The 55,118-nt window shown below is 71.3% G+C and carries 57 protein-coding genes (2 of these 57 cut by a window edge); 19 read left to right on the forward strand and 38 right to left on the reverse strand.

The window, feature by feature from the left end; all coding sequences use genetic code 11:
- Positions 1 to 271 carry the 5' end (the start) of a sensor histidine kinase gene (locus A6A06_RS08700; protein WP_079193896.1) on the reverse strand. Its footprint begins 941 nt before the window's first position, so only the first 271 of its 1,212 coding nucleotides appear in the window; the start codon lies at positions 269 to 271; its stop codon lies beyond the left edge, outside the window.
- Positions 272 to 455: 184 nt separating this feature from the next.
- Here A6A06_RS08700 and A6A06_RS08705 point away from each other — a divergent pair, with 184 nt between their 5' ends.
- On the forward strand, positions 456 to 1,544 hold the full coding sequence (locus tag A6A06_RS08705; protein WP_073760620.1) for an SAM-dependent methyltransferase: 1,089 nt from the start codon (positions 456 to 458) through the stop codon (positions 1,542 to 1,544).
- A gap of 155 nt (positions 1,545 to 1,699) precedes the next feature.
- A complete protein-coding gene (locus A6A06_RS08710; RefSeq protein ID WP_073760621.1) occupies positions 1,700 to 2,842 on the forward strand; it encodes an NADH-quinone oxidoreductase subunit D in 1,143 nt (380 codons plus the stop codon).
- 90 nt (positions 2,843 to 2,932) lie between these two features.
- Here the strand turns inward: A6A06_RS08710 and A6A06_RS08715 are convergent, their stop codons facing one another.
- From A6A06_RS08715 to A6A06_RS08725, 3 genes are all read right to left on the reverse strand, one after another.
- Positions 2,933 to 3,481, reverse strand: a complete 549-nt coding sequence (locus A6A06_RS08715) for a DUF4232 domain-containing protein (RefSeq protein ID WP_073760622.1) — start codon at positions 3,479 to 3,481, stop codon at positions 2,933 to 2,935.
- Positions 3,482 to 3,653: 172 nt separating this feature from the next.
- Positions 3,654 to 4,307: a GNAT family N-acetyltransferase gene (locus A6A06_RS08720; protein ID WP_073760623.1), complete on the reverse strand. Its 654-nt coding sequence runs from the start codon at positions 4,305 to 4,307 to the stop codon at positions 3,654 to 3,656.
- A gap of 126 nt (positions 4,308 to 4,433) precedes the next feature.
- A complete protein-coding gene (locus A6A06_RS08725) occupies positions 4,434 to 4,982 on the reverse strand; it encodes a TetR/AcrR family transcriptional regulator (RefSeq protein ID WP_073760624.1) in 549 nt (182 codons plus the stop codon).
- Positions 4,983 to 5,293: 311 nt separating this feature from the next.
- On the opposite strand from A6A06_RS08725, the gene A6A06_RS08730 reads away from it, so the two are divergent.
- Positions 5,294 to 6,445, forward strand: a complete 1,152-nt coding sequence (locus A6A06_RS08730) for an MFS transporter (RefSeq protein WP_073760625.1) — start codon at positions 5,294 to 5,296, stop codon at positions 6,443 to 6,445.
- Between the two features lie 77 nt (positions 6,446 to 6,522).
- Here A6A06_RS08730 and A6A06_RS08735 read toward each other — a convergent pair whose 3' ends face one another.
- From A6A06_RS08735 to A6A06_RS08750, 4 genes are all read right to left on the reverse strand, one after another.
- Positions 6,523 to 8,061: a hypothetical protein gene (locus A6A06_RS08735; protein ID WP_079193897.1), complete on the reverse strand. Its 1,539-nt coding sequence runs from the start codon at positions 8,059 to 8,061 to the stop codon at positions 6,523 to 6,525.
- 118 nt (positions 8,062 to 8,179) lie between these two features.
- Entirely contained in the window at positions 8,180 to 9,196 is a 1,017-nt protein-coding gene (locus tag A6A06_RS08740; protein ID WP_242440646.1) for an ABC transporter substrate-binding protein, read from the reverse strand.
- A 496-nt stretch (positions 9,197 to 9,692) separates the two neighbouring features.
- On the reverse strand, positions 9,693 to 10,424 hold the full coding sequence (locus tag A6A06_RS08745) for an ABC transporter permease (RefSeq protein ID WP_073760626.1): 732 nt from the start codon (positions 10,422 to 10,424) through the stop codon (positions 9,693 to 9,695).
- A gap of 4 nt (positions 10,425 to 10,428) precedes the next feature.
- On the reverse strand, positions 10,429 to 11,163 hold the full coding sequence (locus tag A6A06_RS08750) for an ABC transporter permease (RefSeq protein ID WP_073760627.1): 735 nt from the start codon (positions 11,161 to 11,163) through the stop codon (positions 10,429 to 10,431).
- A 194-nt stretch (positions 11,164 to 11,357) separates the two neighbouring features.
- Here A6A06_RS08750 and A6A06_RS08755 point away from each other — a divergent pair, with 194 nt between their 5' ends.
- Positions 11,358 to 12,626, forward strand: a complete 1,269-nt coding sequence (locus tag A6A06_RS08755; RefSeq protein ID WP_073760628.1) for an ABC transporter ATP-binding protein — start codon at positions 11,358 to 11,360, stop codon at positions 12,624 to 12,626.
- A 252-nt stretch (positions 12,627 to 12,878) separates the two neighbouring features.
- On the opposite strand, the gene A6A06_RS08760 is transcribed toward A6A06_RS08755, so the two are convergent.
- From A6A06_RS08760 to A6A06_RS08785, 6 genes are all read right to left on the reverse strand, one after another.
- Positions 12,879 to 13,364, reverse strand: a complete 486-nt coding sequence (locus tag A6A06_RS08760; protein WP_073760629.1) for a DUF3180 domain-containing protein — start codon at positions 13,362 to 13,364, stop codon at positions 12,879 to 12,881.
- 151 nt (positions 13,365 to 13,515) lie between these two features.
- The gene (gene folK / locus A6A06_RS08765; RefSeq protein WP_073760630.1) at positions 13,516 to 14,109 is read right to left on the reverse strand and encodes a 2-amino-4-hydroxy-6-hydroxymethyldihydropteridine diphosphokinase; all 594 of its coding nucleotides are present in this window, start codon (positions 14,107 to 14,109) and stop codon (positions 13,516 to 13,518) included.
- Entirely contained in the window at positions 14,106 to 14,465 is a 360-nt protein-coding gene (folB, locus tag A6A06_RS08770; protein WP_030019216.1) for a dihydroneopterin aldolase, read from the reverse strand. Before folB ends, folK begins: the two co-directional genes overlap by 4 nt.
- A 418-nt stretch (positions 14,466 to 14,883) precedes the next feature.
- Positions 14,884 to 15,378: a nuclear transport factor 2 family protein gene (locus A6A06_RS08775; protein WP_073760631.1), complete on the reverse strand. Its 495-nt coding sequence runs from the start codon at positions 15,376 to 15,378 to the stop codon at positions 14,884 to 14,886.
- A complete protein-coding gene (gene folP / locus A6A06_RS08780; RefSeq protein WP_073760632.1) occupies positions 15,375 to 16,295 on the reverse strand; it encodes a dihydropteroate synthase in 921 nt (306 codons plus the stop codon). The genes A6A06_RS08775 and folP overlap by 4 nt, the downstream gene beginning before the upstream one ends.
- Positions 16,296 to 16,375: 80 nt before the next feature.
- The gene (locus A6A06_RS08785) at positions 16,376 to 18,220 is read right to left on the reverse strand and encodes a phosphatidylglycerol lysyltransferase domain-containing protein (RefSeq protein WP_199930772.1); all 1,845 of its coding nucleotides are present in this window, start codon (positions 18,218 to 18,220) and stop codon (positions 16,376 to 16,378) included.
- A 140-nt stretch (positions 18,221 to 18,360) separates the two neighbouring features.
- Between A6A06_RS08785 and A6A06_RS08790 the strand changes: the two genes are divergently transcribed.
- On the forward strand, positions 18,361 to 19,476 hold the full coding sequence (locus A6A06_RS08790; protein ID WP_073760634.1) for an alpha/beta hydrolase-fold protein: 1,116 nt from the start codon (positions 18,361 to 18,363) through the stop codon (positions 19,474 to 19,476).
- Positions 19,477 to 19,589: 113 nt separating this feature from the next.
- Here A6A06_RS08790 and folE read toward each other — a convergent pair whose 3' ends face one another.
- The 6 genes from folE to dacB form a co-directional block, all read right to left on the reverse strand.
- Positions 19,590 to 20,195, reverse strand: coding sequence for a GTP cyclohydrolase I FolE (folE, locus tag A6A06_RS08795; RefSeq protein WP_073760635.1), 606 nt, complete (start codon positions 20,193 to 20,195; stop codon positions 19,590 to 19,592).
- 204 nt (positions 20,196 to 20,399) lie between these two features.
- Entirely contained in the window at positions 20,400 to 22,412 is a 2,013-nt protein-coding gene (ftsH, locus tag A6A06_RS08800) for an ATP-dependent zinc metalloprotease FtsH (RefSeq protein ID WP_073760636.1), read from the reverse strand.
- Positions 22,413 to 22,696: 284 nt separating this feature from the next.
- Positions 22,697 to 23,236, reverse strand: a complete 540-nt coding sequence (gene hpt / locus A6A06_RS08805) for a hypoxanthine phosphoribosyltransferase (protein ID WP_073760688.1) — start codon at positions 23,234 to 23,236, stop codon at positions 22,697 to 22,699.
- A gap of 87 nt (positions 23,237 to 23,323) precedes the next feature.
- Positions 23,324 to 24,421, reverse strand: a complete 1,098-nt coding sequence (gene tilS / locus A6A06_RS08810) for a tRNA lysidine(34) synthetase TilS (protein ID WP_073760637.1) — start codon at positions 24,419 to 24,421, stop codon at positions 23,324 to 23,326.
- Positions 24,422 to 24,628: 207 nt separating this feature from the next.
- Positions 24,629 to 25,780: a zinc-dependent metalloprotease gene (locus A6A06_RS08815; protein WP_073760638.1), complete on the reverse strand. Its 1,152-nt coding sequence runs from the start codon at positions 25,778 to 25,780 to the stop codon at positions 24,629 to 24,631.
- Positions 25,781 to 26,134: 354 nt separating this feature from the next.
- Positions 26,135 to 27,652, reverse strand: a complete 1,518-nt coding sequence (dacB, locus tag A6A06_RS08820; protein ID WP_242440654.1) for a D-alanyl-D-alanine carboxypeptidase/D-alanyl-D-alanine endopeptidase — start codon at positions 27,650 to 27,652, stop codon at positions 26,135 to 26,137.
- Positions 27,653 to 27,852: 200 nt separating this feature from the next.
- On the opposite strand from dacB, the gene A6A06_RS08825 reads away from it, so the two are divergent.
- A complete protein-coding gene (locus tag A6A06_RS08825) occupies positions 27,853 to 28,350 on the forward strand; it encodes an inorganic diphosphatase (protein WP_073760640.1) in 498 nt (165 codons plus the stop codon).
- 120 nt (positions 28,351 to 28,470) lie between these two features.
- Here the strand turns inward: A6A06_RS08825 and A6A06_RS08830 are convergent, their stop codons facing one another.
- Both A6A06_RS08830 and A6A06_RS08835 read right to left on the reverse strand, forming a co-directional pair.
- Positions 28,471 to 30,267, reverse strand: coding sequence for a threonine/serine ThrE exporter family protein (locus tag A6A06_RS08830; RefSeq protein WP_073760641.1), 1,797 nt, complete (start codon positions 30,265 to 30,267; stop codon positions 28,471 to 28,473).
- 275 nt (positions 30,268 to 30,542) lie between these two features.
- Positions 30,543 to 31,262 (reverse strand): DedA family protein, encoded by a 720-nt coding sequence (locus A6A06_RS08835; RefSeq protein ID WP_073760642.1) that lies wholly within the window; start codon positions 31,260 to 31,262, stop codon positions 30,543 to 30,545.
- Positions 31,263 to 31,590: 328 nt separating this feature from the next.
- Between A6A06_RS08835 and A6A06_RS08840 the strand changes: the two genes are divergently transcribed.
- Positions 31,591 to 31,962 (forward strand): YbjQ family protein, encoded by a 372-nt coding sequence (locus tag A6A06_RS08840; protein WP_073760643.1) that lies wholly within the window; start codon positions 31,591 to 31,593, stop codon positions 31,960 to 31,962.
- 99 nt (positions 31,963 to 32,061) lie between these two features.
- Here the strand turns inward: A6A06_RS08840 and A6A06_RS08845 are convergent, their stop codons facing one another.
- Positions 32,062 to 32,820 (reverse strand): MerR family transcriptional regulator, encoded by a 759-nt coding sequence (locus tag A6A06_RS08845; protein ID WP_073760644.1) that lies wholly within the window; start codon positions 32,818 to 32,820, stop codon positions 32,062 to 32,064.
- A 125-nt stretch (positions 32,821 to 32,945) separates the two neighbouring features.
- On the opposite strand from A6A06_RS08845, the gene leuE reads away from it, so the two are divergent.
- Positions 32,946 to 33,620, forward strand: a complete 675-nt coding sequence (gene leuE / locus A6A06_RS08850; RefSeq protein ID WP_073760645.1) for a leucine efflux protein LeuE — start codon at positions 32,946 to 32,948, stop codon at positions 33,618 to 33,620.
- Positions 33,621 to 33,773: 153 nt separating this feature from the next.
- Here the strand turns inward: leuE and A6A06_RS08855 are convergent, their stop codons facing one another.
- Both A6A06_RS08855 and A6A06_RS08860 read right to left on the reverse strand, forming a co-directional pair.
- Positions 33,774 to 34,250 (reverse strand): hypothetical protein, encoded by a 477-nt coding sequence (locus tag A6A06_RS08855; protein WP_199930773.1) that lies wholly within the window; start codon positions 34,248 to 34,250, stop codon positions 33,774 to 33,776.
- A 185-nt stretch (positions 34,251 to 34,435) separates the two neighbouring features.
- A complete protein-coding gene (locus A6A06_RS08860) occupies positions 34,436 to 35,485 on the reverse strand; it encodes a methyltransferase (protein ID WP_073760646.1) in 1,050 nt (349 codons plus the stop codon).
- Positions 35,486 to 35,816: 331 nt separating this feature from the next.
- On the opposite strand from A6A06_RS08860, the gene wrbA reads away from it, so the two are divergent.
- The 3 genes from wrbA (at position 35,817) to A6A06_RS08875 (ending at position 38,610) form a co-directional block, all read left to right on the forward strand.
- Complete coding sequence (gene wrbA / locus A6A06_RS08865; protein WP_073760647.1) at positions 35,817 to 36,449, forward strand: NAD(P)H:quinone oxidoreductase; 633 nt, start codon at positions 35,817 to 35,819, stop codon at positions 36,447 to 36,449.
- 16 nt (positions 36,450 to 36,465) lie between these two features.
- Positions 36,466 to 37,878: a glutamate decarboxylase gene (locus A6A06_RS08870; protein WP_073760648.1), complete on the forward strand. Its 1,413-nt coding sequence runs from the start codon at positions 36,466 to 36,468 to the stop codon at positions 37,876 to 37,878.
- Between the two features lie 93 nt (positions 37,879 to 37,971).
- The gene (locus A6A06_RS08875; RefSeq protein ID WP_079193906.1) at positions 37,972 to 38,610 is read left to right on the forward strand and encodes a Uma2 family endonuclease; all 639 of its coding nucleotides are present in this window, start codon (positions 37,972 to 37,974) and stop codon (positions 38,608 to 38,610) included.
- A gap of 14 nt (positions 38,611 to 38,624) precedes the next feature.
- Here A6A06_RS08875 and A6A06_RS08880 read toward each other — a convergent pair whose 3' ends face one another.
- Positions 38,625 to 39,284, reverse strand: coding sequence for a PadR family transcriptional regulator (locus tag A6A06_RS08880; RefSeq protein WP_073760649.1), 660 nt, complete (start codon positions 39,282 to 39,284; stop codon positions 38,625 to 38,627).
- 97 nt (positions 39,285 to 39,381) lie between these two features.
- Here A6A06_RS08880 and A6A06_RS08885 point away from each other — a divergent pair, with 97 nt between their 5' ends.
- Positions 39,382 to 40,134, forward strand: a complete 753-nt coding sequence (locus A6A06_RS08885; protein ID WP_073760650.1) for a bleomycin resistance protein — start codon at positions 39,382 to 39,384, stop codon at positions 40,132 to 40,134.
- A gap of 17 nt (positions 40,135 to 40,151) precedes the next feature.
- On the opposite strand, the gene A6A06_RS08890 is transcribed toward A6A06_RS08885, so the two are convergent.
- From A6A06_RS08890 to A6A06_RS08900, 3 genes are all read right to left on the reverse strand, one after another.
- Positions 40,152 to 40,697, reverse strand: coding sequence for a DinB family protein (locus tag A6A06_RS08890; RefSeq protein WP_073760651.1), 546 nt, complete (start codon positions 40,695 to 40,697; stop codon positions 40,152 to 40,154).
- 169 nt (positions 40,698 to 40,866) lie between these two features.
- The gene (locus A6A06_RS08895) at positions 40,867 to 42,324 is read right to left on the reverse strand and encodes an aldehyde dehydrogenase family protein (protein WP_073760652.1); all 1,458 of its coding nucleotides are present in this window, start codon (positions 42,322 to 42,324) and stop codon (positions 40,867 to 40,869) included.
- A gap of 90 nt (positions 42,325 to 42,414) precedes the next feature.
- Positions 42,415 to 43,278: a helix-turn-helix domain-containing protein gene (locus A6A06_RS08900; protein ID WP_073760653.1), complete on the reverse strand. Its 864-nt coding sequence runs from the start codon at positions 43,276 to 43,278 to the stop codon at positions 42,415 to 42,417.
- A 320-nt stretch (positions 43,279 to 43,598) separates the two neighbouring features.
- Here A6A06_RS08900 and A6A06_RS08905 point away from each other — a divergent pair, with 320 nt between their 5' ends.
- Positions 43,599 to 44,099, forward strand: coding sequence for an ATP-binding protein (locus A6A06_RS08905; protein ID WP_073760654.1), 501 nt, complete (start codon positions 43,599 to 43,601; stop codon positions 44,097 to 44,099).
- A gap of 190 nt (positions 44,100 to 44,289) precedes the next feature.
- Here A6A06_RS08905 and A6A06_RS08910 read toward each other — a convergent pair whose 3' ends face one another.
- The 5 genes from A6A06_RS08910 to rpmG form a co-directional block, all read right to left on the reverse strand.
- Positions 44,290 to 44,529: a DUF397 domain-containing protein gene (locus tag A6A06_RS08910; protein WP_242440647.1), complete on the reverse strand. Its 240-nt coding sequence runs from the start codon at positions 44,527 to 44,529 to the stop codon at positions 44,290 to 44,292.
- A gap of 309 nt (positions 44,530 to 44,838) precedes the next feature.
- Entirely contained in the window at positions 44,839 to 45,075 is a 237-nt protein-coding gene (gene rpsR / locus A6A06_RS08915; protein ID WP_073760655.1) for a 30S ribosomal protein S18, read from the reverse strand.
- Positions 45,076 to 45,208: 133 nt separating this feature from the next.
- Positions 45,209 to 46,411: a CobW family GTP-binding protein gene (locus A6A06_RS08920; RefSeq protein ID WP_073760656.1), complete on the reverse strand. Its 1,203-nt coding sequence runs from the start codon at positions 46,409 to 46,411 to the stop codon at positions 45,209 to 45,211.
- The gene (locus A6A06_RS08925) at positions 46,411 to 46,665 is read right to left on the reverse strand and encodes a type B 50S ribosomal protein L31 (RefSeq protein ID WP_073760657.1); all 255 of its coding nucleotides are present in this window, start codon (positions 46,663 to 46,665) and stop codon (positions 46,411 to 46,413) included. Before A6A06_RS08925 ends, A6A06_RS08920 begins: the two co-directional genes overlap by 1 nt.
- Positions 46,666 to 46,673: 8 nt before the next feature.
- Complete coding sequence (rpmG, locus tag A6A06_RS08930) at positions 46,674 to 46,838, reverse strand: 50S ribosomal protein L33 (protein WP_030679044.1); 165 nt, start codon at positions 46,836 to 46,838, stop codon at positions 46,674 to 46,676.
- Positions 46,839 to 46,888: 50 nt separating this feature from the next.
- Between rpmG and rpmB the strand changes: the two genes are divergently transcribed.
- Together rpmB and rpsN are read left to right on the forward strand one after the other, a co-directional pair.
- Entirely contained in the window at positions 46,889 to 47,125 is a 237-nt protein-coding gene (rpmB, locus tag A6A06_RS08935) for a 50S ribosomal protein L28 (protein ID WP_073760658.1), read from the forward strand.
- On the forward strand, positions 47,125 to 47,430 hold the full coding sequence (gene rpsN / locus A6A06_RS08940; protein ID WP_073760659.1) for a 30S ribosomal protein S14: 306 nt from the start codon (positions 47,125 to 47,127) through the stop codon (positions 47,428 to 47,430). The genes rpmB and rpsN overlap by 1 nt, the downstream gene beginning before the upstream one ends.
- A gap of 93 nt (positions 47,431 to 47,523) precedes the next feature.
- Here rpsN and A6A06_RS08945 read toward each other — a convergent pair whose 3' ends face one another.
- The 3 genes from A6A06_RS08945 to A6A06_RS08955 form a co-directional block, all read right to left on the reverse strand.
- The gene (locus A6A06_RS08945; RefSeq protein ID WP_079193899.1) at positions 47,524 to 48,120 is read right to left on the reverse strand and encodes a Uma2 family endonuclease; all 597 of its coding nucleotides are present in this window, start codon (positions 48,118 to 48,120) and stop codon (positions 47,524 to 47,526) included.
- Between the two features lie 105 nt (positions 48,121 to 48,225).
- Entirely contained in the window at positions 48,226 to 49,071 is an 846-nt protein-coding gene (locus A6A06_RS08950; RefSeq protein WP_073760661.1) for a nitrilase-related carbon-nitrogen hydrolase, read from the reverse strand.
- A 175-nt stretch (positions 49,072 to 49,246) separates the two neighbouring features.
- Positions 49,247 to 50,014: an alpha/beta fold hydrolase gene (locus A6A06_RS08955; RefSeq protein WP_073760662.1), complete on the reverse strand. Its 768-nt coding sequence runs from the start codon at positions 50,012 to 50,014 to the stop codon at positions 49,247 to 49,249.
- Positions 50,015 to 50,461: 447 nt separating this feature from the next.
- On the opposite strand from A6A06_RS08955, the gene A6A06_RS08960 reads away from it, so the two are divergent.
- The 4 genes from A6A06_RS08960 to A6A06_RS08975 all read left to right on the forward strand — a co-directional run bounded on the left by A6A06_RS08960 (position 50,462) and on the right by A6A06_RS08975 (position 54,902).
- Positions 50,462 to 52,129 (forward strand): bifunctional 3'-5' exonuclease/DNA polymerase, encoded by a 1,668-nt coding sequence (locus A6A06_RS08960; RefSeq protein ID WP_073760663.1) that lies wholly within the window; start codon positions 50,462 to 50,464, stop codon positions 52,127 to 52,129.
- Between the two features lie 154 nt (positions 52,130 to 52,283).
- Positions 52,284 to 53,246 carry an alpha/beta hydrolase gene (locus A6A06_RS08965; RefSeq protein ID WP_242440648.1) on the forward strand — a complete coding sequence of 321 codons (963 nt, stop codon included), beginning with the start codon at positions 52,284 to 52,286 and terminating at the stop codon, positions 53,244 to 53,246.
- Positions 53,247 to 53,466: 220 nt separating this feature from the next.
- Complete coding sequence (locus A6A06_RS08970) at positions 53,467 to 54,414, forward strand: DeoR/GlpR family DNA-binding transcription regulator (protein ID WP_079193900.1); 948 nt, start codon at positions 53,467 to 53,469, stop codon at positions 54,412 to 54,414.
- Complete coding sequence (locus A6A06_RS08975; RefSeq protein ID WP_242440649.1) at positions 54,411 to 54,902, forward strand: RidA family protein; 492 nt, start codon at positions 54,411 to 54,413, stop codon at positions 54,900 to 54,902. Before A6A06_RS08970 ends, A6A06_RS08975 begins: the two co-directional genes overlap by 4 nt.
- Positions 54,903 to 55,022: 120 nt before the next feature.
- Here A6A06_RS08975 and A6A06_RS08980 read toward each other — a convergent pair whose 3' ends face one another.
- Positions 55,023 to 55,118: the 3' portion of an arylamine N-acetyltransferase family protein gene (locus tag A6A06_RS08980; RefSeq protein ID WP_073760666.1), read on the reverse strand. Its footprint extends 744 nt past the window's final position; 96 of the gene's 840 nt are visible here — the last part of the coding sequence; its start codon lies off the right edge, out of view — the gene reads right to left on this strand; its stop codon occupies positions 55,023 to 55,025.

Below are 55,118 nucleotides of genomic sequence, written 5' to 3' on the forward strand. Positions count from 1 at the left end.
CGAAGTCGGCCATGGTGGGCTGCACCTTGAACGCGATCTGGCAGATTCCGACCGCGAGGGCCAGCAGCATCATCTTCGCGGGCGCCTTGCGCCGCAGCGCGACGACGAGGCACAGCGCGCCGACGGCGAGCGCCTCGGCAACCGTCCGGCGCTCGCTCTGCGCGTCCGCCGACGCCACCAGCATCAGACAGTTGAAACCGAACAGGAGGACGGCCCAGAAGGTGTCCACTCCTGTCGGATGCCTGCGGAAGAAGTCGTAGAGACGCTGCACGTCACCCAGCGTAGGCAGGGCGTATAGGTGTACGGGTCAACCGGACGGGCGATCCTGGAGGACGGGAGTACTCCGCAAGGTGGAGACGGGTCTGCCACCGAGGTCTCCGGGCCCGATCGGCGGGCCCGCGCGGAGGCGGACCTCCGGCATATGCCCCCGCTTCCGGCCCGCGTACCGTGGTGCGGTGACACACGACTGGTGCGGCTGGCGGGACGCGGCGGAGCAGGCCCTGTACGGCCCTGGCGGCTTCTACACCAGCGGCGACGGGCCGGGCCCGGCCGGCCACTTCCGTACCTCCGTGCACGTTTCGCCCCGGTACGCCGAGGCGCTCGCCACGCTGCTGTGCCGCGTCGACACGTCCCTGGGCTGCCCGGCGGAACTGGCGCTGGTGGATGTGGGCGCCGGGCGTGGCGAGCTGCTGACCGGAGTACTGGCGGCACTGCCCGCGCCGGTTTACGCCCGTGTGCGCCCCTACGCCGTCGAACGCGCCCCCCGGCCCGCCGGTCTGGACGACCGCGTCACCTGGCTCGCGGAGCTGCCCGCACCCGGCTCCCTGACGGGCCTGCTCTTCGCCAACGAGTGGCTCGACAACGTCCCCGTCGACGTCGCCGAGACCGACGGGGACGGTGTGCCGCGGCACGTACTGGTCCGCCCGGACGGCACCGAGCGGCTCGGCGACCCGGTCAGCGGCGCGGACGCCGAGTGGCTCGCCCGCTGGTGGCCCCTGGCGGCCGCCACGGACTCCGCCGACCCCGAGTCTCAGGCCCTTCCCGGCTCCGCCGGTCCCGCCGACCCCGAGTCTCAGGCCCTTCCCGGCTCCGCCCTCCCCGGTCTGCGCGCCGAGATCGGCCACCCGCGCGACGCGGCCTGGGCCCGCGCGGTCGGCACCCTGCGCGCCGGCCTCGCCGCCACCGCCGACTACGCGCACACCCGCGGCACCCGCCCGCCCTACGGCACCCTCACCGGCTTCCGCGAGGGCCGCGAGGTCCGCCCCGTACCCGACGGCAGCTGCGACATCACCGCCCACGTCGCCCTGGACGCCTGCGCGGGCCCCGGCGCCGAGCAGCTCACGCAGCGGCAGGCGCTGCACGCCCTCGGCGTCGAGGGCAGCCGTCCGCCCCTCTCCCTCGCGTCCAGCGACCCGGCCGCCTACGTACGGGCCCTCGGTTCGGCGGGTGCGGCGGCGGAGCTGACCGATCCGGCGGGCCTGGGCGCCTTCGGCTGGCTCCTGCAACCGGTCGGCGGCAGCTGTACGGGCCTGCTCGCCCCGTGACCTCCGGCCCGCGCCGCCATGGCCGTCACCGCAGCCACCACCACGGCCGTCGCCACGGCCGTCGCCACGACCGGCACCGCGGCCGTCACCACGCCCGGCACCGCGACCGCTGACCGCCGCCCGCCCCCGCCGGGCCGAGCTGCAAGACTGTCCCCATGACGGAGACGACGGTCGGCATCGGCGGCGCGGCGGAGAGCACCGACATGGTGCTGAACATCGGCCCGCAGCACCCCTCCACGCACGGCGTGCTGCGGCTGCGCCTCGTCCTGGACGGCGAGCGCATCCAGCACGCCGAACCCGTGATCGGCTACATGCACCGCGGCGCCGAGAAGCTCTTCGAGGCGCGCGACTACCGCCAGATCATCATGCTCGCCAACCGCCACGACTGGCTGTCGGCCTTCTCCAACGAGCTGGGCGTCGTCCTCGGTGTGGAGCGGATGCTCGGCATGGAGGTCCCCGAGCGCGCCGTGTGGACCCGTACGCTGCTCGCCGAGCTGAACCGGGTCCTCAACCACCTGATGTTCCTCGGCTCCTACCCCCTGGAACTGGGCGGCATCACGCCCGTCTTCCACTCCTTCCGCGAGCGCGAAGAGCTGCAGAACGTGATGGAGGAGATCTCCGGCGGCCGGATGCACTACATGTTCAACCGCGTCGGCGGCCTCAAGGAGGACCTGCCGGCCGGCTGGCTCGGCCGGGCCCGGCACGCCGTCTCCGAGGTCCGCTCCCGGATGGACGTCTTCGACCGGCTGGTCCTCGGCAACGAGATCTTCCGCGGCCGCACCCGCGGCATCGGCGTCCTGAGCCGCGCGGCGGTGCACGGGTACGGCGTCTCCGGGCCGATCGCCCGCGCCTCCGGCGTCGACTTCGATCTGCGCCGCGACGAGCCGTACCTCGCCTACCCGGACCTCCAGGACACGCTGAAGGTGGTCACCCGCGAGGAGGGCGACTGCCTGGCCCGCTTCGAATGCCTCCTGGACCAGACCCACAACTCCCTGGACCTGGCCGACGCCTGTCTGGACCGGATCGCCGACCTGCCGCCCGGCCCGATCAACCAGCGCCTCCCGAAGGTCCTGAAGGCCCCCGAGGGCGCGACCTACGCCTGGACCGAGAACCCGCTCGGCATCAACGGCTACTACCTGGTCTCCAAGGGCGAGAAGACCCCGTACCGCCTCAAGCTCCGCTCGGCGTCGTACAACAACATCCAGGCACTGAACGAACTGCTGCCGGGGACGCTGGTCGCCGACATGGTCGCCATTCTCGGATCGCTGTTCTTCGTGGTCGGCGACATCGACAAGTAGCGACAGGCAGCGAACGGCAAGCGGCGGGGGCCCGGCCGGGCGGGGCCGGGCGGGGCCGCTACAAAGCTGTGTGCACGGCTGTGTACGCGCCTACGTACGCGGCTTCGGGTCCTCCCGGTGCCACGCGGTGATGCCCAGCTTGCCGGTGGTGCCGAGGTCGATCAGCTCACGGACCGTCTGCGGACGGCCGCCGCCCTCGGCCGGTGTGAGGGCCAGGAACGCGCCGTTCACGGCGGGGTCCGTCGCGCTCGTCACGCGGTTGCGCCACATCAGTACGGCCCTGGCGTGCTCGCCCGGCTTGAGGGTGAGCGGCTCGGGGCCGCGGTCGTCCACGATGTCCGAGCCATGGCTGATCTTCACGGCCAGCGGCTTGCGGTCCTCGTCGAGGACCTGGACGCCCGCGTAACCGTTCACCTTGTACGGGCGGTTGCCGCAGTTGGTCAGGGTGATGCCCATCGCGCGGGTGCCCATGGCGGCGTCCACCGGGAGGCCCTTGACGGCGACGCCGTCCGCGGGGCAGGCGGGCGCGGTCCTGGACGGCTTCGGCTTGGCCGCGGGCTTCTCCTCCGGCCCGGCCGAACAGCCCGCGCCCGCGAACGCCACGACGCCGAGCACGGCCGCCAGCACCGTCCGCTTCACGGGCCCGGCCGCTCTCCTGGTCACTGCTCCGGTCACTGCCCCACCCCGCGTTCGCCCCGGCGTCCGCGCGTCCCCGTACGGCGCGTGCCTCGTACCGATCAAGTCGGCCGCCAGCGTACCCGTACGGAAACGGCACCGGCATCGGCACCCACACCGGCGCCGTCCCCGGCACTCACGCCCCGAACAGCGCCCGGCACTCCGCCGTCCACCCCTCCACCCGGACCGGCACCGCCCGGTGCGCCTGCCACCCCGCCCGGTCCAGCCGCAGCCGCCGCAGCGTCCGCGCCTGCCCACGCACCGCGACGGTCCGCATGCCGTCCGGTACGTATCCGAGCTTGCGCGAGACGGCCAGGGAACGGGGGTTGTCCGTCATCGCGGCGGAGGTCACGGCGTGCGCGCCGAGCTGTTCGAAGGCGAAGTGCAGGACGGCCGCCCGCATTTCCGTACCGACGCCCTGCCCCTGCTGGGCCAGCCCCAGCCAGGAACCGGTCTCCGCCTCCCTGGTCACCCCGAACGCGGCGGCGACCAGGTCCTGGCGGCCCGCCACCCTTCCCTCCCGCACCACCGCGAGGCTCAGATTCCAGTCCTCCGGCCGCCAGTCCGCGACCGTGGCGAGCACGTGCTGGAACGTCGCGCGACCGCGCCCTTCGGCGGTGGTGTCCGTCCACGGCACGGTGAACGGCATCTCGGCCGCGTCGTGCACACCGTCGGCGGCGACCGTGGCCAATTCGTCGAGCAGGGCGAGGTCCGGCAGGCGCAGTTCGAGGCGCGGTGTGCGGATGCGGATTCCGTAGAGGGGCCAGTGGTGTCGGCGGGGCTGCTCCATGACGGAATGCTGCCGAACGCGCACGGTGTCCGTCGACCGGATTAACGCCTCTTCGCCGCCTCGGCCGTTCTCACCGGCCTCGGCCTTCGCGCCGCCGGTCGGCCCCCCGTAAGCCCGCCCGATGAGTCACGCGCCTCCGAGGAGTGCGGCCGCCACCGCCTTCGCGCGGTGGGCGGGCGCCGCCGAGCGCTCGCGCAGGGCCGTGACCTGGGCACCGTCGATCAACAGGGTGAGCTGCTCGGCCAGTTCCCGCGTCCGCTGCGTATACCCGGCGCCGGTGAGCAGTTCGGCGACGTACGAAGTCAGCGTGCGCTTGTGGGCCGCGGCGGCGCGGTGCGCCGCGCTGGCCGGATCCGCGATCTCGACCATCGTGTTGATGGCGGCGCAGCCGCGGTAGTCGTCGGACGCGAAGCGTTCGGCGAGGGCGTCGAAGAGGGCGAGCGGCGTGCCGCCGCGCTCGGCGACGGCGGTGTGCAGCCAGTCGAACCAGCGTCGGCCATAGCCGTCGATCATGGCTACGACCAGGTCGTCCTTGCTCGCGAAGTGCCGGTAGAACGAAGCCCGCCCCACCCCCGAGGTGGCGAGCAGCCGCTCCACACCGACGGCGCGGATGCCCTCGGCGTAGAAGAGATCTTCGGCTGCCCTGACGAGGCGTTCCCGGGCGTTGGTCGGCATACGGCCACGATAACCAACCTTGACTCCGAACGGAACCGATCGGTACCGTCTCGCCCACTCACCAGACGGAACCGATCGGTACCGTATTAATCATCCAGTAGACGATACCGATCAGTACCACTCCCGGAGCCGGAGACCGCATGCCCCGCAACAGCGCATCCGATCAGCCACCGCCTCTGCCACGCACGCCGCCTTCGCCGCCTGCATCCCCGCCGCCTCCCTCACCCTCATCGCCTCCTTCATCCCCGTTACCTCCTTCATCCCCTTCGCCGCTTTCATCGCCCCCGGGAAGCTGGCGCTTCCACGCGGCCGTGCTCGCGCTCGGGACGTTCGTCGTCGGCACCGACGCCTTCGTGATCGCCGGTGTCCTCCCCGACATCGCCGCCGACCTGCACACCGGCCTCGGCGCCGCCGGACAGCTCGTCACCGTGTTCGCCGTCGCCTACGCGGTGCTGTCGCCCCTCCTCGCGGCGTTCACCGCCGGCTGGTCCCGGCGTACGGTCCTGATCACCGCGCTGGCCGTCTTCGCACTCGGCAACGCGGCCACCGCCCTCGCCCCCACCTACCCGTCGGCCCTGGCCGCCCGCGTCGTCGCGGCGGCCGGCGCCGCCCTCTACACCCCGAACGCGTCCGCCACCGCCGCCGCCCTCGCGGGCGAGGCGTCCCGCGGACGCGCTTTCGCCCTGGTGAACACCGGGCTGACCTCCGCACTGATCCTCGGCGCACCGCTGGGCACCGCCATCGGCGGCGCATACGGCTGGCGCACCACGATGTGGCTGGTCACCGCCCTGCCCCTGCTCGTCGTACCGCTGCTCGCCGCCCGCCTGCCCCGCATCCACACCGACACCCCGCGCGGCCTGCGCCGCAGGCTCGCCCCACTGGCGGACCGCGGCGTGCTGTACACGCTCGGCGTCACCGTCGTGGTGTTCGTCGGTATCTACATCCCCTTCGAGTACATCAGCGCCGTCTACGGGCCCGTACTCGGCCACGGCGCGGGTGCCGGGGGCGAAGGGGGTGGGGGCAGCGGGCTGACGGCCGTCCTGCTCCTGGTCTTCGGCATCACCGGAACGGCGGGGAACCTGGTCGCCGGGCACCTCGCCGACCGCTTCGGCCCGCGGCGGGTGGTCCTCGGCGCCGCGCTCGCGCTCACCGTGGTCTTCGGGCTCGTACCGCTGACCCGCGAGTGGCTGCCCGCCGCGCTGGCCGCGGTGGCGGTCTCCGGCTGGGTGTCGTTCTCGGTGACCACACCGCAGCAGCACCGGATCGCCGCACTCGCCCCGCAGGCGCAGTCCGTGGCCGTCTCCCTCAACGCGGCCGCCATCTACCTGGCCGTGTCCCTGGCGGGCGGCCTGGGCGGCATCGGGCTGGAGACGGTGGGCGGAGCCCGGCTGCCGTGGCTGGCCGCCGGGTTCACCCTGACCGCCGCCGCGCTGACGGCCGTACACCGGCCGGGTCGGAACTGAACGGAGCGCGGGCCGGAGCACGGACCGGGGCGCGGACCGGACCGCGGACTCGTGCGGGAGAGGTCAGGCGGGAGAGGTCAGGAGGACACGGCGGTACGCAGCTCCGCCATGTCGATCTGCTCGGTCTCGTCGTGCGCGGTCAGGTCGATGACCCCACCGTCGCTGTCACCGTCACTGTCGCCCTCGGCCGCGTCCCCGGCCGAACCCTTCGAGTCCTTCGAACCCTTCGAGTCCTTCGCAGTCTTTTCCGTCGCCGCCGTCGCCGTCGTCGTCGGTTCGCCGGTGGCGGGCTTGCCCTCGCCGGACGTCACCTCGTCCGTCGTACGGACCCGGCCGAGCGCCGACTGTTCGGCGACCGCCTCGTCGCCGACCACGTCGGCGAGGTCCTCCTCCAACTGCCGGCCCGGCTTCGGCCGCCGCGTCACGGTCGACGGCACTCCCGCGCCCGGACCGCCCTGCGGCACCGCACCCGGTACGGCACCGGTGCCCGTGGCCGTACCGAAGAAGTCGAAGCCGCCCTGCACACGGGAGGTGGGCAGCCGCTGGGCCCGTACGGGCGCGGCGACGGCTGCCGCGGCCGGAACCGGGCGCAGACCGGACGCCACCCGCGTGGCCGCCTGCCCGACGGGAGCCCGGCCACGGCCGGGCTCTCCGCCCTCCACGGCATCAGACCCAACCGCATCCGCGCCGCCAGGACCGGCCGCAACGGACTCCGAGCCCGCCTGCTCCGACACCGCCTGCTCCAGCGCAGCCCGCTCCGACGCCCCCTGCCCCGGATCAGCAGACTCCGAGGCGACGACCTCCGGGGCGACGGCCTCCGAGTCAACGACCTCCGGAGCGACAGCCTCCGAAGCCACCGGCTCCGAATCGACGGACTCCCGAACGACGGACTCCGGACCGGCGGACCTCGGAACAACAGCCTCCGGATCGACAGGCTTCGGGTCGACAGCCTCCGGGTCGACAGATTTCGGATCGGCGGCCGTACGGCCCCGGCCTTGTGCAGCCGGGCGTTCCGTGGCCGCCACGGGATTCCCCTGGCCGTCCTCACCGTCCCGGTCCGGTGCGCTCCCGGCCTGGCGGGCCGCGTTGCCCGGCAGCTGCCGCAACGCTTCCGCAGCCCGGTGGTACATCACCGCGGTGAGCGCGCCCGGCACACTCCCCTCCGGGTCGGCCGCCGCTCCGGCCGCCAGCGCCGACAGTTCCCTGGCGGGCGTGCCGGACTCGATCGCGAGCAGGCGGCGGCCCTCCAGGGCGCTGGCGCGCTCGGTCTCGGCGGTGGCGTAGCGGCGCAGCAGCTCGGCGTGCTCACTGCGCAGCCGGGCCAGCTCGGCCCGCTTGGACCGCAGCTTGGTGTCCAGCTTGCCGCGTATCCCGCGGGACTCCTCAAGGTCCGATTCGAGCTCGGCTATGCGTTCGTCGGTCTTCCACTCGTCCCGCACCCGGGCGTTCTTCAGCTCGGCGACGCTCTTGCCTGCCGAACGGTCCCAGGTGCGCAGCAGCACGGAACCGGTGACCGCGGCGGCGGCCGCGCCCGTGGCGAGCACGCGCTGGACCAGGTCATCACCGACGAACCAGGCACCCGAGGCGCAGGCGAGGGACGCACCGGCGACCGTCACTGGGGGAAGAAGCCGGTGCAGGGGTGGCGAATGGCGGTGGCGTCCTCGTGGCATGGCCTGAAACTTACCGTGCGTGCGGGGCGTATGGGGCCCCGCCCGCCGGTTCGTTTCCCGGTGGTTACTTCTTTGCCAGTCCCTTCGACTCCAGATATGCGTTCGCGACATCCACCGGCTTCTGCCGTTCCGCGTCGACCTTGCGGTTCAGCTCGATCAGATCGTCGGTCGTCAGCTTGTCCGTGAGCTTGCCGAGAGCCGCCTCGATCTCCTTGTCGCCGGCGCTCTTGGCATTCACCACGGGCAGCACATTGTCGGCATTCTGCAGCTTCTTGTCGTCCTTCAGCAGCACCAGGCCGAAGTTGTCGAGCGTCGCGTCCGTCGTCGTGGTCAGCACCATCTGGTCCGTGCCGTCCTTGACGGCCTGCTTGGCCTGGGTGGTGCCGACGCCCTTCGGGTCGATGCCCGTCACGTCTATGCCGTACGTCTTCTCCAGGCCCGGCTTGCAGAACGGTCGCGTCTCGCACTCCTCGCCCGCCGCCAGCTTGATCTTCTGCTTGGACCGGCCGAGGTCCGAGAGCGTCTTGAGGTGGTACCGGTCGGCGAATTCCTTGGTCACCGCGAACGCGTTCTGGTCCGTCGCCTCCCCGGCCGGCAGCACCTTCAGTCCGCGGGGCGCGGCGAGCTCCTTCAGTGCCGCGACGGTCTTGGTGATGTCGCTGGAGGCGACGGGCTTCGCGGCGGGCCCGTTCTTCTTGGCGTTGAGGAATTCGGCGAGGGTCGAGGCGTATTCCGGTACGACGTCGATCTGGCCCTTCTCCAGCGCGGGCTCGTACAGCTCGCGATTCGCGAGCGTCTTGACGGTCGTGCGGTATCCCGCATCGGAAAGGATCTTGGAATAGATCTCCGCGAGCACCTTCGACTCGGTGAAACCGGCCGAGCCGATGGCGAGGTCCCCCTTCCCGCCGCCGCTCTTGGCGCCACCCTTCTCCTCCAGGCTCGTGCCCCCGCAAGCGGTCAGCCCACCCGCCAGCGCGAGCACCGCACCCCCCACGAGCGCGGCCCGCGCCGCACGGGACGGCCTACGGCCGGATCGGGGGTGGTGGCTGGGGCTGCTCTGGCTGTTCGGGTCCTGGTTCATACCGGTTCACCATCCAAGGAGGAGAGAAGAAAAAGTCCATGTGCGGGCCCCGACAGCCGAGGCCCCCATCACCGGGCCGCCCCCGGCAGCCGAGGCCCCCCGTCACCGGGCCACCCCGTCGCGGAGCCACCGTCGCGGGCCCCCGCCGAGGCGCCACCCCGCCCACCGGGCAAGGCCACACCATCGCGGAACCACCCCGTCACGGGACCATCCCGTCACGGGACCATCCCGTCACCGGGCTGCCCAGCCCACCGGGCAGGACCACCCCACCGCGAGACCGCCCCACCCACCGGGCAAGACCACCCCACCGCGAGACCGCCCCACCCACCGGGCAAGACCACCCCACCGCGAGACCGCCCCACCACCGGGCGAGCCCCCGGCGCCCCCGCCGGGCCATCGCCCCCGCCGGGCCGGGGCCCCGACGGCGGCTCCTTCGACGCGGCAGCCCGGGTTCATACCGGGCTCGTGCCGGGCTCACGCCGGGCTCATACGAGGCTCATGCTGGGCTCCCGGCAGCCGTGGCCGGCTCATCGGCCGACGTACGGGACTTCCGCGACCGGCCCCGGCCCCGCCGCATCGGGTCGAAGGCCCGGTCCGTCAGCACCAGCAGCCCTTCGACCACCAGCGCCAGTACGGCGACCAGCACCGCGCCGGCGACCACCTGCGCCGTGTTGTAGTTGCCGAAGCCGGCCGTGATGATGCGGCCGAGACCGCCACCGCCCGCGAGCGCGGCCAGGGTCGTCGTGGCCACGACCTGGACGCCGGCCGAGCGCAGCCCCGTCATGATCAACGGGTAGGCGAGCGGCAGCTCGACCCGCAGCAGCAGTTGCGGCCCGGACATGCCCATCCCGCGCGCCGCCTCGACCACGTCCCGGTCGGCCTCCCGCATTCCCACGTACGCGTTGGTCAGCAGCGGCGGCACCGCGAACAGCACCAGCGCGATGATCGTCGGCCAGTCCCCCGCCGTACCGAGCGGGCTGAGCGTCAGCAGGACCAGTACGGCGAACGTCGGCACCGCACGCCCGGCGTTGGAGATGTTGACCGCCAGCGCCCCGCCCTTGCCGATGTGGCCCAGGTACAGGGCGACCGGCAGGGCTATCAGGCAGGAGATCGCCAGGCACATCGCGCTGAGGTAGACGTGCTCGCCGAGCCGGTGCCACACCCCTTTCTCACCGGCCCAGTTGGCCGAGGCCGCAAGCCAGTCCCAAGCGCCCGTTATCGCGTCCATCGCCTCAGACCACCGCCTTCTTCGCCCGGCCCGCCGCCCGCCGCTCGCGCCGTGCGCGCGAGCGCGCCCGTGCCTGCGCCCGGGTCCACGGCGTCAGCAGCCGCTGGAGGCCGATCAGCAGGACGTCGGCGACCACCGCCAGCAGCACGCACAGCACCGAGGCCGTCAGCACCTCCGCCTTGAAGAAGCCCTCCATGCCGCTGGATATGAGGTTGCCGAGGCCGCCGTAGCCGACCACGGCACCGATCGTCGTCATCGCCACCGTCGAGACCGTCGCGATACGCAGTCCGGCCGTCAACGCGGGCAGCGCCAGCGGGAGTTCCACTCCGAAGAGCAGCTTCACGGGCCCGTAGCCCATACCGCGCGCCGCCTCGCGGACCTCCTGCGGCACCGACTCCAGCCCGGCCAGGATGTTGCGCACCAGGATCGTCAGGGAATACAGCACGAGTCCCGTGACGACGACGGCGGCCGAGACCCCGAAGACCGGTGTCAGCAGGGCGAACATCGCCAGCGACGGGACCGTGTAGAGAATCGTCGTCAGTCCGAGGACCGGTCCTGCGGCGGCCCGCCAGCGGCGCGCCAGGAGCGCCAGCGGGAAGGCGACCAGCAGGCCGATGACGACGGACACCAGCGTGATGCCCACGTGCTGGACGGTCGCGTCCACCAACTCGTGGCTGCGCGTCCGGACATACTCACCGCAGATCCAGTCGTTCGACTCCAGGCAGCTCTGCGCACTCACCCACGGTCACCTCCCCCGCCCTGTCGCTCACATTTTCGGTGACTGTCTGCGACCCTATCCCCCACCACTGACAATCCGACCGGCCCGCCATCCAGTCGTAACACGTCACACGCGACGGGACGGATTCCGCGGGTAGGAGCCGGGGAGCACAGCGCGCCTACCCGGCCGGCGACCGTCCACACTGGGGAACCACCATGATCCGTTTCGAGCACGTCACCAAGAGCTACGCCGACGGCACCACCGCCGTCGACGACCTCTCGTTCGAGGTCGCGGAGGGCGAGCTGGTCACGCTCGTCGGGCCGTCGGGCTGCGGCAAGACCACGACGATGAAGATGGTCAACCGGCTCATCGAACCGACCGGCGGTCACATCTACCTCGACGGCGCGGACATATCGACCATCGACCCCGTCGAACTGCGCCGCCGCATCGGCTACGTCATCCAGCAGGTCGGCCTCTTCCCGCACAAGACCGTGCTGGAGAACACCGCGACCGTGCCGCACCTGCTCGGCTGGCCGCGCAAGAAGGCCAGGGACCGCGCCGCCGAACTCCTCGACCTGGTCGGCCTCGACCCCTCGCAGTACGGGGACCGCTACCCCGAGCAGCTCTCCGGCGGGCAGCGGCAGCGCGTCGGCGTCGCCCGCGCGCTCGCCGCCGACCCGCCCGTCCTGCTGATGGACGAGCCGTTCGGGGCGGTCGACCCGGTCGTGCGCGAACACCTCCAGACGGAGTTCCTGCGGCTGCAGTCCGCGCTCCACAAGACGGTGCTCTTCGTCACCCACGACATCGAGGAAGCGGTACGGCTCGGTGACCGCATCGCCGTCTACGGGACGGGCCGCGTCGAGCAGTTCGACACCCCGGCCACGGTGCTGGGGGCGCCGGCCACCCCGTACGTCGCGGAGTTCGTCGGCGCCGACCGCGGGCTCAAGCGGCTCTCGGTGACGCCGATCGAGACCGGCGACCTGGAGCAGCCGCCGGTGGTCCGGCTCGACGACGACGCGGCGCGGGCCGCGGCGCGGCTCGCCGAGGAGGGGGCGGCGTGGGCCGTGGTCCTCGACGCGGACGGGGGCCTGCACGGGTGGGTCTCGGCGGCGGGCCTGGGCGCCGCGGGCGACGAGAGCGCCAAGGGCGCTGCGGGGAGCGGAAAAGCGGGAAGCGGAAAAGCGGGAAGCGGAAAAGCGGGGAGCGGGAATGCGGGGAGCGGGAATTCGGGGGCGGCCGGGAGCGAGGTGCGGGACCATGCGCGGCGCATGGACGCGTGGCTGCCGCTCGGGGCGCCGCTGAAGCAGGCGTTCAGCACGATGCTCCAGCACGACGCCGGATGGATCGCGGTGCTGGAGGAGGAACGATTCCTCGGTGTACTGACGCCCGCGGGGCTCCATGCCGCGTTGCGGCGGTCCACGGCGGCCGACGCGGGGCGCTTGGCGCGCGGCGAGGTCGTGGTGGAGAGCGTGCCGGGCGCGTAGCCGCGCGGAGCGCGGGGGTTGGCGGGTGGCGGTCCGGCCGCCGACCGGGTGCGAGGCCGCCGCTGGCCGGGTACGAGGCCGCGGCCAGCCGGGTACGGGTCCGCCGCCAGCCAGATGCGAGGCCGCCGCCGGCCGGGTGCGGGACCGCTGCGGCTGGGGCTGTCGCGGCCTGGCGGCCGCTCGTCCTCAAACGCCGGACGGGCTGACAAAGACCTGGGACCATTCACCGGTCCCGAAGCCCCCCGCCTCCCCCTACGCCGGACTCGCGCCCCCCGCCTCGTCATCGTCGTCCGGGAGTTTGCACACCCGCTCCAGGTAGATGGCGGCCGCCACCACCGCAGCGCCTGCCAGGACCGAGAAGCCCGCGTAGAAGGCCTGGTCGCGGCGGGGGTCGACGTCGAGTCCGGCGGTCAGCAGGAAGACGCCGACGCCGCCGTACAGGCCGGCCACCAGGGAGGCCACCAGGGCGCTCGCCTGGCCGAAGACGACGGCGCGGGCGGCGACCAGCGGGTCGACGCCCTTGGCGCCGGGGCGGCGTTCGCGCTGGGCGTTCAGGCGGGAGCGCAGGGACAGGGCGGTGGCGGCCAGGACGGCGGCGATCAGGGCCAGCACGATGGGGGCCGCCAGCGGCACGCTGGGGAGCGTGCCGAGGGAGTCCCACAGCCGGGCGCCGGCCCACGCCAGCACCCCGGCCGCCAGGAACAGCCCGACCAGCACCTTGATGTGTAGCTGCTTCACCGAGCGTTCGCCCCTTGTGCCCTCGTCCTCGTACGTGTGGTGCGGAATGCGGTCTTGTCCATCGTCTGCGGAATATACGGGTTGTGGCAGGTCCGGTACGGCGTACGGCGCGGGCGTCCGGCAGACGCACGGGCCCGTACCGTCCCAACGTCTACTCGGGCAGCCGCAGTTCCAGGTCGACGCGCGGCATGACGCCGTCGCGGCCGACCGCCGAGAGCAGTTCCACCACCGCACCGCGGCCCGGAACCTCCGCCTCCGGGTCGACGTCGTACCACGGCACCAGCACGAAGGCGCGCTCGTGGGCCCGCGGGTGGGGCAGGGTCAGCAGCGGGTCCTCGGAGACGACGTCCTGGTAGGAGAGGATGTCGACGTCGATGGTGCGGGGGCCCCAGCGCTCGTCGCGGACGCGCTCGAAGGCCTCCTCGATCGCGTGGCCGCGCTCCAGCAGCGAGGCGGGCGGCAGCGTCGTCTTGATGAGCACCACCGCGTTGAAATACGTGGGCTGCGAGCCGGGGTCGACGCCCCACGGCTCGGTCTCGTACACCGGCGAGACGGCCTTGACGCGGACACCCGGGGTGTCCTCCAGCGCGTCGATGGCGCCCTGGATGGTCTCCAGGCGGTTGCCGAGGTTGCTGCCGAGGGAGATCACGGCGCGTTTCGGGTTGGAGAGCGTCACGTCCGCGGCGTCCACCCGCTCCACCACGGACGTGGGCACCGGCTGTACGGTCGGGTCACTGCTGGTCATACTCGGCTCCGGGTGATGGTGATGGTCACGTCGTCAAAGGGGACAGTGATCGGGGCGTCCGGTTTGTGGACGACCACCTCCACCTCCTGCACCCCCTCATGCTTGAGGCACTGGCCGGCGATACGCTCCGCGAGCGTCTCGATGAGGTCGACGGGCTCGCCCTCGACGACGGCCACGACCTCCTCCGCCACGACGCCGTAATGCACGGTCTTCGCGAGGTCGTCGGTCGCCGCCGCCGGGCGGGTGTCCAGACCCAGCACCAGGTCCACGATGAAGGTCTGGCCCTCTTCGCGTTCCCGGGGGAAGACCCCGTGGTGCCCTCGGGCCTTCAGCCCCCGCAGCGCGACACGATCCACGCGAATCACACTCCCACTGGTCCCATTGGCACCTCTGGTACCACTGATCGTCGGACTTACGGGCGGGAACCAGAGACTCGTCCCGGCACGCCGCCCCATCATCGAATCTACCTGCGAGCACCGACAGCGCTTGCCCACGGGGGCCATGGACAAGGCCCCGCACGGCTGCTAGGGCGCTTCTGACGGGGCATTCACACGGTCATCCGCGCGGCCACTACCCGTGGCCCCGCGGTCCCACCCCTACCCGTGCGGCACTTGGCTCGAACGGGTGCGCCGGAGTCGACCTCGCTGACGCATTCCGCTGACGGGTCCGCAGGTATCTCCGCAGGCCGCCGACCTGGCGAAGGTCACCGTACGTCCACGGAACGACCACACAGCTGCCGCGGAACCGCGCGAGAACTTCACGCGAGTTTCACGTTCAGACCCCGCCGCCCACGCCTCCGGCGCCCGGCCCGTCGTCGCCGGTCTCGCCGCCGTCGCCGTCCCCGTCGTCGTCCTGGTCCGCCAGTACGGGCGACCCGTGGTGCGACCAGACCCGCCAGCCCTCCTCCGTACGCCGGAAGACGTTGGTCGCGACGACCAGCTGGCCGATCAGCGGCCCGACCGAGCCGTCCTCCTCGGCGGGCCCGCCGCTGAGGATGTTCTCGGTGCAGGTGACCAGCGCGGTGTCGCCGAGGACGTCGATCTCCACGTCCGTCAGGAAGAACTGGATGTACTCGGTGTTCGCCATGATCAAGGCGTACGAGCGCAGCACCTCGCCGCGCCCGCGCAGCACCGGCCAGCCCGGATGCACCACGCTCACCTGGCCGTCCATCCACATCTCGGACATGGCCGCGTGGTCACCGCGCTCCATGGCCTCGTACAGGTCGGTGTTCGCCTGTTCGACCAGCTCGATGTCCGTACGTGGAGTCACGCCGCTCCCGTCGCGTCCGCCGCACCCGCGGCGCCCGTCACACTCGTCCCGCCGGCTTTGTCCGCCGCGCTCTCGACGGCACGGGCGACCCGTACCGCGTCCGCGCTCGCGCGCACCTCGTGCACCCGCACCGCCCAGGCTCCCTCCCGCGCGACGATCGCCGACACCGCGGCCGTCGCCGCGTCCCGCTCGCGGGCGGGCGGCGGTGCGGCCTGCTCGTCCCCTGCCAGCACCCTGCCCAGGAAACGTTTGCGCGAAGCGGCCACCAGCAGCGGGCGGCCCAGCTCCCGCAGCCGCGCCAGGTGCGCGATCAGCGCGAGGTCGTGCCCGGCCTCCTTGGCGAAGCCCAGTCCGGGGTCGACGACGAGGCGCCCGGGGTCGATGCCGCCGTCGACCGCCCGGTCCAGGCTCTGGCGCAGTTCGCCCAGGACCTCGGTGACGACGTCCCCGTACACGGCCCGGTTGTTCATGTCGATGGACCGGCCGCGCCAGTGCATGACCACGAACGGCACCCCGGCCGCCGCGACCACCGGCACCATCGCCGGGTCGGCCGCGCCCGCGCTGACGTCGTTGACCAGTCGCGCGCCGGCCGCCACGGCCTGCTCGGCCACCGAGGCGCGCATGGTGTCCACGGACACCGTGGCCCCGGCGGCGCACAGCTCCCGTACGACGGGGACGACCCGGCGCAGTTCCTCCGCCTCGTCCACCCGGGCCGCGCCCGGACGCGTCGACTCGCCGCCCACGTCCACCAGGTCGGCTCCCTGCGCCACCAGGTCCAGGCCGTGCTTGACGGCGAGTTCGGTGTCGAACCACTGCCCGCCGTCGGAGAACGAATCGGGCGTCACGTTCACCACGCCCATCACCGCGCAGCGGCCCCAGTCCGGAAGTCCGGCCACCCGGCCGCGCAAGGTACTCATGTCCCCAGCCTAGGCGCCTCCCATGAAGACGCCGCCCACCCCCGGGAGGGGGCGGGCGGCGCACCGGGGACCAGGCGGCGCTACGCCGCCGGCTCGACCTCGTCCGCCCTGATCGGCGCCGTGGTGTGCGCGCACGGACGCGGCCCGGCGGTCTTCCCGCGGCGCAGCGCGCGGGGCAGTCCCAGCTCCAGGTACCCCTCGGCCTGGAGCGCGGCCAGGCCGATGCGCGGGATGTCCCGGCTGTTGCGGAAGACCACGAAGCGCGGCTCCCAGCGCGGGCGGAACTTGTCGTTGAACTTGTACAGCGACTCGATCTGGTACCAGCGGGACAGGAAGACCAGCATGCCGCGCCAGATCCGGATGACCGGCCCGGCGCCCAGCTTCTCGCCGCGCTCCAGGGAGGAGCGGAAGACCGCGAAGTTCAGCGACACCTGCTTGATCGCGAGGTCCGGGGCCGCCTGGAGGGAGGCGACGATCAGCAGCTCGTTCATACCGGGGTCGGCGCTGCGGTCGCGGCGCATCAGCTCCAGCGAGATGCCGTCCTTGCCCCACGGTACGTAGTGCTGCATCGCCTTCAGGTCGCCGAACGGGCCGGGCTCCTCGCCCTCGGCCGGCGCCAGGTGGGCGGTGGCGATGACCGCGTCGCCGTCCTTCACGGCGTCGATGCGGCCCAGCGCCATGGAGAAGCCGCGCTCGGTGTCGGTGTCGCGCCAGGCGTCGGCGGCCTGCTGGATACGGGCCAGCTCCTCGGGCTCCAGGTCGCGCACCCGCCGGACCCGGGTCTCGTACCCGTTGCGCTCGATGCGCTTGACCATCTGGCGTACGTTGCGCATCGAGCGGCCGGTGAGGGTGAAGTCCGCCACATCGACGATCGCCTCGTCGCCCAGCTCCAGCGCGTCCATGCCGGTCTCGCGGGTCCAGACCTGGCCGCCGGTCTCGCTGCAGCCGGTGACGGCCGGGGTCCAGGAGTGCGCGCGGGCCTCCTCCATGAAGCGCTCGATGGCGCCCGGCCAGGCCTCCACGTCGCCGATCGGGTCGCCGCTGGCGAGCATCACGCCGGATATCACCCGGTAGCAGACGGCGGCCTTGCCGGTGGGAGAGAAGACCACGCCCTTGTCGCGGCGGAGCGCGAAGTAGCCGAGGGAGTCGCGGCCGCCGTGCTTGGCGAGCAGGTCGCGCAGCTGCTCCTCGTCCTGCTCGGTGAGCCGGGCGGCCGGGTGCTCGGGGCGGAAGGCCAGGTAGGCGGTGGTGGCGGCGGTCAGCAGGCCGAGCGCGCCGAGCGAGTAGCCGACGGTGTAGTCGACGTTGTTCACGTACCGGACCGGGCCTTCGAAGCCGAAGAGGCCCCACATGACGTGCTTGAGCCGCTCCCACACCGACGGATCACCGATGATCTTGTGCGGGTGGGAGTTCACGATGATCAGGCCGAGGCCGAAGCTGATGCCGCCGAGGGCGACGAAGTTCAGCAGGGCCTTCACCCGGCTGCGCGGGTCCGGCAGGGCCTCGAAGGCGCGCCGGTGCCAGACCAGGAAGGCCAGCAGGGCCAGCGAGAGGGCCGCTCCGACGATGGAGTGCCGGTAGACGAGCTGGGCGGCGATGCCCACCGGGAGCAGCGAGACGGCCGCCACCCAGGCACGGCGCTTACGCCGTTTGAGTCCGTGGGCGAGCATCAGCAGCAGGATGCCGACGACGATGGAGGCGGCCGCCGCCAGGGCGCTCACGGTGCCCGGCAGAAACTCCGCCAGGGTGTGCAGCCAGCTGTGCCGGAAGCGGGGGAAGAGCCCGGCCACCAGGTTCAGCAGCCCGACGACCGCCCCGGCCGTCCCCACCAATGGCGGCACCTTTTCCGGGCGGGGGCCGCGCAGCCAGCGTGGCGGACGCCACGCAACCGTCCCGGACTTTTCGCCATCTAGCCTGTCAGACATTACTTTCCCGTCGCCCCGGTCGAGAGAACGTGCGAGTGTTAGTCGCAGCATCTGGACTTTTGCGCCCTGTATGACGGCGTTTCAGGGCCCGGGGTTCCACCTGCGGCACGGATGACCGGCCGCCCGGAAGAAAGCACCACATGGGTCTCACCAGCAAAAAAGTGCTGCTCTTGGCCGTCCTTTTCGCAGTAGCGCTCTTTGTTCTCACCATCTGGCTGTGGCCGCGCCTGTCCCGGCACAACTGGCGCACGGTCCTCGGCCGCATCGGTCTGCTGCTGGCGACCCAGCTGTCGATCTTCGCCTCGATCGGCCTCTTCGCGAACAATTCGTTCGGTTTCTACGCATCGTGGGCGGATCTGTTCGGCAAGGAGCAGGAGCCGGGCGTGGTGACCAATTACGAGACCGGCCCGAACGGCACCAAGCTGAAGATGCTCGGCAGCGAGCACGTCGGCGTACCCGGCGGGTCCAAGCCGCATGTGGGCGGCCGGATAGACAAGGTCATGCTCCAGGGCGAAAAGTCCAAGATCAACAGCCCGGCGTTCGTCTACCTGCCGCCGCAGTACTTCCAGGCCAAGTACGCGAAGAAGCGTTTCCCCGCCTCGGTGGTGCTGACCGGCTACCCGGGCACCGCACAGGCCCTCTACAAGAAGCTGCACTTCCCGCAGACCCAGCACGACCTGGTCCGCAAGAACAGGACGCAGCCGACGATACTGGTCATGATGCGCCCGACCGTCGCGCCGCCGCGGGACACCGAGTGCGTGGACATCCCGAACGGCCCGCAGACCGAGACCTTCTTCACCCATGACGTGCGGCACGACATAGCCAGCCACTACCGGGTGGGCACCGACGCCAGCAACTGGGGCGTCATAGGGGACTCCACGGGCGGCTACTGCGCCCTGAAGATGCCGATGCGCCACCCGAAGGCGTTCTCCACCGGCGTGGCCCTCTCCGGCGCGTACAAGGCCCCGCTCGACGCCTCGACCGGCGCGCTGTTCGGCGGCGACAAGCAGCTGGAGCGGGAGAACGACCTGATGTGGCGGCAGAAGAACCTTCCCGCGGCGCCGGTGAACCTCCTCGTCACCTCCAGCAAGCAGGGCGAGGAGAACTACAAGGACACGCTGAAGTTCATCAAGCAGACGAAGTCCCCCGGCCGGATCGCGTCGATCATCCTCGACAGCGGCGGCCACAACTTCAACACCTGGCGCCGTGAGATACCCGCCGCCTTGGAGTGGATGGGCGGCCACCTCAAGGCGTAGCGGCACTCTGCCCCAGGGGGCGAGGCATGACGCGGGCGGGGCCCGGTGGACTTCCACCGGGCCCCGCCCGCGTCGTACGACGGCCGCGAAGCGGCTCAGGGCCGCCTTCGGGCTCAGCGCGCCAGAATCAGGCTCATCGCCTCGGAACGGGTCGTGGCGTCCCGCAGCTGGCCGCGTACGGCCGAGGTGGTCGTCTTGGCGCCCGGCTTGCGTATGCCGCGCACCGACATGCACATGTGCTCGGCCTCGATCACCACGATGGCGCCGCGGGCCTCCAGGATGCGCATCAGGGAGTCCGCGATCTGCGTGGTGAGGCGTTCCTGCACCTGCGGGCGGCGGGCGAAGACCTCGACGAGGCGGGCCAGCTTGGACAGCCCGGTGATCTTGCCGCTGTCGGCGGGGATGTAGCCGACGTGCGCGACGCCGTGGAACGGCAGCAGGTGGTGCTCGCACAGCGAGACGATCTCGATGTCCTTGACCAGCACCATCTCGTCGTGACCGAGGTCGAAGGTGGTCGTCAGGACGTCCTCGGGCTCCTGCCGCAGGCCGGCCAGGATCTCCTTGTACGCGCGCGCCACCCGCGCGGGCGTCTCCAGGAGACCTTCCCGGTCCGGGTCCTCACCGACAGCGATCAGCAGCTCGCGTACGGCGTTCTCGGCGCGCTTCTCGTCGAATTCGCCGACCTTGCCGTCGCCGTCCAGCGTCACCGGATCGGTCATCTCGTGCCTCGTTCCTGTTGCGCCCGCTCCGCACGCGGAGTACCACACGTCCAGGCTAGAACCCGTGAGGCGGCACATTCATTCCGGGGCCGGTGTGGACCTCGTACCGAACCCGGCATATCGGGCCACACGGAACGAGAACCGGGCCCGTACGGAAGATTCCGTACGGGCCCGGTTCTCGCGTTGCGGCCGCTCGCCGAGCGGTCAGCCCTCGGGGCTCTGGTCCTCGGGGGCCTCGGCCTTCTCCGTCGAGACGGCCGGCGCCGAGGGGGCGGAGCCGTTGGCGGGCGCCAGCTCCTTCGGCGACAGCACCGGCGGGCGCGTCGACGGCGTACGCCGCGAGGAACCCGTCCACGCCGGGCGGGCCGGGCGCTTGACGATGTGCTTGAAGACCTCGGCGACCTCTTCCTTGTTCAGCGTCTCCTTCTCCAGGAGCTGCAGAACCAGGTTGTCGAGCACGTCGCGGTTCTCGACCAGGATCTCCCACGCCTCGTTGTGCGCGGTCTCGATCAGCTTCTTGACCTCTTCGTCGACCAGCGCGGCGACCTCTTCGGAGTAGTCGCGCTGGTGACCCATCTCACGGCCGAGGAACGGCTCGGAGTTGTCGGAGCCGAACTTGATCGCGCCGAGCCGCTCGGTCATGCCGTACTGCGTGACCATGGCACGGGCCGTCGCGGTCGCCTTCTCGATGTCGTTCGCGGCGCCCGTGGTCGGGTCGTGGAAGACCAGTTCCTCGGCCGCCCGGCCACCGAGCATGTACGCCAGCTGGTCGAGCATCTCGTTGCGCGTGGTCGAGTACTTGTCCTCGTCCGGCAGGACCATCGTGTAGCCGAGGGCCCGCCCGCGGGACAAGATCGTGATCTTGTGCACCGGGTCCGAGTTCGGGGAAGCCGCCGCGACCAGGGCGTGTCCGCCCTCGTGGTACGCGGTGATCTTCTTCTCCTTCTCGGACATGATGCGGGTCCGCTTCTGCGGCCCGGCCACCACGCGGTCGATCGCCTCGTCCAGGAACTTGTTGTCGATCAGCTTGGCGTCACTGCGGGCCGTCAGCAGGGCGGCCTCGTTCAGCACGTTCGACAGGTCCGCGCCGGTGAAGCCGGGGGTGCGCTTGGCGACGGCCGACAGGTCGACGTCCGGCGCGACCGGCTTGCCCTTCTGGTGGACCTTGAGGATCTCCAGGCGGCCCTGCATGTCCGGGCGGTCGACGGCGATCTGCCGGTCGAAACGGCCGGGGCGCAGCAGCGCCGGGTCCAGGATGTCCGGACGGTTCGTGGCGGCGATCAGGATGACGCCGCCCTTGACGTCGAAGCCGTCCATCTCGACGAGGAGCTGGTTGAGCGTCTGCTCACGCTCGTCGTGACCGCCGCCGAGGCCCGCACCGCGGTGCCGGCCGACGGCGTCGATCTCGTCGACGAAGACGATCGCCGGGGCGTTCGCCTTGGCCTGCTCGAACAGGTCACGGACCCGGGAGGCACCGACACCGACGAACATCTCGACGAAGTCGGAGCCGGAGATCGAGTAGAACGGGACGCCCGCCTCACCGGCGACGGCGCGCGCGAGCAGCGTCTTGCCGGTACCGGGCGGGCCGTACAGCAGCACGCCCTTGGGAATCTTGGCGCCCACGGCCTGGAACTTCGCCGGCTCCTGGAGGAACTCCTTGATCTCGTGGAGCTCCTCGACGGCCTCGTCCGACCCCGCGACGTCCGAGAACGTCGTCTTCGGCGTGTCCTTGGTGATCAGCTTGGCCTTGGACTTCCCGAAGTTCATGACCCGGGAGCCGCCGCCCTGCATCTGATTCATCAGGAACAGGAAGACCACGACGATCAGCACGAAGGGCAGCAGCGAGAGCAGCACGCCGACGAACGGGTTCTGCTTCGACGGGGAGACGGTGTAACCGTCCTTGATCTCGCCGGTCTGGTACTTGGCCTGCAGGTTCTTGGCCAGATCGACGCCCTGGTCGCCGATGTAGCTGGCCTGCAGCTTGTTGGAGCCGTCGACCTTGTTGTCGCCGGACAGCTCGACCTTGATCTTGTTCTCGTCGCCGGTCGTCAGCTCGGCGGATTTCACCTTGTTGTCAGTGATCGCCTTGACGACCTGACCGGTGTCCACCGTCTTGTAGCCGCCGGACGAGCCGACGACCTGCATCAACACGACCACGGCGAGGACGGCCAGCACGATCCACATGACCGGCCCACGGAAGTATCGCTTCACGTCCATCCATACGGAGCCGTCTAGGCCCCGTCCCTCCTGCCACAGTGAGGCACAACAGCCCTGTGGAGGGCTGGTCGTGCGTACGGTGTATTACTGGCCCGAAAAAAGACTGACCTTCGGACGGTACCCCAGCATTGTCACCCGACGACGCCGCCCACGGTTAACAATGCAGCTTCGGATGCCGTTCTCCCTGCTCCAACGGCGGGAGACCCCACGGGGTTCCCGCCGCCGGGCACCGGTCGGTCCCGGGCCCCGGCCGCACCGAAGGCGGCCGGACGGGTCTGCGCCGCTCAGCCGCCGTAGACGTGCGGCGCGAGCGTGCCCACGAACGGCAGGTTGCGGTACTTCTCCGCGAAGTCCAGGCCGTAGCCCACGACGAACTCGTTGGGGATGTCGAAGCCGATCCACTGCACGTCGAGGGTGACCTTCGCCGCGTCGGGCTTGCGCAGCAGCGTGCAGACCTCCAGGCTCGCGGGCTCGCGGGAGCCGAGGTTCGACAGCAGCCAGGACAGCGTCAGGCCGGAGTCGATGATGTCCTCGACGATCAGGACGTGCTTGCCCTTGATGTCGGTGTCGAGGTCCTTGAGGATGCGCACCACTCCGGAGGACTGGGTGCCCGCGCCGTACGACGACACGGCCATCCAGTCCATCGTGACGGGGGTGGACAGCGCGCGCGCCAGATCCGCCATGACCATCACGGCGCCCTTGAGGACGCCGACCAGGAGCAGGTCCTTGCCCGCGTACTCCGCGTCGATCTTCGCCGCCAGCTCGGCCAGCTTGGCGTCGATCTCTTCCTTGCTGATGAGCACCGACTGAAGGTCGGAACCCATGTCCTTGTCGTCCACCCGTGCCACTCTCGCTCGGTTCGGTGTCGTGAGACTCGTGAAGCGGGGCGGTGCCCTTCGGTGTCCTGTGGCTCAGCCCTGCCGGATCACCAGTCTGCCACCCTGCCGTCGCACACCCACGCGCCCGGGGAGGTTGACGGTCCCCTGACCCCGCCAGCCGGTGATCAGCCGGTCCACTTCCTCGATGTGCCGGGCGAACAGCGAACCGGCCGGAGCGCCCGCCGCGATGGCGGCCCGGCGCAGCACCCGGCGGCGCACGGCGGCGGGCAGCGCGTACAGCGCGGTGGCGTCGAGGGTGCCGCGCTCGTCGAGGACCGTGCGCTCCGCGTCGGCGGCCCAGGAGTCCAGGGCGTCGGCGTCGTCCCGGGAGAGCTGCGCCGTACGGGCCAGGGCCTCCACGACGCCCTTGCCGAGCGCCTTCTCCAGCGCGGGCAGGCCCTCGTGCCGCAGCCGGGAGCGGGTGTAGAGGGGGTCGGCGTTGTGCGGGTCCTCCCAGACGGGCAGCGACTGGATCAGACACGCCTTGCGGGCGGTCTGGCGGTCGACCTCCAGGAACGGGCGGCGGTAGCGGCCGCCGCGGCCGGCCTTGGCCGCCATGCCGGACAGCGAACGGGTGCCGGAGCCGCGGGCGAGCCCCAGCAGGACCGTCTCTGCCTGGTCGTCGCGGGTATGGCCGAGGAGGACGGCGGCGGCACCGTGCCGCTCGGCGGCGGCGTCCAGCGCGGCGTAGCGGGCGTCACGGGCGGCGGCCTCGGGGCCGCCGGCCCGGCCCACCTCGACGGCCACCGCGTCGACCGGGTCCAGACCGAGGGAGCGCATCCGCAGGACGACCTCGGCGGCGCGGACGTCGGAGCCGTCCTGCAGGCCGTGGTCGACGGTGATGCCGCCGGCCCGTACGCCCAGCCGGGGCGCCTCGAAAGCGAGTGCGGAGGCGAGTGCCATGGAGTCGGCGCCGCCGGAGCACGCGACGAGCACCAGCGGGGGCCCGTCCGCCACGGCGGCCGTCAGCGGCGCCCCGGCGGGCCGCGCGGGGCCCGCGGCGACCGGCTGCTGGGCGGGGTGCGCGGAGGCCGGGGAGTGCGAGGAGTGCGAGGAGTGGTGGTTCAGTACGTCGTGAAGTACGCGGCGGACCGCCACGCGTATCGCGGCGACCGCTGGATGGGGACCCATGTCCGTTTCCAATCGTCAGCAGAGGGCCTCGGGCCGTCTCTGGCTTTTCGTCACACAGAGTGCCTAGATGGTGACAGAGACGAGCACTTCCCTGAGCATTGCACGCCTATCCTGCGGTCACGGTCCCTCAGAAGAGTGATTGAGGGGAGCGTTCACCTGCCTCGCGGTGCGCCCGGCTCACACCTCCGCCCCGCCGGGCTCCGCCCCCTAGCGGTGCACCCGCGCGACCCAGTCCGCCGGTTTGGCGATCTCCTGTTTGGTCGGCAGCGTGTTCGGTGACGTCCACACCCGGTTGAAGCCGTCCATGCCGACCTCGTCGACCACCGCCCGCACGAACCGCTCGCCGTCCCGGTACTGGCGCAGCTTCGCGTCCAGCCCCAGCAGCTTGCGCAGCGCCTGGTCGAGCCGGCCCGCGCCGCTCGCGCGCCGCTTCTGGAACTTCTCCCGGATCTCCGCGACGGACGGCACCACGTCCGGGCCGACGCCGTCCATCACGTAGTCGGCGTGCCCCTCCAGCAGCGACATCACCGCCGTCAGCCGGGCCAGGATCTCCCGCTGGGCCGGGGTCTGCACCAGATCGACGAAACTGCGGCCCCCTTCGTCGGCCTCCTCGCCCTCCGGCCGGCCGCCGGTCAGCGACTGGGCGGCCTCCCGCAGCCGCTCCAGCAGCGTGCCCGGGTCGATCTCCGTCTCGCCGAGGAAGGACTGGATCTCCCCCTCGATGTGGTCGCGCAGCCAGGGCACGGCCGTGAACTGCGTACGGTGCGTCTCCTCGTGCAGGCAGACCCACATGCGGAAGTCGTGCGGGTCCACCTCCAGCTCCCGCTCGACATGGACGATGTTCGGCGCGACGAGCAGCAGCCGGCCGCCCTGCGCCGCGGCCGGCAGGTCCCGGGAGGCGGGCGCGAACGTCTCGTACTGCCCGAGGACCCGCGAGGCCAGGAACGACAGCAGCATCCCCAGCTCCACGCCGGTCACCTTGCCGCCGACGGCTCCCAGCACCGCGCCGCCCGGCACGGAGGAACGCCGCTCCTCCATCTTCTGCAGCAGCGGCTTGAGCACCGCCCGGAAGCCGGCCACGTTCGCCTTGATCCAGCCCGCCCGGTCCACGACCAGGACCGGGGTGTCGTGCGCCTGCTCATGGCTCTGTTCCGACCCCGGCGGCCCCTCCGTCTCCGGCTGCACCATGCGGGTGAACGCGCGCACGTGCTCCTCGGAGGACTTCGCGTGCCTCCGCAACTCGGCGACGATCGCCCGTGCCTCGTCCCGGCTCACCTCTGGTCCCGGCCGTACGAACCGGGTCGCGGTCGCTACCGCGAGGTTCCAGTCGACCATCTCCACACCACCGATGCTCGTCATGGGTTCACGGTACGTGGGCGCTTCCGCTGGGGGTAGCGCAGCGCCCTTTGGGCGCGGGTTGCCGGTTCTTCGGTGCCGGTCCGCTCTTCGCCTGCGGCGGGCCGGGCCGGTTTGGTGGTGACGGTTCGCCCTCGGGTGCGGTTCGCCTGCGGCGGGCCTGGCCGGTTTGGTGGTGACGGTTCGCCCTCGGGTGCGGGTTCGTTGCGCCTGCGGCGGGCGGTGGCCGCTGCGCGGGGCTGTCTGGTTCGGGGACGGGCCTGCGCGGCAGGCCGCTCCGGCCCGCCCCCTTCCGTTGGGGGGGTGGGAAGAGAGGTGGGTGGGGGCTGATCTCGGTGGCCCGGTGGCGCCTTGGAGTCAGCGGCAACCGCAGTTGGCCAGGGCTGAGGCCATCTTGTCCAAGGCTTGTTGGGCTGCCTGGGCGTCGGTGGTGTGGTTGGTCATGAAGGCGAAGACCAGGAGGCGGCCGTCGGTGTCCAGGACCGTGCCGGCCAGGGTGTTCACGCCGGTGAGGGTGCCGGTCTTGGCCCGTACGGTGCCTGCGCCCGCCTGCTCGCTCGCGTAGCGGCCGCGGAGTGTGCCGGTGAATCCGGCGATCGGCAGGCCGGTGGCGACCGACCGCAGTTCGGGGTGTTCGGCGGAGGTGGCCAGCGCGAGCAGGCGGGAGAGCAGGCCCGCCGAGGCCCTGTCGGTGCGGTCCAGTCCGCTGCCGTCCGCGAAGACGGCGCCGGTCAGCGGCAGGTTCAGCTTCGACAGTGTCTTGCGTACGGCCCGGTCCGCGCCCTCGAAGCTGGCCGGTTCGCCGGTGGCCAGGGCCGTCTGGCGGGCCAGGGCCTCGCCGATGTCGTTGTCGCTGTTGGTCAGCATCCGCTCGACGAGACCGGCGAGCGGCGGTGAGCTGGTGGTGGCGAGGCGGCGGGCCTTGGCGGGGGCGGTGGTCCGGGCGGGTGTGCCCTCGACCGTGATGCCGCGGTCCTTGAGCAGCTGTGCGAACGTCCGGGCCGCGGTGGCCGCCGGGTCGGTGTCGCGCGGTGCCGGGCCGGCCCGGGTCTCGTCGAGGCGTCCTTCGTCGGCCATGAGGGAGGTGACGGGGGTGATGTTCTCGTTGGGGCTTATGGGGTGGAGGACCGGGCCCGTGTAAGCCGAGAGGTCGTAGCCGAGCCGGACCTTGCCGGTGCCGCGCTCCTTGAGGGCACGGGCCGTGTCGTCGGCCAGCGTGCGGAGGCTGGCGGGCTGGTCCTGGACGCCGTGCTCCGGGGCGCGGGCGGTGAGCGTGGGGTCGCCGCCGCCGACCAGGACGAGGCCGCCGCGGGCGCCCTCGACGACGGTGGTGTCGATGCGGTGCTCGGGGCCGAGCGCGGTGAGCGCGGCGGTGGCGATGGCGAGTTTGACCGTGGAGGCGGGGGTGGCGTTCCGGCCCGGTTCCGCGCCGAAGAGTTCGCGGCCGGTCGCGGCGTCCACGACGGAGGCGGTACGCAGCGAGCCGAACGCGTCGTCCTTCATCAGCGGCGCGAGGACGCCGGCCACCCCCTTGGCGCTGGGCGGACCGTTACTCCCGGCGCGCGGGGGCACACCGATCGCGGCCAGGACGGGCGGCGCGCTGGGAGCCGGGGCGGTACCGCCGGGAACGTGATGCTCGCCACGCGTATCTCCGGGCGCCACGGCGCGGGCGCGCTCGGCCGTACGCTGGCCGGAGTCCCACGGACCGGCCGCCGCCACCGCTCCGGCCGAGACCAGCAGGCCGAGGACGGTGGAGCTGGCCGTCAGCCGTACGGTCTGCCGCTGCTGTTTGGAGGCGGACCACCAGGCGTTACGGGTGGAGTCCGCCGCGGACCGGTAGGCCGAACGTGCCGAACCGGCCGCCGAACGGGTCATGGACACGGCGGCGGACCCCGCCGACCGCGCCGAGCCCGCCGCCGTCCGGACGGAACGTTGCGCCAACCGCTGCGCTGCCTGCCATCTGACCTGCAACGACCTGGTCTCCGGCACCTAGGACCAGCCCCTTTCGCCACCACACACCTGCGTGGGGGACACTTAATCACCAGACGTATGTGTTGATCATGGAGGAGCCACCCGTGGAGTTCGACGTCACCATCGAGATCCCGAAGGGTTCGCGGAACAAGTACGAGGTGGACCACGAGACCGGACGGATCCGTCTGGACCGTCGACTCTTCACCTCGACCAGCTACCCGGCCGACTACGGCTTCGTCGAGAACACCCTCGGCGAGGACGGTGACCCGCTGGACGCGCTGGTCATTCTGGACGAGCCGACGTTCCCCGGATGCCTGATCAAGTGCCGCGCCATCGGCATGTTCCGGATGACCGACGAGGCCGGCGGCGACGACAAGCTGCTGTGCGTCCCGGCGTCCGACCCGCGCGTGGAGCACCTGCGCGACATCCACCACGTGTCGGAGTTCGACCGCCTGGAGATCCAGCACTTCTTCGAGGTCTACAAGGACCTGGAGCCCGGCAAGTCCGTCGAAGGCGCGGACTGGGTCGGCCGCGCCGAGGCCGAGGCCGAGATCGAGGCGTCGTACAAGCGCCTGGAGGCCCAGGGCGGCGCCCACCACTGAGCCTGCGGCTCGTGGAGCAGTGACGAAGGCGGCACCCGCTGGACGGGTGCCGCCTTCGTGTTGTCCGGGGCGGGACGGGGAGGGGTCCGGAGGGCTGTCCGGGGCAGCCCCCGCGGGCTGCTAGAAGCCGCGCGTCCGCTTCGCGGCCCGCCGTTCGCCCGGCTCTTCCTGGGTCACGCCGGGCGCCCTCATGAAGAGGCGCGCCACCTCGCCTCCGAGGTTCACGCCGACCGCGATGGCCAGCGCCAGGGAGGCGGCCTTGATGAGGGACGAGACGCCGGGGCCGATGTCGCCCTGGGCGAAGTTGAGCAGGCCGAAGTACGTGGCGCTACCGGGCAGCAGCGGCCCGATCGCGGCGGTCACGTACGGCAGCGCGGAAGCGTAGCGGTAGCGGCTGAGGAGCTGGCCGAAGAGGCCGACGAGGCCGGCCGCGATGGCCGTGGCGGGGACCGCGTTCATGCCGCTGACGTTGGCGAGCGCGCCGTACACGACCCATGCGACACCACCGTTGAGCGTGGCGAACAGGACGGTGTGACGTTCCTGCTGGAGCAGTACGCAGAAGGCCAGCGCCAGCATCATGGCCGCCACGATCTGCACCGGTGGATCGGTGAACACGGCGAACCCGGCCGCCGGATAGAGATACTCCGGATTGAGCTGGAGGCCGATGTAGAGCGCGGCGAGCACGCCGATGACGATGCCGACGATGAGATAGCCGACTTCCAGCAGACGTGCCGAGGCGGTGATGTAATACCCCGTCAGGCCGTCCTGAACCGCCGCCACCAGCGCCCGTCCCGGGATCAGCGCGAACAGGCCACCGGTGATCACCGCGGACGCCTGGACGGCGACGTGCGAGAAGCTGAGGGCGACTCCTATGGCGGCCGGCGGCATGGCCGCGACCACGAACTGGTAGAACTCCGGCAGCCCGCGGCTGGACGCCAGCCAGGCCAGCCGGTCGCCGAGCATCGAGCCGATCGCCGCCGCGATGAAGACGATCGCCCCGCCGCCGACCAGCATGCTCGCCGCGCCGGACAGCAGCCCGGAGGCGACGGTCAGCGACCAGCTCGGGAAGGGGTGCCGGTTACGGCGGATCTCGGCCAGGCCGCGGTACGCCTCCTCCAGGGTGATGCCCTCGGAGGTGATGTCGTCGACGAGGCGGAAGACCGCGGAGAGCCGGGTGTAGTCCACGCCGCGCCGGCGCACCGTGCGGCTGGCCGTCACCGGGTCGTCGACCAGGGACGGCTGGTAGGAGATCGACAGCAGGGTGAAGGTGACGGTGGGCTCGACGCGCTCCAGCCCGTACGCGTGCGCGACGCCGAACATCGCGGCTTCCACGTCCTCCGCGCCCTCGCCGCCGGCCAGCAGGATCTCGCCGATACGCAGGGTCAGGTCCAGGACGCGCGGCACCGCCGGCCCGCTCTCCTCGGCGCGCTCCGCCCGCTCCGGGACCGGCCGCTCGCCGACCGGCATCCGCAGCATCGTGCGCATCCGGTCCTGCCAGGGCGTCTGCTTGGTCAGGTTGATGACGGGGATGCCGTGCGGCGGGGTGAAGGAGGGCCAGCCCGCCGGGGTCCGGTCGGGCAGTTGGTGCTGGCCGGTGGTGCTGCTGGTGGTGCCGGCGGGCGGGGTGAAGGCGGATCCCTCCGGCTCGGCCGGTGTCTCGGTCTTCAGGCCGTCGGGGACGGCGAACTCGGAGGTGGGGTGCTCTTCCTCGGGGACCTGCGGATACGTGTACGGCACGCCGAGCGGCGGGGTGAAGGCGCTGCGTGCTTCGTCCGACTGGGACTTGCGGTCCTCGGACTGATCGTTTCCACCGTTCGTACCATTACCGGCGCCGTATGCGCCTCTGACGCCGTTCACGCCGTTCTTCCCGTTCGTGCCGTTGGTTCCGCGCTGGCCCCGCTGTGCGTCCGACGCCACGTCTCTTCGCTCCTCGTACGCCTCCTGCCGACCGTCAAGGACACGATGCCTGATGGTCGGCAGGGGCGCGCGTGGCGGGGCCCTTACTACGGTTCATATGAGCTGCGAGTGTCCCCTGCGCCTCAGGGGAAACCCATGAATCCCGGCCCGGCGGCACCATAGGCGTCGCTCGGCGGCCACCGGCACCACCCTGCGCAGGTCACCGGCACCGCCGTACGCAGAATGCCGTACGTCACCCGCCGGCGGTACCGCCGATCGGGCTCAGCGCTCAGCGCTCAGCGCTTGGCGTGCCGGCCGCGGCGGCCGTCGCTGCCGGGCTGGCGGGGCGGCTGGACGGCGCCCGCCGGGTCGTACGACTGCTGGGCCGCGGCCTTCTTGCTCTTGCCGCGGGCGCGCAGGTACTCGATGGCGATCGGGACGACCGAGATCAGCACGATCGCGACGAGGATCAGCTCGATGTGCTTGTGGACGAACTCGATGTTGCCCAGGGAGGCGCCGAGCAGGGTGACACCGGCGCCCCACAGGGTGCCGCCGATGACGTTGAAGGTGATGAACGAGCGGTAGTTCATCTTGCTCACGCCCGCGATGATGGGCGTGAAGGTCCGCACGATCGGCACGAAGCGGGCCAGGATCAGCGACTTCGGGCCGTGCTTCTCGAAGAACTCGTGCGCCTTCTCCACGTTCTCCTGCTTGAAGAGCTTGGAGTCCGGGCGTTTGAAGAGCGAGGGGCCGACCTTGCGGCCGAAGAGGTACCCGGCCTGGTCGCCGAGGACCGCCGCGAGCACGATCAGCAGACACACCAGCCACAGCGGCTTGTCCAGCTTGTCCGTCGTCACCAGCAGGCCGGTGGTGAACAGGAGCGAGTCGCCCGGCAGGAAGAAGCCGATCAGCAGGCCGGACTCCGCGAAGACGATGATCAGCACGCCGATCAGCCCGAACGTGCCGATCAGGTAGTCCGGGTCCAGCCACTGGGGGCCGAGCGCGAGAGTATTCACGGGGTGAAGGCTCCTGGGTCGAGGGCGCCGGATCGTGCGGTACGACGGGTGTGCAGGCGCAGTGTGCGGCCCAAAGCTATCAACGCCGGATGACGGGGCATGGTTCCAGCCGCCCGCTGCCGCCCCCGGAGGCCCTTCGGCGTGCCCCACGGGACCGTCCCCGACGTCACACCGTCGCCCCCACCACCCGCTTCCACCCCGCCTCCACCCGCTTCACCATGGCCGGACACCCCCGACCGGATTCCCCGCGTCCTCCCCTCCCCCATGAGACGCTCCCCGCGAGGAGCCGGCCCCCAGGCGGCTCACCACACGGAGGGACGGGCACACGATGGGCATCGAGGAGTTCGGCGGCGGCCAGGCCGCGCAGGCGGACGTGCTGGTGGTGACGACCAACGACGTTCCCGGATACGAGGTGCAGCGGGTCGTCGGCGAGGTGTTCGGCCTGACGGTGCGCTCGCGCCACCTGGGCAGCCAGATCGGGGCCGGGCTGAAGTCGATGATCGGCGGCGAGCTGAAGGGCCTGACGAAGACGCTCGTGGAGACCCGTAACCAGGCGATGGAACGGCTCGTGGAGCAGGCGCGGGCGCGCGGCGCGAACGCGGTGCTGATGTTCCGCTTCGACGTGACGGAGGCGGCGGACGTGGGCACGGAGGTCTGCGCGTACGGCACCGCCGTCGTCATCGCCCCGAAGAACGCCTGAGAACAACCGGTGGCCGGCCGCCGGTGTCTGATCGCAGGCCGCGGGGCCGCCGGTACGGCCGTACGGGCCAGGGGGCGCGCGCCCCTGCCCCGTACGGGCTCAGCTGTTGCGGACCGCGTTGGCCAGCATCGCGTCGCGCAGGTAGACGGCCAGCCCCGGCCGGATGGCCTCATAGGTGGCCGTGAAGCGCTCGTCCGCGACGTACATCTCACCGAGACAGGTGTGCATCTCGTGCGAGCAGTCGTAGTAGCCGGACGAGATGAACCGGCGGTGCTCCTCGGCCACGTCCATCGCCTCGGCCGACTCGGCGGGCAGCCCGCTCTCCATCACGTCGGCCATCCTGCGGTGGACGGCGTCGAACTCCTCGGTCAGCCGCTTCCAGTCCTCCTTGGTGTACGAGGCGGTCCGACGCTGCGACTCCTGGTACGCCTCGGTGTGCCCCCACCGCTCGCGTACCTCCTCGACATGATCGTCCGGGTCGAAGTCGCCGAACACCTCGAACTTCTCCTCGGGGGTGAGATTGACGCCCATCTTGCGTGCCTCCATCGCGTGTTCGACGGCGGCGGCCATGGCCTGGAGCTTGCCGATCCGGGCGCGCAGCAGCGTGTGCTGCCGCCGCAGATGTTCCTGCGGGTCGGCGTCCGGATCGTCCAGAAGGGCCGCCACCTCGTCGAGCGGGAAGCCGAGCTCCCGGTAGAACATGATCTGCTGGAGCCGGTCGAGATCGGCGTCGCCGTAGCGCCGGTGGCCCGCGTGGCTGCGCTCCCCCGGCACCAGCAGCCCGATCCCGTCGTAATGGTGCAGAGTGCGCACCGTCACACCGGCGAACCCCGCGACCTGCCCCACCGAATAACCCACTGCCCCGCCCTCCTTTCCGGCCTTTCCGGTACGCACTCCACGATGCGTCCTCACGCCACGTGAGGTGCAAGTCCGCATACCGGAAACCCGTGGGGCGGACGGAACATCAGTGGCATCCTGCCGACATGCTGGGGATAACCGATCTTCCGACCTACCTGGCGGGCTGCGCGCTCATCGTTCTGCTGCCGGGCCCGAACTCGCTGTACGTCGTCTCCGTGGCGGCCCGGCGCGGCCGGCGCGTGGCCTACCGCGCGGCGGCCGGTGTGCTGTGCGGAGACACCGTGCTGATGGCCCTCTCGGCGGGCGGCGTGGCATCGCTCCTCCAGGCCAGCCCGGTCCTTTTCACCATCGTCAAATTCGCCGGCGCGGGCTATCTGACGTGGCTCGCGGTGGGAATGCTGCGCGGCGCGTGGTCACTGTGGCGCAATCGGGAGGCCGCGAAGTCCCTCCGCAAGAAGGCCACGGCCGGGGACACCCCCGCCGCCAAGGAAGCCCGCGAACGCCCGTACCGCCGCGCGCTGGTGATCAGCCTTCTCAACCCGAAGGCGATCCTCTTCTTCATCTCCTTCTTCGTCCAGTTCGTCGACCCGCACTACCCCCACCCCGTGCTCTCCTTCCTCACCCTCGGCACCTGGGCCCAGCTCTTCAGCGTCACCTACCTCTCGATCCTCATCTTCAGCGGCACCTACCTCGCCGCCACCTTCCGCCGCCGCAAACGCCTGACAGCGGGCCTGTCGGCCGGCGCGGGCGCGGCATTCCTGGGCTTCGCGGCGAAATTGTCACTGGCAAGTTCGGGGTGACCGGCAGCGCCCGGAAATGGCGCCCACAGTCCGCGTAGGCACAGCAACGATGCACGCGGGAAGTCCCTGCACACACCTCCCCGGCGCTACCCTTCGGCAACGGGAGGCGAAATGGGGAAGCAGATAAGAAACCACTCCCAGCCGCACATCCCACTAATCCCGCACCGCCCCGTCCGGCCAAATAATGTCGACCGGTACACCCACGCGCCGGGCGTACGCGACCACGTCGGCCGTCCCGCCGAATCCCCTGGCCGGTTTTCCGTCCCATACGGCGATCACCCGATCGACCAGACCCACCAGCATCTCGCTCCCCGCCATATGGGCTTCTGACGAGGAATCCCGCAGCTGGGTTTCGTGTACATCAGCCGCGCGTCCGAGCAGCGTGTCGTAGACGGCGTGGTGCCCCTCGGGAAGTCCGTCGCGGTACCGTTCAGCAGGCACCACCACCTCGATACGCCCTCCCAGCGCGAGGACGATTTCGGCGAACCACGCATCGGGTCCGTCGGCGAGGCAGGAAACGCCACACAACTCCTCGGGTTCGTGACGACGCAGCCGTTCCGACAATTCAGTCCGCACGCATTGCTCGACAGAAGCCGACAATCCCCTGTGCCCCGTGATTCCCAGCCGCACAGCATGCCCCCTTTCGCACCTAGAGAAACACCTCGTGCATGCGATCGTCGAAATCCCTCACCACTTTCGGCGGCACGACAGGCGCATACGCACGGCGGACTGAACGCGCCCGGTCCCGGGGCCGGGCTTCGTCGCCGGGCGACGTCGCGTGGACCGGGCGGCACAGCCAGGCGGTCCGTGTCGCCTCAGACCGCTGCCGCCTCGATCAGGACGAAGGGGTCCGGGGACGGTAGCGGGGTGAGGCCCGTGATTTTGAAGGCGGCCTTGGTGCACAGGTCTTCGAAGTCGGCGCGGGTGCGTTCCCGGCCGCCGACGTTGACCATCATGTTGAGGTCGCTCATGTAGGGCAGGGCCGTCGCGCCGGGCTGCACCGTGTCGGTGAGGACCGGCTCGATGATCAGGAGCCGGCCGTCCGCGGGCAGCACCTGCCGGATGTGGCCCAGGATGTCCGCGCACTGGTCGTCGTTCCAGTCGTGGATGACGCTTTTGAGCAGGTAGAGGTCGCCGCCGGGCGGCGCGGCGGCGAAGAAGTCGCCGGTCGTCAGCGTGACGCGGTCGGCGACCCCCGCGGCGGCCAGCCGCGCGGGCGCCTGGGCGTGGCCCTCGGCGCTGTCGTAGATCATGCCGCGCGGCGCGGGGTGGGCCCGCAGGATGGCGGCGAGGAGGGTGCCGTCGCCGCCGCCCACGTCGACGATGGTGGCGAAGCGGCCGAAGTCGTAGTGGTGCGGCACGTCCTGGGCGGCGATGCCGCTGCTCTGGCCCATGGCGGTGTTGAAGACTTCCGAGAGTTCCAGTTCGCCCTTGAGGTGGCTGAAGAAGTCCGTACCGAAGATGGAGTCGAAGGCGGGTGCGCCGCTGCGGACGCTGTCCTCCAGGCGTTCCCGGGCGCGGGTCATGACCGGCTCGCTGAAGATCCGGGCCAGCGCGGCCATGGAGTCCGGGGCGTCGCTGCGCAGGAGCGCCCCGGCGGCGGTGGCCTCGAAGGTGCCCGGCTCGTGTTCGGTGAGCAGGTCCATGGCGGCCAGCGCGCGCAGCAGGCGCAGCGTGGCCTGCGGGTGGGTGCCGCACGCGGCCGCCACGTCGGCCGCCGTACGGGTGCCGTCGCCGATGCGGTCCAGCACGCCGGTCCGGACGGCGGCGCCCACGGCGTACGTGGCCAGCTGTCCGAACAGCAGCCGGGAGACGGTGACGCGGGCCTGGCGTGCCGGTGTCGCCCGTTCCTCGTTCGCTTCCACGTCCGCTCCTTCGGGTCGCCTCGGACGCCGTTCCCGTACCGGGCAGGCCGCCCGGGTGACGGCACGGCGGGTCCGGCGGATCCGTTCCCCCGTCCCCGCGTAATGAGTTAGGCAAGGCTAAGTTCCTGTACGGGCCGGCGCAATACTCGCGCAATGCCCATACGGCATACGGTTGTTGACGCTTCACCTATTGCGCGTCACGGTGGAGGGGTGCGTACGCCGCTCCCGGCGCGCCCGTACGGCGGGATGCGGCGGGATGTGAAAACCTGCGGCCACATGCGCGCTAAATGCCCCTTATGCCCATATCGTCGCCTCCGTAGGAGGTATCACCATGCCCCAGCCCAGCGACTGGACCGTCCGCCTCGCCGTCGTCTACTACTCCTCGACCGGCACGGTCACCGGACTGGCCAAGGCCATCGCGGACGCCGCCGAGAAGGCCGGCGCCGAAGTGCGGCTGCGCAAGGCCGCCGAACTCGCGCCGCAGGCCGCCATCGAGTCGAATCCCGCCTGGGCCGAGAACGTCCGCGCGACCGCGGACGTCGCCGAGGCCTCCCCCGACGACATGATCTGGGCGGACGCCGTGATCTTCGGCTCTCCCACCCGGTACGGCAACATCGCCTCGCAGCTCAAGCAGTTCATCGACACGCTCGGCGGCCTCTGGCAGCAGGGCAAGCTGGCCGACAAGGTCTACAGCGGCTTCACCGCCTCGGCGACCAAGCACGGCGGCCAGGAATCCACCCTGCTCGCGCTCTACAACACGATCCACCACTTCGGCGGCATCCTCGTCGCCCCCGGATACACCGACCCCGCCAAGTTCTCCGACGGCAACCCGTACGGCACCTCGCACGTCGGCGGCCCCGAAACCCCCCTCGACGACGACGCCCGCACCGCCGCCGGCATCCAGGCGCGGCGTGTCGTGAAGTTCACCCGCGCCTTGAAGGCGGGGCTTTCCGTGGACGGCTGAGGGGTACGCGGCCACCATGGCACTCCATGAGGGCACACACGCCGGGGACGACAAGCGGGGCCTGTCGGTCAACCCCTTCTACGGCGAGGCCGACCCGGTCACGGGAATGACCACGGCCCCGCCCCGGCACGCCCTGCCGGACGGTCCCACCGCCCCGCACGCGGCCTACCAGCTCGTCCGCGACGAACTGATGCTGGACGGCAACTCCCGGCTGAACCTGGCGACCTTCGTCACCACGTGGATGGAGCCGCAGGCCGATGTGCTGATGGCGGAGTGCCGCGACAAGAACATGATCGACAAGGACGAGTACCCGCGCACCGCCGAACTGGAGCAGCGGTGCGTGGCCATGCTCGCCGACCTGTGGCACGCCCCCGACCCGACCGCCGCCGTCGGCTGCTCGACGACCGGTTCCAGCGAGGCGTGCATGCTCGCCGGGCTGGCCCTCAAACGCCGCTGGTCCCGGGCGAACGCCGACCGCTACCCGGCGTCCGCCCGGCCCAACCTGGTCATGGGCGCGAACGTGCAGGTCTGCTGGGAGAAGTTCTGCGCGTTCTGGGAGGTCGAGGCGCGGCAGGTGCCCATGCGGGGCGACCGCTTCCACCTGGACGGGGAGTCCGCCGCCGCGCTGTGCGACGAGAACACCATCGGCGTCGTGGCCGTCCTCGGCTCGACCTTCGACGGTTCGTACGAGCCGGTGGCGGAGATCTGCGCCGCCCTGGACGATCTCCAGGAACGCACCGGCCTGGACATCCCCGTCCACGTGGACGGGGCGTCCGGCGCCATGATCGCGCCATTCCTCGACCGCGACCTGGTGTGGGACTTCCGGCTGCCGCGCGTGGCCTCCGTCAACACCTCGGGCCACAAGTACGGGCTCGTCTACCCCGGCGTGGGCTGGGCCCTGTGGCGCGACAAGCAGGCGCTGCCGGAGGAACTGGTCTTCCACGTCGACTACCTGGGCGGCGACATGCCGACCTTCGCCCTCAACTTCTCGCGGCCCGGCGCCCAGGTCGCCGCGCAGTACTACACGTTCCTCCGGCTGGGCCGCGAGGGCTACCGCGCCGTACAGCAGACCACCCGCGACGTGGCCCGGTCCCTCGCCGACCGCATCGGCGCGCTGGGCGACTTCCGCCTGCTGACCTACGGCGACGAGCTGCCCGTCTTCGCCTTCACCACAGCCGACGGCGTGACGGACTTCGACGTCTTCGACGTCTCCCGCCGGATGCGGGAACGGGGCTGGCTCCTCCCTGCGTACACCTTCCCGCCCGACCGCGACGACCTCTCCGTCCTGCGCATCGTCTGCCGAAACGGTTTCTCGCACGATCTGAGCGATCTGTTCATGGGCGATCTGGAGCGCCTGCTGCCGGAACTCCGGGCACAGGGCGGGCCTTTGGGGAGCCGGGCGGGGGAGGATACGTCGTTCCATCACTGAGGGCGGCGGGGTGCGCGCCCGGCCCGTCACTCGGGCGGGTGACGCATGGCCGTCTGCGGGACGGACGGCCACCAGCACGTACACGATCCGATCATGGGAAAGACACCGGCCGCCGAAGACGCGAACGAGCTGGACAAGCCGGGTGCGCGACCCGTCACTCCGGAGAACTGGATGCACCCGCCTGCGGACGGCTGGACCTTCGACCAGGTGAAGGAGTCGGTCCTGCCGTTCGCCTGGGAATTCCTGGACGGGAAGATCAGGGTGCGCGAAGTCACCAGTTGGTGGCACGACCAGGTCCGGGACGAGCTGGCCTTCCGGCTCCGGCGCGCCCGGCCCGATCACTTCAACGTCAACATCGAGCGGTGCACCCTGCTCGACGAACGCAATGTCCCCAAGCCCGATGTCGTCGTCTTCGACAAGCGCGGCCTCGACCTCCGCGCCCTCGGCTGCACCCCCGCCGAGAACACCGTGCTGGCCTTCGAGGTCGTCTCTCCTCTCTCACGGTCCGAGGACCGCCACGCCAAGCACGGGCTGTACGCCGCAGCCGGCATTCCCTCCTACTGGCGCGTCGAACGCGGCGAGGACGACCTGCCGGTGGTGCACGAGTTCTGGCTGCACCACGAGACGGGTGTCTACGCCCTGAGCCCCGAGCGTGCCACGCATGTCGGCAAGCTGGTGACGAGCGTCCCGTTCCCCGTCTCCGTCGACCTGCGGTCCCTCATCGACGGGTAGCCGTCAGCCGTCAGCTACTCCGGAGACCGGCTCCCGGAGCCGTACTCCGGGTCAGGCTCCCCCGTCGCGTACGGATTCTCCTGACCCTCCGCGAGGACGCCCACGAACGGCTCGCCCTCGCCCGCGAAGACGTACGCCCCGCCCTCGATCCGCTCGATCAGGCCCCGCGTCCACTCGGCGCCGCTGTCCGCCGAGTTCACCCACATGTTCATGATCTCGCCGATGTGGCCGAGCTGCTCCGGGCCGTCCGCCGGTGTGTAGTACTCGGTGACCGACAGCCGCCACTCCTCCAGGCCCCGCACCCGCTCCTTCAGCAGTGCCACGGCCTCCTCGCGGGGCAGGTCGACGATGAAGCCGATCGCCGCGCTCAGCTCGTCGACCTTGCGGTCGTACTGCGACAGGGACCCGCGCAGCAGCTTGAAGAACTCCTCCGCGCCCGCCTCGGTCAGCTCGTACTCCGTACGCGGCGGGCCCCCGGCCGTGCTGGGTGCGATGTCGTGCGCGAGCATCAGCCCCTGCTTCGCCATCTGCTTGAGGGCGTGGTAGATCGACCCCGGTTTGGCGTTGGACCACTCGTGGGCGCCCCAGTATTCAAGGTCGTTGCGCACCTGGTAACCGTGCGCCCGCCCGTGCTGGCGCACGGCCCCCAGAACCAACAGCCGGATCGCCGACATCGTCTCCTCGCATCCTTCGCGCTCGCGCTGCGGCCAGCCTAGACGGCCTCTCTAATCAAGTTTGATTACCCACTCCGCACACCCTACTCTCGCGGGCATGGCCGAGACCGTGATTCCGATCCTCCCGTGCCCCTCCATCGACGAGATCCTCGACTTCTACCGGGCCCTCGGGTTCGAGGTGACCTCGCACCAGAAGAACCCCAACCCGTACTGCGGCGTCCGCCTGCGCGGCATCGAGCTGCAGTTCTTCGGGATGAAGTCGTACGACCCGTCCTCCTCGTACAGCACCTGCTACGTCCTGACCGACGACGTGGACGAACTCCACGCGTCCTTCCGCGCAGGCCTTAAAGCCGCGCTCGGCAAGGTACCGACCCGCGGGCTGCCGCGGATCGGAGCGCTGAAGGACATGTCGTACGGCGTGCGGCAGTTCCTGATGACCGACCCCGGCGGAAACTGCATACGGATCGGCCGGCCCATCGCGGACAGCTTCGAGTACACGGCCGTCCCCAAGGAGCGCTACGCGCGCGCCCTGCACCAGGCGACGCTGATCGGGGAGTCCAAGGGCGACCACGCCGTGGCAGCCCGCATCATCGACCGGGCCCTGGACGGCGGTACGGCCGGTACGGGGGACGGCGGTACGGCCGGTACGGGAGCCGACGCCGGGCCGTCCCCGCTCCAGCTCGTACTGCTCCTCGTGCTGCGCGCCGACATGGCTGCGCAGTTGGACGGCTTGCGTGCAGCCGCACCCTGGCTCGACCGCGCGGACGCGGTCGAACTCGGCGACGCGGACCGGCAGGCGGCGCGCGACGCGCTGCGCCGGGCGGCGGACCTGCGCGCAGGCGAGGACTGAACGGGCCGCGGCCCGCCTCAGCCCTGCGCCGCCTGCTCCTCGTCGACCAGGGTGAAGGCGGTCTTGCCGTCCAGGGACTCACGGATGACGTCCGCGTGCCCGGCGTGCCGGGCGACCTCCTCGATCAGGTGCAGCACGAGCCAGCGCATCGACTGCTCCGCCTTCGGCGGGAACCAGGGCGCCTCGGGCAGCGGGAAGGTCGCGTTCAGGTCCGGCAGCGACCGGATGAACTCCTCGGTCCTGCGGGCCACCTCGTCCCAGAAGGCGAGGATTGACGCGACGGTCTCCGCGCCCTCCAGCTGGAAACCCAGGTGCCAGTTGTCCATGCCGCGTTCGATGGAGTGCGGCTTCTGCTGGGCGGTCTCCACCCAGCCCTGCTCGACCTCCGCGACGTGCTTGATCAGGCCGGACAGGGACAGCTCGCTGGCGGACGGCTTCTGCGCGGCCTGTTCGTCGGTGAGACCGAGGACGGACCGGCGCAGGCCGCCGCGCTGCGCCTCCAGGAAGGCCAGGAGGGCGCCGCGCTCGTCACCGTGGGCTTCGGCCGGAACGTGAGTGGGCATGAGGTCCGCCTTTCGCGAGGGCCGCGGCGCTGCTGCCGCGGCCCGACAAGAAGAACACTACGAACCCTTGAGGACAGGTACTGTCCTCATCCGTCCTCGACTCCGACACCGTCCTCGACTCCGAAGTCACCGTCCGGGACTCCGAAACTGCCGTCCGCGGTCCGGAGGTTCAGAACGGGAACCGCGACCGGCCGTGCTGAATGGAGATCCACTTGGTGGTGGTGAAGGACTCCACCATCGCGTCGCCGTTCAACCGCCCCAGCCCGGACGCCTTCTCCCCGCCGAAGGGCACGATCGGCTCGTCGTGCACCGTGCCGTCATTGATGTGGATCATGCCGGTCTCGACCTGCTTGGCGAAGCGCACGCCCCGCTCGATGTCGGCGGTGTGCACCGCGCCGCTGAGCCCGTACGGCGAGGCGTTGGTGATCCGTACGGCCTCCTCGTCACCGTCGAACGGGACCAGCGACACGACCGGCCCGAAGATCTCCTGCTGGAGGGCGACGGAGCCCTCCGGCAGCCCGGCCAGGACGGTCGGTTCGACCAGGGTGCCCCGCGCCGTGCCGTGCACGAGCGCGGTGCCGCCCTCGGCGACGGCCCGGTCCACCACCGCGGCGACGGCTTCCGCCTGCCCCTCGTTGATCAGCGGGCCGATGTGGGTGGCCGGGTCGCTCGGGTCGCCGACCTTCAGGCTCTTGACCTTGGCGACGAACTTCTCGGTGAACGCCTGCTCCACCGACCGGTCGACCAGCACCCGGTTGGCCGCCATGCAGACCTGCCCCTGGTGCACGAAGCGGCTGAAGACGGCGGCGTCCACCGCGTAGTCGATGTCGGCGTCGTCCAGGACGACCAGCGCGCTGTTGCCGCCCAGTTCCAGGATCGTGCGCTTGAAGTGGGAGGCGGCGACGGTCGCGACGTGCCGGCCGACCTTCTCCGAGCCGGTGAAGGAGATGACCTTCGGCACCGGGTGTTCGATGAGCGCGTCACCGATTTCCGCGATGTCGGTCACCACCACGTTCAGCAGGCCCGCCGGCAGCCCGGCCTCCTCGAAGACCTTCGCGACCAGGCCGCCGCCGCAGACCGGAGTGTTCTGGTGGGGCTTGAGCACCACGGCGTTGCCGAGTGCGAGCGCGGGCGCGACCGACTTGACCGACAGCAGGAAAGGGAAATTGAAAGGGCTGATGACGCCCACGACACCGACCGGGAGCCGGTAGAGCCGGTTCTCCTTGCCGTCCACCGGGGACGGCAGGATGCGGCCCTCGGCCCGCAGCGCCAACTGGAGCGCCTCACGCAGGAATTCCCGTACGAGGTGGAGTTCGAAGGCCACCTTGGCGTGGGTGCCGCCGACCTCCGCGGTGATCGCGGCGCCGAGCTCCTGCTCACGGTCGTCGATGATCCGCAGCGCGCGCTCGAAGACCAGCCGGCGGGTGTACGGGTTGGTGGCCCCCCACTCCCCCTGTGCACGTTCGGCGGCACGGTAGGCCTGGTCGATCTCGTCGACCGTGGCCACAGTTATGGACGCCAGCTTCTCCCCGTCGTAGGGATTGAAATCGACGATGTCCCACGAGCCGCTTCCGGCCCGCCATTCGCCGTCGATGTACTGGTACGCCAACTCGTCGAAGAAGGACATGCGAAATCCCAATCTGGAGGACAGGGCGCCGGTCGGAGCGCCCTAGCCGGGGGGTGCTGACTCCTGATTGGAACTCATGCTACCTACGGGTTAAGTCAGTTGGAGTAGACCACGTATCAAGTCTCTGGTCTCGGCCGGATTCGGACCGTCCTCCTGGAGGCGGTCCATCACCCGCGCGTACTGCGCGACCTCGTCCCTCTTGTCGAGATAGAGCGCGCTGGTCAGCTGCTCCAGATACACGACGTCGGGCAGACCGGGCTCGGGGAAGCCGAGCGTGGTGAAGGCACCGCTCTCCCCCGCGTGCCCGCCGAAGCTGAACGGCATCACCTGCAGCCGCACGTTCGGCCGCTCGGAGAGTTCGATCAGGTGCCGCAACTGCCCGCGCATCACCTCCCGGTCGCCGTACGGGCGGCGCAGCGCCGCCTCGTCGAGCACGCAGTGGAACTCCGGCGGGCGCTCTGCCAGCAACAACTTCTGCCGCTCCAGGCGCAGCGCGACCCTGCGGTCGACCTCCGCCGCACTCGCCCCCGGCATACCCCGGTGGACGACGGCGTGCGCGTACTCCTGCGTTTGCAGAAGACCGTGCACGAACTGCACCTCGTAGGCGCGGATGAGAGAAGCGGCTCCTTCCAGCCCCACATATGTCTGAAACCAGCCGGGCAGCACGTCGCCGTAACTGTGCCACCACCCGGCGACATTGGCCTCACGGGCCAGCACCAGCAGCGACTCGCGCTCCTGCGGATCGTTCACGCCGTACAGCGTGAGCAGGTCCTCCACGTCCCGTGCCTTGAAACTCACCCGGCCCAGTTCCATCCGGCTGATCTTCGACTCGGACGCGCGGATGGAGTAGCCGGCCGCCTCGCGGGTGATCCCGCGCGATTCGCGCAGCCTGCGGAGCTGTGCCCCCAGCAGGATGCGCCGCACCACGGACCCGCTCGATTCACTTGCGGACACCTCTCAGACCCTCCCATGGCCCACCCCGTCCAACAGTGGCCCGCAGTCTGCCACGTCCGGGCTTCGTTGAGTGCTCATCCGGTTACGGATGCGTGAGGTCCGCGGGGCCGCTCCACAAGAACACGTAGGAAGAAATACGCGCGAAGTGGCACTCCCGCTCCCAAACCGGTCGCGTGCACGTGCATCTGCCCTTGCATCTGGCGTACGCATTGGGAACCATGGGGAGCGCACACATGCACGCTCGTGAAAGATCCGCCAGGCCGCCGGCTCCGTCTGCCCCGGCCAGGGTCAGACGTCCGCGAATGCCAGGAGTGCCTCGCATGGGTACCAAGGTTTTGACCATGCTCCAGCCGTTATGGCAGGGCTTTCCTCCCGTCGACCCGCTGGCCGTCTCCGGATCCGTCTCCTACTCGCTGGCACCCCGGTACGAATCCGTGCGCGGCGCACGGCAGTTCACCCGGGAGACACTCTGCCGGTGGGAGCTGGAGGAGATCTTCGACGGCGTCGCCCTGGTCGTCTCCGAACTGGTCACCAACGCACTGCGGCACGCCGTGCCCGCCGGTGACTCCGGCGCTTGCGAGCGCCCTCACGACGGGGGCGCACTCCCCGCCCGCCTGCACCTGATGCGGTGGTCGTCCCGCCTGGTGTGCGCGGTACGCGACTCCAGCGACGCGTCACCGGAAGCCGAAGAGGCCGACGGCAGCGCGGAGTCCGGTCGCGGCCTCTACCTGGTCGACTCCTTCAGCGACGGCTGGGGCTGGCACCCGCTGGCCGGTACGCCGCACGGAAAGATCGTGTGGGCGCAGTTCCGGCTGCCCTGAGCGGTGGATGCTCCGGGGCCTCGGGGGCACGGGGCCCGGGGGCCCCGGGGCATCCGCCGGCCTGCCCGGACGGCCTGTGGACCGTCCGGGCAGGCGCGCGGGCACGGGCAGGGGCGGCATACGTCCGACGCCGTCCATCACTCCGTACCCGGCGCACTACCGGTGCGTACCGCCAGGCGCGTGAAAGCGATCAATCCCGCACCAGGTGGTCGAACTCGCCGTCCTTGACCCCCAGGAGCATCGCCTCGACCTCGGCCGGGGTGTAGACGAGCGCCGGCCCGTCCGGGAAGCGGGAGTTGCGTACGGCGATGTCCCCGCCCGGCAGCCGGGCGAACTCCACGCACGAACCCTGCGAATTGCTGTGCCTGCTCTTCTGCCAGGCCACACCGTGGAGATCCGTTGCGGCCATGCCGTTGTATGCGTCGGGCACAGGTGTCTCCCGGTGGATGCGGTGGTCAGCGGTGACAGGTCGTGGCGCGCTGAACGGTCGGTGATGGGCTGTCAGCAGCAGTGCGCACAGCGGAAACCGGTGTCAACTGCAACTGGTTGGGATCATAGCTGCGTTCATATGCGGATGCATGGTCGGATGCACGTGCACGACAGGCCGTGGCAACCCGGTCACAGCTCGTCGATCACCATGCTCACGGGACGTACCAGCGGACGCCAGAGTTCCCCGCAACAAGAGAACCGGCCTTCCGCAACACCTCTCGGTGCCACGGAGGGCCGGTCGGCCGCCCCATCACTTCGACGAGTACGGCAGCAACGCCATCTCCCTGGCGTTCTTGATCGCCCGAGCCAGCTGCCGCTGTTGCTGCGCGCTCACCCGGGTCACCCGGCGGCTGCGGATCTTGCCGCGGTCGGAGATGAACTTCCGCAGCAGGTCGGTGTTCTTGTAGTCGATGTACGTGATGCCCGCGGCGTCCAGCGGATTGGGACGGGGAGCGGTCTTCTTGCGGGGGTCGTGACGGCGCGGCATGGGGGCTCCTGAGGGGGTGCGGGGCACGGAGTACGGGGCCGACGGCGGCCCGGTGCTGTGAGCGCAGGGGTGCTGGGGCGCGGGGCGAGGGTGCGGGACCCGGAGGGCGACGGCGAGTACGGTCGGCGACCGCCTACGAAACGGGGTCGAGAAGCTCGTCGAAGGCGGGAGCCAGCCGCTTCCACGCCCCCGGCCCGCCCGCGTACTCCTCGTCCGTCAGCAGGCAGGACTCCAGCAGCGACGTCAGGCCGTCGCGGTCCAGCCCCGGCGAGGTGAAGACGAGGTGCTGTGCGCGGTCGCCGTGCTCGGGGTGCCAGTCCAGGGCGGCCGCGGCACGGCGTACCGGCGGCACCAGTTCCCAGGCGGCGTCCGGCAGCCCGGCCAGCCACGGCCCGGCGTTCTCGACGCACAGGGCGCCGCCCGCCGCGTCCCAGGAGAGCAGCGTGTCCGGCCGGTCCGCCAGCCAGAAGCGGCCGCGGCTGCGGGCCGCCGCACAGGTCAGGTCCTCCAGCGCCGCGTACAGCCGGGCCGGGTGGAAGGGCCGGGTGCGGTGCCAGACGAGCGTTCCGACACCGTCCGCGTCGGCCTCCTGCGGGAGCAGTGCGCACGCCGGATGCTGCCGGGCCGCCGCCGCCTCCACGTCGAACCCGGCGAGGGCCGCCGCGGCCAGCTCCCCCGGCGAGTCGGCGTCCACCAACTGTGCCGTCGGATGCAGTTGGGCGAGCAGCGCCTGATCGGCCGCGTCGCCCTCCTCCTCGCCACCCGGCACGACGGCGAGCACCGGCGGGTACTCCAGCTGCCGGGCCCAGGTGTCCGCGACGGTCCGCTGGTCGGAGGCCGCCGCGGCGAGCCCCGTCTCGGCCAGGTCCTCGCCGCAGCCCAGGTACGGCAGCAGCAGCGCCGGGTCGACGGCGGTGATCACACCGGTCAGCGTGAGCGCCTCACCGCCGCAGGACGTGACGACCTCGGCCATGGCCTTGGGTTCCACGGAGTCCCACAGTTCGACGACGGCGAGCCGGCAGGTCCGGCCGGCGGCGAGCCGTTCCAGCTCGGGGACCAGGTCCTCGCGCAGGGCGCAGCAGGCGCAGTCGTTGACCAGTGGCGCCTCGCCGGTGCCGAGCACGCCCCCGGCGTCCCGCACGGTCCGGCGAACCGTTCCTTCCGCGGCCGAGGCGAGGTCGTGGTGGAGCGCGACGCTGCCGTGCACGGCGCGCAGCAGCCGCTCGACGGCGGTCCGGCGGGCGTCCGAGTGCAGCCCGCCGACGATCACCACGGGCAGCCGGTCCCCGAAACCGCCGCCGGGGCCTTGGGCCGCGTCCTTCGGCGGGCCGCCCATCAGCGGGCCCCGCGCTTGCCGAACCGGCGCTCGAACCGCTCGACGCGGCCCGCGGTGTCCAGCACGCGCGCCGTCCCCGTGTAGAAGGGGTGGCTCGCCGAGGAGATCTCGACGTCGATGACCGGGTACGTGTTGCCGTCCTCCCACTCGACCGTCTTGTCGCCGGTGGCGGTCGACCGGGTCAGGAAGGCGAAGCCGGCGGCCCGGTCGCGGAAGACGACGGGCCCGTACGCGGGGTGGATTCCAGGCTTCATGGCGCTGCTCAGCGCTCCTCTCGGAAGTCGACGTGGCGGCGGGCGACCGGGTCGTACTTCTTCAGCACCAGCCGGTCGGGGTCGTTACGGCGGTTCTTGCGGGTGACGTAGGTGTAACCGGTGCCGGCGGTGGACCGGAGCTTGATGACGGGTCGTAGTTCGTTGCGGGCCATAGGAGCTACTATACAGAAATGGTTTCCATTTTCATTAGGAGGTTCTGACCTTGTCCGCCCACTGCCAGCTCACCGGCCGCAGGCCCGGCTTCGGCAAATCCGTCTCGCACTCCCACCGCCGCACGTCCCGGCGCTTCGACCCCAACATCCAGCGCAAGCGCTACTGGCTGGCGAGCGAGGGCCGGCATGTCCGGCTGACGCTGAGCGCCAAGGGGATCAAGACCGTGGACACGATCGGGATCGAGGCGGCCGTCGCCCGCATCCGCGCACGAGGGGACAAGGTCTGATGGCGAAGCAGAGCAAGATCGCGAAGAACGAGAAGCGCCGCGCGACGGTGGCGCGCTACGCCGCCCGGCGGGCCCTGCTGAAGACCGTCATCCGCAGTCCGCACACCCCCGAGGAGGAGCGGCTGGCCGCCCGGCGCGAACTGTCCCGCCAGCCGCGCGACGCGAGCGCCACACGCGTACGCAACCGCGACAGCGTCGACGGCCGCCCGCGCGGCTACTTCCGCGCCTTCGGCCTCTCCCGCGTCAGCCTGCGCGAACAGGCACACGCGGGCTTCCTGCCGGGCGTGCGGAAGTCGAGCTGGTAGGCCGTACGCGCATCCGGGCACCCACGGGGCCGCGCCGGGGCCGGGGACCCGGCGCGGGCCCGTGGCCTGGCGCCCCCTACGGGCCCGCGCGCCTCAGAACTCCCCGGTGTCGATCTCGAAGTCGAACGGGGCGGGAAGGGCGATCGTCTTGGAGAGGGCGACCGCCGTCTCGCGGGTGTACACGGGCCCCACGGGCTCGGAGTAGAGGGTCACCTGCTGTGCTTCCCTGTCCACCAGCAGGTAGAAAGGAATGCCGGCGCGAGCGTAACCGCGCAGCTTGGGGCCACGGTCGTTCTGCGCGGTGGACTGCGAGGTGACCTCGCCGACCAGCATCACCGGCGACGGATCGTGGTACTCCAGCGCGTCGCCGAAGCTCCCCTTCGGGGCGATCACCAGGTCGGGGACGACCTTTCCGGTGAGTGAGGCCCCCGGCACGTTCAGACCGAGCCCGGTACGCGTACGCAGTTTCGCGTCCTTACGGCGCCCGGAAACCTGGTCGGCGACCTCCGCCACGATTTCCTCGTGCTCGCCATTGGCGGGTGGTACCACGTGGATTTCCCCCTCGATCAGTTCCACGCGCCACCCCTCGGGGGCTGCCGCGCTCAACGCTTCGAAGGCATCCGCGACCGAGGCGACTGTGTCTGCGTCACCGGTCGCACACGAACTGCGCTCTGGGGCTGCCAATGCCACGGGACCTCCTTCGTGCGGAGCGACACTGCCAGCGTAAGTGACATCACGCAGGCGTTCAGGTGATCTCTCATCCGATCGGGCACCAGACCGGATGCTCTCCTCCGGTCAGCTGTCCCCGCCCTCGTCGATCAGGCGGCGGACCTCGCGGTCGATGAGGCCGAGGCGGGCCTCGGCGACCAGTGGGACGGCGCGGCGCTGGCGGCGGGCCTCGGCGGGGTCGATGTCCACCGTGACCAGCGCGGGCTCCCACTTCGGTGCCTGCGCCACCACCGTGCCGCGCGGGTCCACCACACGGGAGCCGCCCCAGAAGGCGGCGCCGTGCTCGCTGCCGACCCGGTTGACGAAGACGATCCAGCACTGGAGCATCCGCGCCGTGTAGGAGAGCAGGGTGTCCCAGTACAGGCCGGTGTCCATGGCCTCCGGGTCGAGGCTGGCCGCGCTGTTGGTGGGGACGAACAGCACCTCGGCGCCGTCCTGCACGGCGATCCAGGGCAGCACCGGCTGCCAGGCGTCGTTGCAGACCAGCGTCGCTCCCCGGCCGCCGCTGGGGGACTTCGTCAGGTCGTACGCGCGCAGCGACTGGCCGGGGCTGACGTGCTTGCGCTCCTCCCAGGACAGGTAGTTGGGGAGGTAGAGCTTGCGGTGCGCGTGCAGCAGCGCGCCGCCGGCGTAGTAGGCGGCCGTGTTGTAGGCGCGCAGGACCGTGTGCTCGTGAAAGCCCACGAGGACGTCGGGGCCGAGGACGCTCAGGTCGCGCAGCCGCGGGTCCTGGGCCTCGATCGAGGAGTCCAGGGGCAGGGCGCCCAGGTGGTAGCCGTGCAGGCTCAGCTCGGGGAAGACGACGAGGTCGGCGCCCTGCTCCGCCGACTTCTCGACCTCCTCCCGCGCGGTGGCGAGGTTCGCGTCGACCTCGCCCAGCGCGCAGTCCGTCTGTGCCAGCGCCACCCGCATTCCCGCACCTCGCTCCGTCGGCGGCCACGCCTGCCGTGCCGCCGCACCGCGCGGCGCGGTGGGTGCTATACCCGCCTTGCGTACGTTATGCGGCGTTATAGGCAGTACATAGCCATGCTGACAGAGGATGCGGGACCGGGCCTGTTCGCGGGCCCGGTCCCGGAGGCGGAGGCGGTCAGGGGCGGAGGAACTCCTCCATCGTGGTGGCCAGCGCCACCGGCGTCTCGTGCATCGGATAGTGGCCCGATCCCTCGATCGTGACGATCTCGGCCTGCGGGTACCACCGCTGCCAGGTCTCCCGCATCAGGTCGGCGGTCAACGCGAGGTCGTGGGCGCCGACGACCACCCGTACGGGGACGGGGAACCGCTTGGCCGCGTCCGCGACCGCCTCCGAGAGGTCGAGCTGCTGCCAGCTGGCGAGATAGGCCGCGTGGGCCTCCTCGCGGGAGATGTCGAGGGAGTGGCGCACCATGCGGTCCAGCCAGACGCGGCTCGCGCGGTGCCCCGTCACCAGGTCGATGATGGCGCGGCGCTTGTCCGGGTCCGTCGAGGCGCCGTAGAACAGCTCGTGCGTCGCGTCGTCCATCGGATACGCGGAGGCGGGCACCGGCGCGAGGCCGAGCAGCCGGTTCACCCGATGGGGCGCGCGGACCAGCACCTGCTGCATGGCCTTGCCGCCCATCGAATGGCCCACCAGGGAGAACCGGTCCCAGCCGAGCTGGTCGGCGAGGGCCAGCGCGTCGCCGGCGATCTCCGACAGGTCGTAGCGGCCCGGGACGTACTTGCGGTCGCCATAGCCGCGGCAGTCGAGGAAGGCGTACGTGAAGGTCTCCCGGTCGAGGAAGTCCAGGACGGAACCCCAACTGGCCGAGGTGCCGAACCAGTCGTGGAGGACGATCACCGGGTGCGGTCCTGAACCGATGGCGCGGTGCGCGATGGCCATACGGGCGACTCCCTTGTCTGCCGGGGCGGGGGTGCGGGTTGCGGGGCGCGGGGCGCCCGGGGGCGCGTGCGGGGTGCGTGACCTGGGTCGGCGCGCGCATTCTCCCCCTAGTCAGGTGGGCCGGGTAGGGGACATAACCGGCCAACGTCGGAGTTGACGTGCCGACTTGACGGCACGACTTGACGTGGCGCGTTGACGCTGCGGCGGTACGACGGTGCGGCGCCACGGCGGCACCGCGTTGCGGCGGTCGGGCAGGGACGGTGGAAGCGGCGGGGGCGGGGCGTTGTCAGTGGGGTGGTGTGCAATGGGGGAATGAACGGGGAGGTGCGGGTGGTCACGGCCTGAGGAGGGCCGGATGGGGCGCCTGTACGGGGCGCCTGTGCGGAGCGCCCGCATGGGGTGCCTCTACGGGGCGCTTGTGCGGGGCGGGGATGGGAAAGTGACCGTATGCGGTGGATTGTCGGGGGATCTGGGGACGGGGGTGTGTCGGCTTGTGCTGTGGATTCGGGCGGGCGGCCGGTGGGGGTGCCGGTTCGGGCGGGGAGCGTGGCGGAGGCCGTGCGCGCGTGTCCCGACGCGGAGCGGTGGGTGTGGCGGTCGACGGCGGAGACGTACCGGAAGCTGCTCGCGGCAGGCGTCCGCGTCGAGCGGTGCTATGACGTCGAGGCGGCCGAGGCGCTGCTGATCGGGCATGAGGAGGGCCAGTCGGGCCAGCCGCGCTCGCTGGCCGCGGCCTGGGCCCGCCTGCACCGGCTGCCGGTGCCCGACGACCCGCCGGTGCGGGGCGCGGAGACCCAGCCGTCGCTGTTCGAGCCGGGGCCGGTGCCGCTGCCTCCGGGGGTGGACGAGTTCACGGCGCTGCTGGCGGTGTACGCCGGGCAGTTGGAGCGTACGGAGCGGGCCGGGCATCCGGGGCGGATGCGGCTGCTGCTGGCCGCGGAGTCGGCCGGGATGCTCGTCGCCGCCGAGATGCGGCGGTCGGGGCTGCCGTGGCGGGCGGACGTGCACCGGGAGCTGCTGGACGAGCTGCTCGGCGAGCGTTATCCGGGCGGCCTGGAGCCGCGCCGGATGGCGGAGCTGGCCGAGGAGGTCTCGCGGGCGTTCGGGGAGGGCGTACGGGTGCGCCCGGATCTGCCGGGCGAGATCGTCAAGGCGTTCGCCGGGGCCGGCATCGCGTTGCGGTCGACCCGTAAGTGGGAGTTGCAGGAGGTGCGGCATCCGGCGGTCGCGCCGCTGCTGGAGTACAAGAGCCTGTACCGGCTGCACACGGCGCACGGCTGGGCGTGGTTGCAGCAGTGGGTGCACGGGGGCCGTTTCCGCCCGGAGTACCTGCCCGGGGGCACGGTCTCGGGCCGCTGGACGACCAACGGCGGCGGAGCGCTCCAGATTCCCAAGGTCGTGCGCCGGGCCGTGGTGGCCGATCCCGGCTGGCGGCTGGTGGTCGCGGACGCCGAGCAGATGGAGCCGCGGGTGCTGGCGGCGGTTTCCCGGGACCGGGGGCTGATGGAGGTGGCGGGCAGTGGCCGCGATCTGTACGCCGACCTGGCGGCGCGCGCTTTCGGGGGCGACCGGGCGCAGGCGAAGCTGGGGCTGCTCGGCGCCATTTACGGCCAGACGTCCGGGGACGCCCTCAAGCACATGGCGGATCTGCGGCGGCGGTACCCGGACGCGGTGGAGTACGTGGACGTGGCCGCCCGCGCCGGCGAGGAGGGGCGTCTCGTACGGACGTGGCTGGGGCGCACCTGCCCGCCCGCCTCCGTGGCGCCGCCCGACGAGGCGGGTCTGCCGCAGGAGGAGGCACCGGCGTACGGCAGTACGGCGGGTGCCCGTGCCCGCGGACGGTTCACCCGGAACTTCGTGGTGCAGGGCAGTGCCGCCGACTGGGCGCTGCTGATGCTGGCCGCGTTGCGCCGTTCGCTGGCGCCGCTCCGGGCGGAGCTGGTCTTCTTCCAGCACGACGAGGTGATCGTGCACGCGCCCGCGGAGGAGGCGGCGACGGTGGCCGGGGCCGTCGCGGAGGCCGCCGAGCTGGCGGGGCGTGTCGCGTTCGGTGAGACGCCGGTCCGGTTCCCGTTCAGTACGGCGGTGGTGGAGTGCTACGCCGACGCGAAGTGACGGGGGGGAGGCAGAGAGGCAGAGAGGCAGTGGGAGGGGTGAGGCAGTGGGGCAGTGGGGCAGTGAGGTGGTGAGGTGGTGAGGCTGCGGGGGTAGGCGGGGAGAGGGGGAAGAGAAGGGGTGGGGGAGGAAGGGAGAGGAGTGAGTGCCTGCCGTGCATGTACATCCTGAGCTCGCGCCCGTACTGGAGGAGTTGCCTCCGCTTCTCGACCCGTACGCCGACATCGAGGGCACCCGCGCCGGTCTGCACGCGCTGGCCCGCCACTTCCCGGCGGACCGCGACGGGGTGACCAGCGAGCGGTTCGCCGTGCCGCGTCCGGACGGTTCGCGGCTGGCCCTGGAGGTCTACCGGCCGGTGGACGCGCCCGGTCCGCTGCCCGGGGTGCTGCACTTCCACGGTGGCGGTTACACGTTCGGGCAGGCGCCGCCCGGTGAGGACCGTACGGCGATCGAGCTGGTCCGCGAGGTGCGGGCCGCGGTGGTCTCCGTGGAGTACCGCCTCGCTCCGGAGCACCCGTGCCCGGCGGCGGCCGAGGACTGCTTCCTCGCCCTGGAGTGGACGGCCGGCCGGGCCGCGGCGCTCGGTGTGGATGCCGCGCGCCTCGCGGTCAGCGGGCAGTCGGCCGGGGGCGGGCTCGCCGCCGCCGTCGCGCTGATGGCGCGTGACCGGGGCGGCCCGGCCCTCGTCCACCAGGCGTTGATCGTGCCCGACCTGGACGACGCGGCCGGTACGGGCCCGACGCCCGCGGACAGTGACCCGCGGCTGCCCGACGGCGCGTTCATCCAGCAGGGCTGGCGGCACTACACGCCCGAGGGCGCCGCCGCGTACCCGTACGCGGCGGCGGCCCGCGCCACCGATCTGCGCGGCCTGCCCGCCGCCTGCGTCGTCGTCTGCGGACTCGACCCGCTCCGGGACGCCGGGCTCGCCCACGCCCGTCGGCTGATGGACGCCGAGGTGCAGGTCGCGCTGCACTACGTGGCAGGGGCCTGGCACGGTTTCGAGATGTTCGCACCGGATTCCCGGCTCGCGCGGGAGACGACCGCCCACTGGACCGGCCTGCTGCGTGCCGCGCTGCACGGGGAGGAGGAGTACGTCATGGCCGCGCCGGTGCCCTGACGGCCGCCGCCGTCGCGGCACTCAGCCGGATGCCGCTGCCGTCGCGGCCAGGTGTGTCGTCCCGGGACGTTGGTGACGTCCCGGGACGTCGGTGACAGCCGACGCGCCGTACGCGGTGGCCGGGGCGCCCGTCGGGCACGCTTCGTCCGGAGCGGCGACCCCGGCGTGACCACGCCATAGACTCGACGGGCAGCCGAGAACGTACGGAAAGGGATCAGCGTTGGCCGACACCGGAGGGACTCCAGACGCCTCGGCACCGGCACCGGCCACGGACGCGGAAGCGGCCACGGACGCGGACGCGGAACGGCCGGCGAAGCCCGCGGAGTCCGCAGCGCCCGTGAAGAACGCCAAGAGCGGCGGGTCACCGGCCACGGCGCCCGAGGGCAAACTGGGCCCCAAGGACCGGCGCAAGCGGATCGCGGACCGGGTGCTGGCCGAGGGGCAGGTCAGCATCGAGGACCTGGTGCAGGAGCTGGGCGTCAGCCAGATGACGGTCCACCGTGATCTGGACTCCCTGGAGCACCAGGGCTGGCTGCGCAAGGTGCGCGGCGGGGCGACCGCCGCGCCCAACGCGCTGTTCGAGTCCAACGCGCGCTGGCGCGGCAACGAGCAGGTGGCGGCGAAGGAGGCGATCTGCGCGGCGGCGCTGGCCATCGCCGAGCCCGGCCAGGCCGTGATCATCGACGACTCCAGTACGGCGCTGCCGCTGGCCCGCTCGCTCGCCTCGCGCGGCGCGTACACGGTCATCACCAACTCGCTCCAGGTCATCAACGAGCTGGCCGAGGAGCCCGACATCCGGGTGATCGCGCTGGGCGGCGAGTACCACGCCGCCTTCAACGCCTTCCTCGGCATGTCCACGGCCGACATCGCCCGCAGTTTCCGCGCCGATGTCGCGTTCCTGTCCACCTCCGCCGTCGACAACGGCCACTGCTACCACCAGGCGCAGGAGAACGTCCTGGTCAAGCGGGCTCTGATGGCTGCGGCGCGGCACAAGGTGCTGCTGGTGGACCACTCCAAGTTCGGCCGCCAGGCGCTGTACGAGCTGGCGCCGCTGGCCGATTTCGACCTCGTCATCTCCGACGAGCAGCTTCCACAGGAGGAGCGGGACGCGCTCCAAGCCCTGGGAGTACGGTACGAGTTGGCTACGGAGGGGACGCATCGGTCATGAGTGACGGGCGGGAACGGGACGGGGAGCGGGAGCAGGGCCGGAGCCGGGAGCGGGACCGGGACCGGAGCCGGGACCGGAGCCGGGCAAGTGGCGGCTTGGAGCGGGTGAATCCGCCCGAGCTGTCGCCGCCGACCGGCTTCAGCCACGCCGTGCGGGCCGCGCCCGGGACGATCGTGTTCCTGGCCGGGCAGACCGCGCTGGACGGGGCGGGCCGCATCGCCGGGGACGGCGTCGTCGAGCAGTTCGAACGGGCGCTGGCCAACCTCCTGACCGCGGCGGCGGCCGCCGGCGCGGGCCCCGGCGACCTGGCCAAACTGACCGTCTTCGCCGTGGACGTGGCCGACTACCGCAGCAACGCGGCGGCCATCGGCCGGGTGTGGAAACGGCTGGTCGGCGGCGACTACCCGGCGATGGCGGTGATCGGCGCTACGCGGCTGTGGGACGAGGCGGCGCTCGTGGAGATCGAGGGCTTCGCGGTGGTCCGATAGCCGCACACGGGCCCCAGGCCACCGGCCGGTCCCACGCCACCGGCCGCCCTCACACCGCCGTTCGGTCCCATGCCACCGTTCGGTCCCACACCACCGGCCGCCCTCACACCACCGTCGGCCCTACGCCACCGGCTGTTCGCGGTGCAGCGCCACCAGATCGGCCGCGTCCCGCTCGTCCAGTACGAGCCCGAAGTCCGTCTCCAGTACGGCCGGGAT

It is taken from the genome of Streptomyces sp. CB02923 (genome assembly GCF_001905005.1).
Taxonomy (GTDB): Bacteria; Actinomycetota; Actinomycetes; order Streptomycetales; family Streptomycetaceae; genus Streptomyces.

Excerpts from the sequence above, each read along its gene's own strand:
- rpsN (WP_073760659.1), top strand. The coding sequence starts at position 47,125 with ATGGCGAAGCAGAGCAAGATCGCGAAGAACGAGAAGCGCCGCGCGACG.
- wrbA (WP_073760647.1), top strand. The coding sequence starts at position 35,817 with ATGCCCCAGCCCAGCGACTGGACCGTCCGCCTCGCCGTCGTCTACTAC.
- A6A06_RS08740 (WP_242440646.1), bottom strand. The coding sequence starts at position 9,196 with ATGAACCAGGACCCGAACAGCCAGAGCAGCCCCAGCCACCACCCCCGA.
- A6A06_RS08955 (WP_073760662.1), bottom strand. The coding sequence starts at position 50,014 with ATGGCCATCGCGCACCGCGCCATCGGTTCAGGACCGCACCCGGTGATC.
- A6A06_RS08755 (WP_073760628.1), top strand. The coding sequence starts at position 11,358 with ATGATCCGTTTCGAGCACGTCACCAAGAGCTACGCCGACGGCACCACC.
- hpt (WP_073760688.1), bottom strand. The coding sequence starts at position 23,236 with ATGGGTTCCGACCTTCAGTCGGTGCTCATCAGCAAGGAAGAGATCGAC.
- folE (WP_073760635.1), bottom strand. The coding sequence starts at position 20,195 with ATGACCGATCCGGTGACGCTGGACGGCGACGGCAAGGTCGGCGAATTC.
- A6A06_RS08870 (WP_073760648.1), top strand. The coding sequence starts at position 36,466 with ATGGCACTCCATGAGGGCACACACGCCGGGGACGACAAGCGGGGCCTG.
- tilS (WP_073760637.1), bottom strand. The coding sequence starts at position 24,421 with ATGGGTCCCCATCCAGCGGTCGCCGCGATACGCGTGGCGGTCCGCCGC.
- A6A06_RS08920 (WP_073760656.1), bottom strand. The coding sequence starts at position 46,411 with ATGGGCGGCCCGCCGAAGGACGCGGCCCAAGGCCCCGGCGGCGGTTTC.
- A6A06_RS08875 (WP_079193906.1), top strand. The coding sequence starts at position 37,972 with ATGGGAAAGACACCGGCCGCCGAAGACGCGAACGAGCTGGACAAGCCG.
- dacB (WP_242440654.1), bottom strand. The coding sequence starts at position 27,652 with ATGACCCGTTCGGCGGCCGGTTCGGCACGTTCGGCCTACCGGTCCGCG.
- A6A06_RS08785 (WP_199930772.1), bottom strand. The coding sequence starts at position 18,220 with ATGTCTGACAGGCTAGATGGCGAAAAGTCCGGGACGGTTGCGTGGCGT.
- A6A06_RS08745 (WP_073760626.1), bottom strand. The coding sequence starts at position 10,424 with ATGGACGCGATAACGGGCGCTTGGGACTGGCTTGCGGCCTCGGCCAAC.
- folK (WP_073760630.1), bottom strand. The coding sequence starts at position 14,109 with ATGACCAGCAGTGACCCGACCGTACAGCCGGTGCCCACGTCCGTGGTG.
- A6A06_RS08925 (WP_073760657.1), bottom strand. The coding sequence starts at position 46,665 with ATGAAGCCTGGAATCCACCCCGCGTACGGGCCCGTCGTCTTCCGCGAC.
- leuE (WP_073760645.1), top strand. The coding sequence starts at position 32,946 with ATGCTGGGGATAACCGATCTTCCGACCTACCTGGCGGGCTGCGCGCTC.
- A6A06_RS08890 (WP_073760651.1), bottom strand. The coding sequence starts at position 40,697 with ATGCCCACTCACGTTCCGGCCGAAGCCCACGGTGACGAGCGCGGCGCC.
- A6A06_RS08815 (WP_073760638.1), bottom strand. The coding sequence starts at position 25,780 with ATGACGAGCATCGGTGGTGTGGAGATGGTCGACTGGAACCTCGCGGTA.
- rpsR (WP_073760655.1), bottom strand. The coding sequence starts at position 45,075 with ATGCCGCGCCGTCACGACCCCCGCAAGAAGACCGCTCCCCGTCCCAAT.
- A6A06_RS08895 (WP_073760652.1), bottom strand. The coding sequence starts at position 42,324 with ATGTCCTTCTTCGACGAGTTGGCGTACCAGTACATCGACGGCGAATGG.
- A6A06_RS08790 (WP_073760634.1), top strand. The coding sequence starts at position 18,361 with ATGGGTCTCACCAGCAAAAAAGTGCTGCTCTTGGCCGTCCTTTTCGCA.
- A6A06_RS08950 (WP_073760661.1), bottom strand. The coding sequence starts at position 49,071 with ATGCGGGTGGCGCTGGCACAGACGGACTGCGCGCTGGGCGAGGTCGAC.
- folP (WP_073760632.1), bottom strand. The coding sequence starts at position 16,295 with ATGAGTACCTTGCGCGGCCGGGTGGCCGGACTTCCGGACTGGGGCCGC.
- A6A06_RS08975 (WP_242440649.1), top strand. The coding sequence starts at position 54,411 with ATGAGTGACGGGCGGGAACGGGACGGGGAGCGGGAGCAGGGCCGGAGC.
- A6A06_RS08710 (WP_073760621.1), top strand. The coding sequence starts at position 1,700 with ATGACGGAGACGACGGTCGGCATCGGCGGCGCGGCGGAGAGCACCGAC.
- A6A06_RS08885 (WP_073760650.1), top strand. The coding sequence starts at position 39,382 with ATGGCCGAGACCGTGATTCCGATCCTCCCGTGCCCCTCCATCGACGAG.
- A6A06_RS08725 (WP_073760624.1), bottom strand. The coding sequence starts at position 4,982 with ATGCCGACCAACGCCCGGGAACGCCTCGTCAGGGCAGCCGAAGATCTC.
- ftsH (WP_073760636.1), bottom strand. The coding sequence starts at position 22,412 with ATGGACGTGAAGCGATACTTCCGTGGGCCGGTCATGTGGATCGTGCTG.
- A6A06_RS08960 (WP_073760663.1), top strand. The coding sequence starts at position 50,462 with ATGCGGTGGATTGTCGGGGGATCTGGGGACGGGGGTGTGTCGGCTTGT.
- A6A06_RS08880 (WP_073760649.1), bottom strand. The coding sequence starts at position 39,284 with ATGTCGGCGATCCGGCTGTTGGTTCTGGGGGCCGTGCGCCAGCACGGG.
- A6A06_RS08905 (WP_073760654.1), top strand. The coding sequence starts at position 43,599 with ATGGGTACCAAGGTTTTGACCATGCTCCAGCCGTTATGGCAGGGCTTT.
- A6A06_RS08840 (WP_073760643.1), top strand. The coding sequence starts at position 31,591 with ATGGGCATCGAGGAGTTCGGCGGCGGCCAGGCCGCGCAGGCGGACGTG.
- rpmG (WP_030679044.1), bottom strand. The coding sequence starts at position 46,838 with ATGGCCCGCAACGAACTACGACCCGTCATCAAGCTCCGGTCCACCGCC.
- A6A06_RS08720 (WP_073760623.1), bottom strand. The coding sequence starts at position 4,307 with ATGGAGCAGCCCCGCCGACACCACTGGCCCCTCTACGGAATCCGCATC.